Source organism: Vibrio sp. RC586 (assembly GCF_000176715.1).
GTDB lineage: Bacteria > Pseudomonadota > Gammaproteobacteria > Enterobacterales > Vibrionaceae > Vibrio.
Genome location: NZ_ADBD01000013.1, coordinates 1 through 57,671, shown reverse-complemented (window position 1 = coordinate 57,671; position 57,671 = coordinate 1). Strand labels below are relative to the sequence as shown.

Sequence of the window (57,671 nt, the reverse complement as noted above, 5' to 3'; positions counted from 1 at the left end):
GTTTCTTGCTGTTCTTGATTTAAACCGCCCGCAACTCGACGCCAGAATACCCACCAGTCCGTCCAACCTTGAGTGTTAGCAAACTGAATGCCTTGTTGGTACAACGCCCAAATTTGTTCAATCCGCCAACTGTCGGTGGCATCGCCAAAACCGGGTCGCAAGCTGAAACCCGCCAGCCGCAGCCAGTTTTTCTCATGCTGTTCTGAGCGGCGGCGGCGCTTGCGGCCAAGTGCTAGACTGTCAAACAGGCTACGCAGAGTCGCAAAGTCCCACTCTTCTCGTTTCCCTAAACGTCTTTCTAACTCTTTAGTCAGTGTTTTAATGGCTTGTTGGTCGGCATTGGTTTTGTTGGCGCTGTAGATCTTGCTGATCAGTGTTTTGGCTTCCTGCAACTTGGGAGAAATCGACGAGTTCTCACTCAATCCGTCTTCATTCGACAAGTTCTGGCGAATTTCAAACTCCACTTGCCAACGCTGATTTTCATCCTCTGGGTTCACACACACCATTTGCAGAGTACCGACTTCGGTCAACTGGCAAGCCAGTTGCACCTCGACTCTCTGCTTTTGATTAGCGGCGAGTAGAGTTTCGTCCAGAGCAGGTAAGGTGAGTACATAAGGCGGTAAGGGCTGGAATTTATCGGGGCCGATAGGCAGCAGCGCACCATTTTGTACTTTCTGTTCGGGTACGATGTGATCGTGAGTTGAGGTCAGCAGATTAAAACGGACAGGCTCCCCCACCGTCAGTGAAAAACGGCGGCTGGTTAGACGAATTTCTTGTCCTTCTTCACTGCCTTTGGCGAGCAAACATAAGGCTTTGTCGAGTTTATTTTTTTCTTGTAGATGAAGGAAATAAGAGCGCGCTGCGCCACCGCCGATTTTGAGCTGCGCCCCACGTCTTGCTTTGGCATAAGCCACTGCGCCCAAAGCGACAGACCAATCTGGATGAGGGTTATCGAGCAAAGTAATGGGTCGCCCTAACCAGTCGCTCAGCAGTGTGATCAGCCGTTGAGTAATCAACTCGCTATTAAACACGCCGCCATTGAGTAGTAAACCTGTTGGCAATGCTGAGTTATTTTCAGTGGTTAACGAACCTTGCGCTGTCCCTTGGTGATGACTGAGAAATTCCGCAATGTGCTTGCTGACGGCGGGATCGGCCGCATAAGGCAAGCCAAACTCCACAACTGCACTGCGGCGTTTCTCTGGTAGTACGTCTTGTTCAGTCAGAGGGAAAAATCCGTCAAGTGCAATGCGGTGTACTTCATCACGATGTAACGCCACACTTTGGGTTCCGCCCAGTAACTTCGAACCACTGCCCAATAAGGTGATTTTCATCTGTTCAGGTGCATTTGCCGAAAGCAGGCTCTCTTTGGCTTGGCGCGTTTGTTGGATGAGCTTGGATAAACCCGCAGCGCTGAGTTTTTTATTTTGATTGAAACGGCTTTCGGCTACGTGAGCCAAAGCAAGGTCAATGTTGTCGCCACCCAGCATAAGATGATCGCCCACACCAATCCGGTTGAGTTGCAGCGTTTCTTGTTCATCAAATTGCGCGGCAATCAGGCTTAAATCGGTGGTACCGCCGCCCACGTCACACACCAATATCAGCGGTACGTCTTGCAAGATATCGTTCGCTTGAGTTTGGTGACGATGATGCCAGTCATAACACACCGCTTGCGGCTCTTCGAGCAGCATGATTTTCGGTAATCCGGCCAGCTGAGCGGCTTCAAGAGTCAGTTTACGCGCACCTTCATCAAATGAAGCGGGAACGGTGACTACCACTTCTTGTTGTTCTAACGGGTTTAAAGGATGGCGATGATTCCACGCTTGGCGGATATGGTTGAGATAGCTGGCGCTGGCAATGATAGGCGAAACTTTTTCGACATCATTCGCTCCCGCCCACGGCAAAATGGGTTGGCTGCGATCAACGTTTGGATGTGAAAGCCAGCTTTTGGCACTAGAAACTTGTCGGCCTTCCACTTTTGCGCCCAACTCACGTGCCCATTCGCCAATAATCACTTGCGGCAGATCGCCATTCACCAACTGTGATTCCCAAGGCAGGGTTAAATCAGAATCGGTGAATTGTCCGCGTGAAGGGTGATAACGGAAAGACGGAAGAAGCGGACGGCGAACCACTTCGCCAGGACCAACCAATTGATCAACGGGGAAAATCTCAACCGGAGATTGTTCAAGCGCATCATTGAGTTCACAAAAAGCGACCACGGTATTGGTCGTGCCCAAATCAATGCCAACCAGAAAACGTGGTGATGACATGCGATACCTCGTATTCATAAAGGATGAGCGGCACCCCGAAGGATGCCGCGATCGTTTTGTTAATGTTGCTGTGCTGCAGGCTCGTCTTGTGGGTTGTCACGTACATCAAATTCCACATGCCATTTTTGGCCATTATCGGCAGCAATCGCTTCGAGATAGAGGGTACCGAGCTCTGTCACTCGTGATGCCAGCGTAACAGGAACCACTTCACCCGCACGGCGACCTTCAGAAACCGGCAAGGTGACCTGAATGGTCGGCAGGTCGTCGAGCTCATCATTGGCCCAATCGACAAGGTGAGTCCCCGCGACATCATCACGGCGTACGGTTGAACCATAGAATTGGAAGTGCACTGGCTCACCAATCACTAGGCCAAACTGGCGATCCGCGACTTGCGCGCTTGAGCCTTCTTCCATACCAAATGGAGCAACACAGAGCGCTTCCATTGGCGGTGACATGCCTGGAATGGCAGGCATCGCACTTTCAATGCCGACATAGTAAGCCGAAGCTATACCACCACGGATGCGTACACCTTGACCTTGACGCACAACGCCGTAATAAGCTGCGCCACGTGCTACAGCCAGATCCAAATCGACTCCGGCTAGAAGTTTGGCAGGCGCCACATTGGCCTGAGTTAGCCAAGCATTGATGGTTTCTAGTAAACGATCGGCAAGCAAAGTGGATTTCAGCACACCGCCGTTAAGCAAAATGGCACTTGGCTTAATGAAATCGGCTTGTGGAGCGGCCATGCCCGGAATTCCAGCCATCGCGAAAGGCATGCTTTCTGCGTGGTTCTGACCTTGAGCATTGGCTTGTTTGCTTAAAAATGCGGCGATGTGGCGAGTAATGCCGGCATCTTGCGCGTAAGGCAAACTCATCTGATTCAGTGCGCCGCGCATTTTTTGTTGAGGGTGTTCATTGATAGACACCGCAGGGAAGAAACCATCGACCAGCGTTTGCTGCACTTCTTCACGAGTCAGTTCGGTTTTCAGTGTTGCGCCGAGCAGTTTAGAACCGCGGCTTGGTACCACGATCGGCACTGCCGCCAAATCCGGTTGGCTGAGTAGCGCTTCTTTCGCATCACGACAAGCGTGTGTCATGGCTTGTACTTGCCACATTTGTAGATCTTTACCTTCCTGCGCTAACTTCATTTTTAGACGATAGGCGAGGGCGAGATCCATATTATCGCCACCGAGCAGAATATGTTCGCCAACGGCAATACGTTTGAGGGCAAGGTTACCTTCTTCTTCGGTCACTTCGACCAGTGAAAGGTCAGTGGTGCCGCCGCCGATATCGATCACTAACACCACATCGCCTACGTTTACTTCATTGCGCCATTGCTCATGGCGGTTATCAATCCAGCTGTAGAGTGCCGCTTGTGGTTCTTCCAGCAACGTGAATTGTTGTAAACCGACATTGCGCGCCGCTTCTGCGGTTAAATCACGGGCTGCAGGATCAAACGAAGCCGGAACGGTAATGGTGACATCTTGCTCTGCCAATGGAGCATCAGGATGAGCGTGATCCCATGCGGCTTGCAAGTGCTCTAAATAAAGTTCAGTGGCGCGTAGTGGAGAAATTTTGCTGACGTCTTCAGGACTGCCCGAAGGTAAAAAGGCTTCGCGACGATTCACGCCCGCATGGCATAACCATGATTTCGCGCTTGCGACTAAACGAATCGGGGTTTTAGAGCCCAAATTACGCGCAATTGCACCGACCAAGGCAGTCGGCTCACTGCTCCAAGGTAAACGGCGTGAAGCGGCAGCCATTTCATGTTCATGCGGCTGATAAACGAATGAACCGAGCTGGTTGAGGTTTTCCACGGTACCCGGCGCCGTCATTTGCGCAATCGACATCACTTCAACATGGCTCTCTTCACTTTGTACAGCTTGATAAGCGAGTACGCAGTGGGTAGTACCAAGGTCGATGCCCACACTGTATTTAGCGGAATGAGTTGGCATCTCCATTACAGTTCTACCTCCGCAGGTGCGAGGATCGAAGTGTCGTAATTGTCAGCCAATTTCGGTAGGGTGATGGAATCTGCGCGCCAACCTTTGTGGATAAGAGTGCCAACAAATGGTGCTTGGCCAGTAACTTGTCCTGTCAGGCGAATTTCTTGTGCATTGAAGCCAGCTTCAACGTTAATGCGGCTCTCTTCTTGTTCGCTACGAATTGGCGATAGAGTGAGATACTCACGCAGCACTTTTTGGCCTCCGCTATGAATCACGCGAGCGGCTGCGCCCACTTCTTCATCCGAAAACTGGCTCACTTCTTCTTGTAAGAAGTCGATCAAGCGAGCTTCTTTTTGCAGCAGCGCTAAGAGTTGCAGTGCTGAATCGGTTGATGCGGTCGCGAGTTTGGATTCCACCTCAACGACTTTTTCCACCACTTTCTCAACTTCAATGATCTTTTCCACTTCGACAATTTTTTCTACTGGCTTTTCAACCGTCACAATCTTTTCGACCGGTTTTTCTACGATCTTTTCCGTCACTTTACCTTTGCGAGCAACAGCAACAATCAATAACAGGAGAGAAGAAGCCGCCAGCCCTGCATGGAGCATATCAAAGGTGGTTGGGATCAGGTTTAAGTCGATATTCATGATGAATTCTCTTGTGTAAACCGAGCGTGACATAAGCACGGCACCGGGTAATTAACGTATTGGGAGGCAAGATTTACTTTTGATTTATGGCATTGGCGTCATCGTTTCTGACTCCAGATGCCTGATAATCCCAATAACAGTGGTGATATCCCTTTCTTACTTTGAGTTGCTGCGGGTTCATTCACTTACCGCTTACCTGCAACTCCCAGTAGTGTGGGTATAGACTAAGCTCAAAATAGGGGCGGATGTTACCATATTCAAGGCTAATATAAGGAGGCTAAGCCCTTTTAATGTGCGATTTGTGGTTTGACTGAGCATGTTTTAAGCGATGCCAACGCTGACAGTGCTGCATAGGGTGAACAACGTGCCAGATCTTCAAAAAATGCAGCGCAGAGTATCCAAGTTATTGTCCGAATGGTTGACGATAAACGCATTACGAGATAAACAAGAAACGATTCGTTGGTTTAGGAAGGGATAAATGCCGCATCGATTTGGTGGAAAATTGCAGCATGCTGTACTGATTTCCTCACTGTTTTTGACAAGCGTGCTCGTGTACACGGCGTATTCCTTACAGAAACGCTACAACGTCACCATTTTTGAAAATTTGGCAGACCGGCAAACTCAAGCGCTGCAACAATTTGTCGAAAGTGATATTCACTTTATTGGGTCTGCGGCTAATTTTTTCCAATCTACCTCGATGGAAGACTGGGATCACTTTCAATCTTTTGCCGCTCAAACCATCAAAGATTCCAACAGTTTGATTGGTTTGCAATGGATGGCGAAGGTGGAAGCTGACCAGTTGCCTGAATATACACAGAAAATTCAAGCGCTTTTTCCAAGCTTCTTGCCTTATACCGTTCTTGAAAATGGCAAAAAGACCAACGGTTATGTATTCAGTGGGGAGCCAGTTTACGTACTTTCCGATATCTACCCATTGACCGAAGCTAATCGAGATTTACTGGGCTTCTACTCCTCGCGTGAACGATTTCAAGAAGTGCTCAACTACATAATGAACACAGGTAAAGCGAGCATTTCCGACAAAGTTCGCTTGTTGCAAGATGGCATCGATAAATCGATCAAAAAAGATGGCATTTTGGTTTACCATCCGGTGTTATCCTCTAAACAAGACCAAGATTTACTTGGAGTAATGGTCGGAGTGGTGCGGCTTTCAGCCTACATCGACAATTTAGTGCTTAAAACCGCGATGGAGCAGCAGCTGCGCATTCAAGTTATCGACACGGGCTTTGATGCTGATGACGATCCTATTCTCTATCAAAGTGAAGGTTGGCAAGAGGGGAAAGGCGTACCCATGCAAAAACGGGTGCACTTGCCGAACCGTGATTGGATTATCAAATACTGTTTACTAGAGCCTCTAACTCAAAATGATAAATGGATTCTGTTTGGTATGAGCTTAGGTGGGGTGGTCATCTCACTGTTATTGAGCTATATCACCCGCTTACTGATTGAAGAAAGAGTTCGGTTAGAAGTCATGCTCGATGAACGCACTGCTGAACTGCGTTATCTTGTGGAGCATGATAGCTTGACCAGCATCTATAACCGCCGCTATTTCAATCAACTGCTACCTTCTATGCTTGATGCTTCGCAACCTTTTACGTTAGTGATTTTTGATATTGATCACTTCAAACAGATTAATGACTCTTATGGTCATCTGGTGGGAGATCAAGCGTTAGTTCATGTTGTCAATTTAGTGATGCAGAAGTTAAAGCCCGAAGATCACTTTGTCCGGATGGGAGGCGATGAATTTGCCATACTGTCCTACGTTGTCGATGGCGATGCATTATCACGCTATCTTGAAGCAATTCGGGTCAAGGTAGAGCAAACTCCACTGTTAGTAAAAACGGAAAGTGTGGGTTTAACGGTCAGTATCGGGGCTAGCCCCAATCATGGAATGAGTGAGTTCGAATTACTCCATTGTGCTGATACGCAGCTGTACCTTAGTAAAAGTTTAGGGCGCAATCAGGTATCGATTGCGCAGCAATGCAGCAATGCAGAATCGAATTTTGCCGTGGATTCAGGTAGGATGTTCGACTTTATGTAAGTAGAGAAAGAGCCAAGAATGAATTACAACCGTGTTGTGTGCTTCGATTTAGAAATGTGTTGTTGGAACGAAAACGGAGTGGGAACCACGGGTGAAATCATTGAAGTTGGTTTAGCGGAAATCGACCTGTCAGCGGGAACAATCGTCAAGCGTGCACAATATTTCGTCAAACCTGAAAAAGATGAAATCTCACTGTTTTGTGCCGAGCTCACCGGAATTACCCCCCGAAAAATTGAGAAGCAGGGGCGCCCACTGGCTGAAGTATTACAGTCGATGGTTAAGAATTTTGGCGGTTCGAATAAAATTTATGCCTCTTGGGGACGTGATGATCGTATTTTGATCAACGAGTGCCGAGAAAAAGGCATTCCAGTACCTTTTCAAGAGTTTCTCAATCTCGCCACCTTGTACCGAATTCAGCATCGATTAAAAGATAAACGCATCGGCCATCGTGCAGCTCAAGAATCGCAAGGTATTGAATGGGAAGGACGTCAGCACTCAGGCTATGTTGATGCCTACAACTTGGCAAAATTAGCGTTAACCATGCTGTAATGTGATATTCCGCAAATTGTTATGCAACAGCTAAGGTTTTGTTCTAGGCTTTTGTTTGGTTGTCCACAAAGCCGAGTATACCAATGGAAGATATTCTTTACGTTTGCTGGCTGGTGAATGCGCTCAGTTGTATCGCTGCTGTGCTGTATTGGCGAATGACACCACCACTCTAGTACCCGTTTTGAAGCGGTAAGCTAGAGAAAAGCCTGAATAACATACCCATATAAAAGCGCGCAGTTCGCGCTTTTTGTGTTTCTGGCATCAATGAACGACCTTATTGTCCTTTGTCCGTAGCCTGCAATTTGGCGCGAATGAACTGGGTATGGTCGACATACAGCAGCTCGGCGGCTTTACGAATCACCGCATCTTCGAGTGGATCTATGCTGCCATCGGCATTCGCCACTTCCCACATGGCTTTGATTAGTTCAAACCGTTGGGGTTGGGAAAGATTGCGCAATTGCGAGGTGAAATCATACAAAGACGCAGACTGCTTGACTTGCTGCTCTGCACGAGCCAAAAGTGCTGTCGCATCTTCCTCATCAATACTGAGAAGATGCTTCAGAAGGGCAAACTTTGCTTGCTGCTCTGATGGTGAAATTTGATGATCCGCACCTGCAACTTCCGTCAGCAGGCAGGCGATGGCTAACTCTGGTGTTGCGGAGTTTTTGGCTAAGTCTTGGCCTTCGAGAAGTTCTTTAAACAGAGAAGTGATCGCGTTAAACATGGGCGTTGCCTTGCGTTTTCGAAGAGGAATAGTGAGAGAATGAGGCCAAGAACCTTACTCTTCAAGCATTGAGCTTAAGATTTCAATAAATTCAGAGCTGGTCCGTTCGTGTGCGAGTGTGATCAGAGCCAATATTGCTTCTGATTTCGTTTTAGCACTATTTTCATCGGCGAGAATGTGCAGAACCTGTTCGCGGATCAACTCCATTTCATGCTCCACAAAGCCCCGGCCTTCTTCTTCACCTTCTCCCTCCTCAGGAGCGTTATCAAAGGTGAGAAACAACATGTCATCATCGAGTTGGGCATCGATCAATTGCTCTGGCAGCCATAATTCACCCATCACCACATCGGGGTCAAGGTCATCGAGGAGCTGGTTTAAAATCGTTTTCAGTTCAGAGGCTTTCACAATCGCTTCGTTTCCTTAAGGTTCTGTCTTCATTTTAGCGGCCAATCGCGCCGAAAACGAAGCTTCTTTTGCGTATTAGGCTTGCGTTTGCTGTTTCTATAGACAGGTAAGAGTGGCTAAAGCGTGGGATCATGGGCGTGTTGCTAAAACTCTGTGGTACAATCCGCGCAGTTTTTTGGAAAGATAACAATAGGAAATGCTTTGACTTCGTCACAGCCCACACCCGATTCGGCAGCTCAGCCAAAAGCCAATAGCGCTGCCAGTTTAAAAAAGGCGCTCGGAGAGTGCCTGATCAAAGACCGTTTTCGTTTCAGCAAACGCATTGATGGTGCCAGTAAAATTAAAAATGAATCGGCACGCAACGCGGTATTTGACGAAATTGCGCTCGATATTGCGCAGTCCATGATGGTGGCCGAGCAGCGTAAACAGCAGATGCCCAAAATCGAGTATCCCGCTCTGCTGCCGGTTAGCCAAAAACGCGATGATATTGCGAAGGCGATTGCTCAGCATCAAGTCGTGATCGTGGCGGGTGAAACCGGTTCAGGCAAAACTACTCAGCTACCAAAAATTTGCGCAGAATTAGGCCGTGGTAAATACGGTTTGATTGGCCACACTCAGCCGCGTCGTCTTGCTGCGCGCTCAGTGGCGAACCGTATCGCCGAAGAGATGGAAACCGAACTCGGTGGTTTTGTTGGCTACAAAGTACGTTTTACCGACCAAATCTCTGATCAGACCCAAATCAAATTAATGACTGACGGTATCTTGCTGGCGGAGATCCAAAACGATCGTTTCCTCAACCAGTACGACACCATCATTATCGATGAAGCGCACGAGCGCAGTCTCAACATCGACTTTATCTTGGGCTATCTCAAACAGCTTTTGCCACGTCGTCCCGATCTCAAAGTCATCATTACCTCGGCGACCATCGATCCAGAGCGCTTCTCGAAGCATTTTAGCAATGCACCGATCATTGAAGTCTCTGGTCGTACTTATCCGGTGGAAGTGCGTTATCGTCCTCTGGCGGGGGATGACGACAGCGAAAGCGATCGCGACCAATTGGAAGGCATTTTCCAAGCCGTGGATGAGCTGTGCGATGAAGGTCTGGGCGATATTCTGATCTTCATGAACGGTGAGCGCGAAATTCGTGATACCGCCGATGCACTGGCAAAACGCAATCTGCGTGATACGGAAATTGTGCCGCTGTATGCGCGCTTGTCGGCCGGTGAGCAGAACAAAATTTTCCAACCTCATGCGGGTCGCCGCATTGTGTTAGCTACTAACGTAGCGGAAACTTCGCTGACGGTACCGGGCATCAAGTACGTTATCGACCCGGGTACTGCGCGGATCAGCCGTTACAGCTACCGTACTAAAGTGCAGCGTCTGCCGATTGAGCCAGTTTCTCAAGCCAGCGCTAACCAGCGTAAAGGCCGCTGTGGACGTACCGAAGAGGGGATCTGTATCCGTCTCTATTCGGAAGAGGATTTCTTGTCACGCCCTGAGTTTACTGACCCTGAGATTCTGCGCACCAACTTAGCCTCGGTTATTTTGCAGATGACGGCATTGGGGCTCGGTGATATTGAAGCTTTCCCCTTTGTGGAAGCGCCGGATAAACGTAATGTTCAAGATGGTGTGCGTCTGCTTGAAGAGCTGGGTGCGATCAACGATCAAATCAAAGATCCGAAAAAACGCCTCACCGAAAGTGGTAAGCAGCTAGCGCGTTTGCCAATCGATCCACGTTTGGCGCGCATGGTACTTGAAGCATCGAAATTCGGCTGTTTGAAAGAGGTGATGATTATTGCTTCCGCACTGTCGATTCAAGATCCGCGTGAAAGACCGAGCGACAAACAGCAATCGGCTGATGAGAAACATCGCCGTTTTAACCATGAAGATTCGGATTTCCTGACGTTAGTGAACCTGTGGCACTACATCGGCGAGCAGCAAAAAGCGTTGACCAGTAACCAGTTCCGCCGTCAATGTAAGCTCGATTACCTCAACTATTTGCGCGTGCGCGAATGGCAGGATGTGTACACCCAACTGCATCAATCGACTCGGGAAATGGGTTTCAAGCTCAATGATGAACCGGGCAGTTACCATGCCGTGCACAGTGCGATCTTGGTTGGTTTGCTGTCGCACATCGGTATGAAAGATCAGGAAAAGAACGAGTACCACGGTGCGCGTAACGCGCGTTTCAACATTTTCCCTGCCTCTGGCTTATTCAAAAAGCAGCCGAAATGGGTGATGTCGGCAGAGCTGGTGGAAACCTCCAAGCTATGGGCACGTGTCGTCGCGAAAATCGAACCGGATTGGATTGAGCCACTGGCGAAACACCTGATCAAACGTAGTTACAGTGAGCCACATTGGTCGAAGAAAAATGCGGCAGTGATGGCGTATGAAAAAGTGATGCTGTATGGCATCCCAATTGTACCGAAGCGCTTGGTCAACTACGGCAATATCGATCCTGTGCTCAGCCGCGAGATTTTCATTCGCAGCGCGCTGGTTGAAGGGGATTGGGAAACCAAACACGCCTTCTTCAAACAAAACCGCGCGCTGCTCGCCGAAGTGGAAGAGTTAGAACACAAATCGCGTCGCCGCGATATTCTGGTTGATGACGAAGAGCTGTTCCAATTCTACGACCAGCGTGTCGGTACCGAAGTGGTGTCGGGTCGCCATTTTGATGCGTGGTGGAAAACCGCAAGCCGTAAAACGCCGGATCTGCTCAGCTTTGAAAAAGAGATGCTGTTCAAAGGCGATGCCAGCCACATTACCGATCTGGATTACCCGAATTTCTGGCATCAAGGCAATCTGAAACTCAAACTCAGTTACCAGTTTGAGCCGGGCGAGAACAGTGACGGTGTGACGGTACACATTCCGCTGCCGATCTTAAACCAAGTTGAGTCACATGGCTTTGACTGGCAAATTCCCGGTTTGCGCCATGAGTTGGTGGTGAGCTTAATTAAATCGCTGCCGAAAACGCTGCGTAAAAACTTTGTGCCAGCCCCCAATTACGCTGACGCTTTTTTGGCGCGAGTAACACCGTTTGAAATGCCGCTGCTTGATGCAATGGAAAAAGAGCTGCGCCGTATGACGGGTGTGACGGTATTGCGCGAAGATTGGAAACTCGATCAACTGCCTGCGCATTTAAAAATTACTTATCGCGCGGTGGACCATCGCAATCGCAAGCTCAATGAAAGCTGCGATCTGCATGAGCTGAAAGAGAGCTTGAAAGAGAAAGTGCAAGAAACACTTTCGCAAGTCGCCGATGATGATATCGAACAGCGCGATCTGCATACGTGGTCATTTGGCGAACTGCCGAAAGTGTATCAACAAAAACGTGGTGGATTTGAAGTCAGAGCCTATCCGGCTTTAGTCGATAAGAAAGACAGCGTTGAAATCAAACTGTTTGAAACCGAGCAAGAGCAGCTTGGCGCGATGCGTGCTGGTCAGCGCCGTTTGATTTTGCTTAACGTGCCATCGCCGATCAAATATCTGCACGCCAATCTGCCGAACAAATCTAAGCTCGGTTTGTACTTTAACCCGTATGGCAAAGTGCTGGATTTGATTGATGACTGTATTGCTTGCGGGGTTGATAAGCTGATTGAAGAGCGCGGCGGCATGGTGTGGGAGCCGCAAGCGTTTGAAGCGCTCAAAGAACATGTGCGTGCTGAACTGGGCGATACGGTAGTTGAGATTGCCAAACAAGTTGAAACCATTTTGACGACTGCTTACAACATCAATAAGCGTTTGAAAGGCAAAGTGGATTTCACCATGGCGTTTGCACTTTCTGATGTCAAAGCACAAATCGAAGGGCTAATTTTCAGTGGCTTTGCCACCGAATGCGGTTGGAAACGTCTGCCGGACATTCTGCGTTATATGCGCGCGATTGAACGCAGGATGGAAAAACTGCCGGTCGATCCCAACAAAGATCGCTTGCATATGCTGAAAATTGAATCCGTGACGAATAAATACAAAGAGTTACTGAACAAAATCCCGAAAGGGTTGGCGATTCCCGATAATGTGCGAGAAATCCGCTGGATGTTAGAAGAGTTACGTGTAAGCTTCTTCGCCCAACAGTTAGGTACGCCATATCCGGTGTCCGATAAACGAATCATTAATGCAATTGACGCTTGTTAGTGATGACGCTGAGTTTCGTGGCAACGAGATACGAATTAGGTACGAAATTTGCTTAACAAGCTGAGATGACGGAATTAGCACTCAATGTGGCAACGACTGGCCGCCGTCAACGTTGCCCAATTCATTTAAGAAGGTTAACTATGAAAAAGACATTACTTGCTCTGGCATTACTGGGTGCCTCTTCAACCGCGATGGCGGATTCATGGATCTATGGCGGTGCGTCAGTAGGTCAGTCTGACTACGAAGGTAAGAACGGTACTGCGTATTCACTGCATGCAGGCACGGGCATTCTGCCATTTATTGGTTTAGAAGCGGGCTATGTGGATCACGGTGATTTTGATCTTGGTGCAAGCCAAGAGCTTTCAGCAACCTCACTGTACTTCGCAGTAAAACCAAGCATTGATTTCGGCCCACTGCACGTTTACGCCAAAGGCGGCCTGCACTCATGGGATAAAGAGATCAACGGTGGCAAAATCGATGATGGTATCGATATTATGTATGGCATCGGTGCGGAATATTTCATCATGGGTCCCGTTTCTGTTGGCGCAAGCTACATGAACTACACCATGGGTAGCACTGATGTAGGCACACTTTCTTTCAACGCCACTTTCCACTTCCTGTAATTCAGTATTTGCGTGTTGAAATAGTGTAAAGAGCCAGCGACCTGCTGGCTTTTTTATCTGCGAAACTTCCTGTTTTCTACCTCTGGCGTCATGAAAAATGTTTGAAGTGTACCGCAAATTGCCAGTCTTTGGCCCTGCCTATGCTAGGGCTAAGTCAGCTTAAAGATTACAGTCCATAAGGTTATTTACCCATATCAATAAAGGTACTTACCTATGACAGGCTGTCATCTCAATGGTCAATGGCGATTAACCTCTCCACAACGACCAGAACTTTCGATTCCCATGACTCTCCCAGGTGACAATGTCACGGCTTTATTGGCAACGCATTGTATTCCAGATCCTTATTGGGGAGGCAATGAAGCGCAAGTGCGCTGGATTGAAGAGGTGGACTGGCAAATAAGTCGAGAAATCATTGTTGATGAAACCTTACTGAGTGCTAAGCAACTGTGGTTAACCCTCACACGAGTGGATACGTTCGCCTCACTGTACATCAATGAGGTGTTCGCCTTGGAGTGCAGTAATCAGTTTGCCGGTTATGAGCTGGATATTAAGCCGTATTTGACATTGGGCAGTAACACTCTGCGTATGCTTTTCCATCGAGTGCTGCCTGAAGCCGAGAAAAGAGCCGCTGCATTACCTTTTCCTATTCCTTCCGCTATGGGTAATAATCAGTTACCGCATATGAATTTGGTGCGCAAAACGCAATGTCACTCAGGGTGGGACTGGGGGTTGTGTTTAATGGTTTCTGGGATTTACGACCCGATCCTATTGCTGCCGATTAACCACACACGATTAAAACAGTTGGCGACAGAGCAGCGCTGGCAAAGTGATGGCAGTGTGATTGTGACGTTGGCAGTAGAGGTGGAAACTGAACTGGCTGCAAACTTGACGTTCACCATGGCCGATCAACAGCAAACGCTGGTCGCAGAACATAATGGTTGGGTGCAGTGCGAGTTTTTGATTGGGCAACCAAAGCGTTGGTGGCCAAACGGATTGGGCGAGCCGCATTTGTATGATGTGAGCGTGGCCAGCGCCGAGCAAACTTTGCAGCGCAACATCGGGTTACGCCAACTTGAGCTGAATACCGCAGCCGATGAACGCGGCTCTGCCATGGAGTTTATAATCAACGGTTTTCCCATGATGGCGAAAGGCGCGAACTGGATTCCACTTGATGCAATGCCCGCTCGTGAAAATGAAGCTCGCTATCGACAGAGGTTGCAAAGCGCGGTAGAGGCCAACATGAACATGATCCGCGTGTGGGGCGGTGGGCAATACGAGAGTGACACCTTTTACAACTTGTGTGATGAACTCGGGTTACTGGTTTGGCAAGACATGATGTTTGCTTGTTCGCTTTACCCGAGCCATGCGGATTTCCTGCGCGAAGTCGAACAAGAGCTGCGTTGGCAGATCCCAAGGCTGCGCGAGCATCCCTGCGTTGCGCTTTGGTGTGGTGATAACGAAGTGATTGGCGCGATTGGTTGGTATGACGAATCCAAACAGAACCGTATCAAATACACGGTCAATTACGATCGCTTAAATCGCAAGATCGCGGAAGTGATTGAATCGCTCGATGTGGAACGCGCCTTCTGGCCAAGCTCGCCTTGTAATGGTGAACTCGATTTCGGTGATGCATGGCATGATGACAATAAAGGCGATATGCACTTTTGGGATGTGTGGCACTCTGGCAAGCCTTTTAGCGCGTATCGTTCAGTGAATCCACGATTCTGTTCTGAGTTTGGTTTCCAATCTTGGCCCTCCCTTGCGGAAGTGAAAACCTTTACGCCAGAGCACGATTTCAACATCACTTCGCAGACCTTTGAACAGCACCAGAAAAATCCGCGCGGTAACAGCATCATCACCGAGATGTTTACTCGTTATTTCCGTTTTCCAACCGGATTTGAACAGATGCTGTATCTGAGCCAAGTGCAGCAAGCCATGGCCATCAAAACCGCGGTGGAACACTGGCGGGCGATTTCGCCGGTTTGTCGCGGCATTCTGTATTGGCAGCTCAATGATTTGTGGCCTGTGAGTTCTTGGTCGAGCATTGAATACAGTGGCCGTTGGAAACAGTTGCACTATCACGCGAAGCGCTTCTTTGCGCCGCAGTATCTGGTGTTTTCAGAGCATAGCGGTGTCCTGACCTTGCACGGTTTAAACGATAATCGTGAACCGGAGGAAATAGAAGGGCGAATTTGCTTGATAAACTGGCAAGGTGAAGTGGTTGAACAGTGGCCGCTCAGCGCGACGTTATTACCTAATCACAACCATGCGTTGTGGCAAAAAAGCGCATCTTTGAATTTAGGGCACGACGTTTTTTTGTGGGTTGATGCGATCATCAAAAACCGTGGTGAGCGATTACAGAATACTTATTTTGGTACAGAAGAACTGAAATCTTTGCCGATGGAAAATGCCAAAATCGAGGTGCAGCAAGCTGGGCGATGGATCACGTTAAGTAGCGACAAGCCTGCTTTTTATGTGCACTTGGAGTGTGAGGGGGGCGGGCGGTTTAGTGATTCGAGCTTCACCTTGTTACCGGGACAAAATGTCACCGTGGAGTATTTGGGAGACGATGTGCATACACTGGCAAATTCGCTGCGGATTTATCATCTCAATGTATAAAGCTTGGCTCATTTGAACGAGTACCGCCTGATCTGCGTAGAGAGGCTGAGTACAATGCTCAAAATCTGCAACGTGGGAAAACCTAAAAAGCGCGCACACATTGATTATCAGAATCAATGTGTTGCCGTGTTGCATTGGTTGAGTTTTTGCTTTCTGGCTGTATTGACTTACAGCCCCCTACCGAGATCACAGAAACCTGAAAACCAAGAGGCAAACGTTTGCAATTTGTGAGCATTCTCTTACTATCGCGGCAATCAAATCTATCCTGTTGCAAGGAAAATAACATGTTGAAACCCAATTTAATCGCTGCTGCTATTGCCGGTATGAGCCTGTTTTCCTCTATCAGTTATGCTAAACAAACAGCGGATCTGATGATTACTGACGCTATGGTGCTCACCATGAATGGCGATAAAACCGTATATCAGAATGGCACTGTGGTGGTGCAAGAAAACAAAATCATTGCGGTGGGGGATGCTGAATTAGCTAAGCAATATCAAGCCAAGCAGGTGCTGGATGTGGATGGCGATATCGTGATGCCGGGTCTTATCAATACCCATACACACGTTTCGATGACGGTGTTCCGCTCTTTGGGTGATGATGTACCCGACCGTCTGCATCGTTACATCTTCCCGCTAGAATCGAAATTGGTGTCGCGCGATATGGTACGCATTGGTGCGAACTTAGGTAACGTGGAAATGCTCAAAGGCGGCGTGACCACTTATGCCGACATGTATTATTTCGAAGATGAAGTGGCGAAAACCGTGGATCAAATTGGGATGCGCGCGGTATTAGGCCAAAGCGTGATTCAATTTCCGGTTGCTGATGCAAAAAATGCCAATGAAGGTATTCAGTACGCACTGAACTTTATCGAACAGTATAAAAATCATCCGCGCATTACCCCAGCGTTTGCGCCGCACGCGCCATACACCAATACCACAGAAACCTTGCAAAAAATCGCCAAGCTCTCTTTAGAGAAGCAAGTGCCAGTGCTGATCCATTTAGCGGAATCTGACCGAGAGCAAGAAAAAATTGCCGAGCGTTCGAATGGCTTGTCTCCGGTACAGTACATGCATGATATCGGTGCGTTAAACGCCAACTTGGTTGGGGCGCATATGATTTTGATCGATGACAAAGACATCGAGCTGGTGAAAAAGTCAGATATGGGCGTAGCGCACAATATGAGTGCTAACACCAAGTCAGCCAAAGGCGTGTCGCCAGCCCTGAAAATGTACGACCAGAATGTGCGTATCGGTTTAGGTACGGATGGCCCTATGTCGGGCAACACGCTGAGCACAATAGATGAATTCAACCAAGTAGCGAAAGTGCATAAGTTGGTTAATCAGGATCGCGCCGCGATGCCACCACTAAAAGTGATTGATATGGCAACCATGGGCGCCGCCAGAGCGCTGCACATGGAAGACAAAATCGGCTCTCTAGAAGTGGGCAAACTCGCGGATATCATAGTGATTGATACCAAAGCGCCGAACATGGTGCCGATTTATAACCCTTATTCGGCATTGGTTTATTCGGCAAACAGCGGCAATGTTCGCCATGCCGTGATTGATGGCAAATTGGTGATGCAAGATCGCGCCATCAACACCGTCAATGAAGAGCAAATCCGTCAAGAAGCGCTCGCTTTCACAGAAATTGTTCGTAAGAGCGTGCTGGATTCAGGCGAAGAGATCCGCTAACTGCGTGAAAGTAGCATAGAAAATAACAATTTCTGCTAGAGATAAGAAAAGGCTTGCGGTAGTATCGCCGGCCTTTTTTCGTTCAAGAGTAGGAGTACGCAAATGTTCATCGGGTTTGATTACGGCACGGCTAACTGTTCGGTGGCCAGTATGCAGGACGATAATCCAGTGCTGATCCCTCTTGAGCGTGACAGCCTTTATATTCCTTCCACATTGGCGGCGCCGACTCGTGATTCGGTGCCTGAGCACCTGTTTCGTCATCGCCAGATTTCACCGGCTGATGCACTGGGCGAGCAATTGCTGCGCCGCTCGGTAGCTGCGAATCGTGATGAAGGTATCGACTTGCAGTTTGATGATGTGGTGTTTGGTCAGGCGGCGCTCGATCTCTATCTGTCCGATCCGCATGAAGTGTATTACGTCAAATCGCCAAAATCTTTTTTAGGGGCGATGGGGCTGCACGACATTCAACTGAGCTTTTTTGAAGATCTAGTGTGCGCCATGATGGCTAACATCAAAGCCCAAGCAGAAGCTCGCTCCAACGCAGTGATCAATGATGCGGTAATCGGTCGTCCGGTTAACTTCCACGGCCGAGGCGGGGAAGACTCTAACCGTCAGGCAGAAAATATTCTGCGCCGCGCAGCCACGCGAGCTGGGTTTCGCCACCTTGAGTTTCAGTTTGAGCCAGTGGCCGCAGGGCTTGAGTACGAAGCGACACTGACCGAAGACAAAACTGTGTTGGTGGTGGATATCGGCGGTGGTACGACAGACTGCTCGCTTATTCAAATGGGGCCTTCTTGGCGGGGTAAAGCGGATCGTACGCAAAGCCTTATTGCGCATACCGGTCAACGAGTGGGCGGTAACGATCTTGATATCCATCTTGCCTTTAAACAGTTGATGACGCCCTTTGGTTTTGGCAGTCAAATGCTCAGTGGGCTAGACATGCCGATCACCCAATTCTGGAACCCGATTGCGATTAACGATGTTAGCGCGCAGGTGAAATTCTTCTCACGTGAAAATCTGGTGGATTTAAAACGTCTGCACAAAGAAGCGCGTGAACCAGAAAAGCTGGCGCGTTTGCTCGCGGTGTACCACGATACTTTGGGCTACAGCTTGGTCAAGAAAGCCGAAGAAGCGAAAATTGCGCTGTCGGATGTGGCGCAGGTGACTGCGCAAATCAAAGTGCTATCCGATCTGCTAGAAGTCGAAATTCAACGTGAAGCCATGATTGAAGCGATTGACGTGCCAAAAACCAAGATGATTGAACTGGTTACGGAAGCCGTCACCTTGGGTGGCGTGACACCGGACGTGATCTTTATGACCGGCGGTAGCGCGCGTTCACCAATTTTACGTGCTGGTGTTGAGCAGGCGCTGCCGAATGTGCCAGTGGTTAGCGGTAACTATTTTGGCTCAGTCACCGCGGGGCTTGCACGTTGGGCGCAGGTTTGTTTCCGTTAAGGCTTATACCAGTAGCTGAATGCCACTCGTGACCAATGTGTCATCATATAATCAATCAAAGCTTGAGTTCGTTCAGGCAAAAAGCGCCGCTGAGGGTGGATCAAGTACACATCGGCGCCTTCAATTTCCCATTCGGGAAGTAACTCGACCAGTTGCCCCTCATTCAGTAGGGGCTCCATCAGACCTCTAGGCAGCCTTGCGATTCCCATGCCTTGCCTCGTTGCTTGCACTATGGTGTCCAACTCATCTGAACATAAACGAGCGGTTGGGATAAATTGCGCTTTTTGCCCTGAGATTCTGTGGTGGAAAACCCATGGCAGCTTATGGTTGAGGCTTAGAAGTGGCAGAGCATTTAACTGTTCGGGATGAGCCAAGGATGGTTGATTTTCTGAGAGCTTGGCGGCAAACACAGCGCTGGCACAGAGTACCGATGGATTACGTGCCAGCTTACGAGCAACCCAATCAGATTCCGGCTGTGGCCCAAAGCGCAACACAATATCCAGATCTTTTTGCGTGAAATAGTCGAGGCTGGAGGCAACCTGCATACGCAATGTGACATTCGGATGCAGTTCAGAAAACTCTAACGCCAGTGGTGTGAGTTGGTGACGTAATGGCAGTACTGGAGCGCTGATCACTATCTCACCGCGATAATCTCGTTTCGCTTGTTCTGTCTGATCTTGCTTAAGTTCAATCTGCGTAAACAAATCTGCATACGTATGAAACAGTTGTTCGCCTTCTTTGGTCAATACTAGCTCTTTACTGCTGCGGATCAGTAAAATGCTGCCGGTATCTTGTTCAAGTTGCTGGATGCGACGACTGAGTGTGCTCGTTGACATGGATTTTTGCTTGGCCGCTAAAGCAAAGCTGCCACAACGAACAACGGTTAAAAACAGTGCCAGATCATCGAGTTTCATGCTCAATCCCATTTTTGCAATTTTGTGTCCCATTCTATCCTATTTTCGGATGGTGGCGATTTGGTTATCTTGTGCGGCAAAGAAACGTTTTGTTACCACTATCGACAACCAAGAGAACTCATGCATTCCGATTCAACGCATTTACCCGCGCCTAATCCGCGCATTATTTTTGCCAGTGTGGCGTTAGTTATCGCCCTTGGCTCACTCGAAAAAAGCATCGTGACCACACCGCTTGCCTTGATAGGGCAAGATCTCTCTGCAGGCAGCGCGTTAACTTGGGTGATTACGGCTTACTTGTTAGCGGCAACCGCCGTATTGCCTGTGTATGGCAAATTGAGCGATCTGTTTGGCCGTGTACGTATGCTGAACATCAGCATTGGTGTTTTTATTGTTGGCTCAGCACTCTGTACGTTTGCTTATGATCTGCCAACCTTGATTGGCGCACGTGTCATTCAAGGGATTGGTGGTGGCGGATTGATTGCGTTGGCTTTTACCGTGATAGCCGATTCGATTCCCGCTCGTGAGGTGGGAAAATATCAAGGCTATATCTCGGCGGTGTATGCGGTTTCCAGTATTGCAGGCCCCTTATTGGGTGGCTATTTTGCCGAACATTTAAGTTGGCGTTGGGTATTTGGTATTAATTTGCCACTGGGGCTTGTGGCACTGTATATGGTGAATCGCCATCTCAAACACCTTAACCAGAAACGCCAAAGCCGTTTTGATTGGTTGGGAGCGGGGCTGTTAATGCTCTTTACTACTTTGCTACTGCTCCAACTCTCTTCTCATTCCTTTCTTCCTACTGGTTGGGGAGCTTTTGCCTTATTGCTCTGCTTGGTTTTGTTGATCTTGGTGGAAAGACACGTCAGTGACCCGATTTTGCCTGCCCGGTTAGCTCGTTTACCTGGGTATTTAACCGCCATTGGTTTGATTATGGCAGCACAAATGTTGATGTTTGCTCTGCTCGTCTACATGCCACTGCAACTGCAATGGCAAAAAGGGCTTTCACCTTCGCAAAGTGGATCGGCGATGGTGATCTTTATGTTCAGTATCACGACTGGCGCCTATCTTGGTGGCAAGTGGGTGGCGCGTTCTGGGCGCTACAAAGCGCTAGTTGTGGGCGGTTTTTTACTTTCAGCATTAGCCATTTGGCAGATTCATTATGACCTTTGGGTACATCTTTCACTGGGTATCGCAGGTTTAGGGCTTGGTTTTACATTGCCTTCACTTGGGGTTGTGGTGCAAAGCGTACTACCAGCTCGTGATCGTGGTATTGGCATGTCGTTGTTTAACTTTGGTCGAGAGTTGGGTGGGGCGCTAGGTGTCGCATTTTGTTCGGCGCTGTTTTATATGCGTGTACCACAAACGGTGACGGTGAGTGAACATGTAAGCCAATCCGCCTCTGCATCTCCAGAAATGCTCGCTCAAGGTTTTAGCTTAGTGTATTTGGGGATGAGTCTATTAGCCTTGCTCGCGATGTTAATGACCGCATGGCGTTTACGCAGTGACGCATTGCAAGCCGAAAAACAGAATAGTGAACACTAAGATAGCCAAGCGCATCTGACTTAGGTAGGATGCGCCTCACATCAGGAAGTGAGGACGACCTCACCGCTCCAATCCAATCTTTTTTGGGGACGACCCCATATATGAGGTCTATATATGGCGTGGTTAATCCTCTTTCTCGCTGGTGTTTGTGAAGTCGTTTGGGCAATTGGCCTGAAATACAGTGAAGGTTTTAGCAAACCGCTCGCTTCTATCGTCACATTATCTGCGTTGGTCATCAGTTTTGTGTTACTCGGGATCGCGTTGCGCACTCTGCCTCTTGGCGTGGCTTACGGCATTTGGGTGGGAATTGGCGCAGTAGGTACCGCAGTCATGGGGATCTTGCTATTCGGGGAAGCGGTGAGCTTGTTTAAACTGATGAGCTTAGCCTTAATCGTTATCGGTATCGCAGGGCTCAAGCTCGCCTCTTAGTCTGTTTTCGCCGCATGCTCTTTCTTTTTGCAGCTGATGCTCAACGTTGTTTCAGCAGGAGTCAGAAAATACTGCATTGTGGAGACGCGCTTGATGTTAGAATCAGCGCAACATTTTAGGCTGCGTCTTTCCAGTCAGCCTGTTTATTATCGATTTAGAGTCTATTTATGCCTTTTTCTCAACTTGGATTAAGTGACGTCCTGACCCAAACTGTGGCGCAACTTGGTTACCAAAAACCGACCCATATTCAAACCCAAGCCATTCCGGTGATCTTGCAAGGTCGTGACCTGATTGCGGCGGCGCAAACGGGCACCGGTAAAACTGCCAGTTTCGTCTTGCCGATTCTGGAGAAGCTCCGTCAGGGACAAACGCAACGTAAGAAGCGCGTTCGCGCACTGATCTTAGTGCCTACGCGTGAACTGGCGATGCAAGTGGCTGAAAAAATTGAGCAATATGGCAAAGACACGGGTTTAAAAAGCCTTGCAGTGTTTGGCGGCGTGGATGAACAGGCTCAAAAGCAGCGTTTGATTGATGGTGTCGATGTGCTAGTGGCAACACCAGGACGTTTGATGGACTTGTATGGTCACGCGCTGTCTATTTTGAAGAAATCGAAATGGTGGTACTTGACGAAGCCGACCGCATGTTGGACATGGGCTTTATTGAGTCGATCAACAAAATCATCGATTGTCTGCCTAGCGAAGTGCAGTTCTTACTGTTCTCCGCGACACTGTCACGTAAAGTGCGCGAGTTAGCCAAAACGGCGGTGAATGATCCATACAAAATCAGTATTGCCGCCAACCAAGCCTCAAAAAGCAATATCAGCCAATGGCTGATCACGGTCGATAAAGACACCAAATCCGCATTGCTGAGCCATTTAATCAATGAACAGCAGTGGGATCAGGCGCTGATTTTTATTGAAACCAAACACGGTGCCGCCAAACTGGTTACGCAATTAGAAAAGCGTGGCATTCAGGCGGAGGCTTTTCACAGTGGCCGTAGCCAAGCGATTCGCGCGCAATTGTTGGAAGATTTTAAGTCAGGAAAAATCAAATACTTGGTCGCAACAGGTGTCGCAGCACGCGGTATTGATATTGACCAACTTTCACGCGTAGTGAATTACGATTTGCCATTCCCAGCCGATGAATATGTCCACCGTATTGGCCGAACGGGACGCGCAGAGGCAGTCGGTGAAGCGATCTCGTTTGTGTCAAAAGACAACTTCAAAAACCTGTGCATGATTGAAAGCCGTTTAGGGCATTTGATTGAACGTCGCGTAGTGGAAGGGTTCGAGCCGAAAAAGCCCGTGCCGATTTCAATTCTTAACTATGTGCCAAAACACAAGCGTGCGCCGCAAGAGCAGTAAGTTAAAAGGAGGAGTGCTTTATGCCACTCCTCCATCACATATTGCCGCCGCACACCCTGTAAAGCTGCAATGCATATGTCTGAAATTTCGTATAGATCAACGAGTTCATCACACAAATCTGGTATAAGGTACCCAGTTTTATGACTAGGTACCCATCATCAATGACCCAATCTCTGAACTTTGAACTTATTCGCGGCCATAACGAAAAACTGGCGAATTTAGGTTGTCTCGCTGAACAAATTCTTCATCTTGACCCCGGCAGCGCCATAACCCGCTTACGTGGGTTCGCCGAAGAAGTGACCAAAGAGATTTATACGATAGATGGGTTGCCTCGCTTGCCTCAAGCATCGTTTATGGAGTTACTCAAAAACGATGCGTTTATTGATGTCACAGAAGCTCGCCTGCGTGACCAACTCCACTTTCTGCGTATTGAAGGCAATGATACGGCCCACGGCAGTCATGGTTCCTTGCCCAAAGCTTATGCCGCCTTGGGTACGGCGCATTCTTTGTCGCAATATTTGGCCATCAATTACTACGGTTTTCACGTCTCAGATCTCCAAGAGCTGCAATATCCAGAACAACCCAATGCGGCCTCTTTAACACAAAAGCAGATGGATAAGGTGCTTGAAGAGAACCTCAAGCAGCAAGAATCCCTGTTGAAAGAGTTGGAAGCCGAACGGAAAAAGCGTGAAGCCGCAGAAAATAAAGCAGAACTAAGTGCAGAAGCACTCAAAACCGCCCGAGCCCGCAGTCAACAAACGGCCAACAGCTTACAGTGGGATGAAGAAACCACGCGCAAACGCTTGATTGATAGCCAGCTAGCCAAAGTAGGGTGGGACATCAACGATCGTGAAAAAGTGGGTATTGAAGTCGAAGTGGGTCATCAGCCGACCCCGACCGGTAAAGGCTATGTCGATTACGTACTGTGGGATGATGATGGTACACCGTTGGCCGTGGTTGAAGCCAAACGAGCGCGTGAAAGCATGCAAAAAGGGCGCGAGCAAGCGCGTTACTATGCCGAGGGCTTAGCTAAAGATCATCACTGCCCAACGCCCATCGTGTTTTACACCAACGGTTATGAAATCTGCATTTGGGATACCAAACAGTACAACACCTATCGCCAAGTATTTGGATTTTATGAAAAAGAAAACCTGCAATTTCTTCAGTTCCAGCACAAATATAAAGACCCAAACTTAGAGCTGCGAAACCCTGACCCCGTGATTGCTGGCCGCCGATACCAGATTGAAGCCATTAAAGCGGTTACCAACCGCTTCCAAGAGCAACGCCGCAAAGCACTGATTGTGCAGGCAACGGGCACAGGCAAAACCCGAGTCTCTATCGCACTGGTCAAACTGCTGCTCGAAGCACGTTGGATCAAGCGCGTGCTGTTTTTATGCGACCGTAAAGAGCTGAGAACGCAAGGCGATGAAGCCTTCAAAGCGTACTTACCGACCGAGCCACGCTGCGTGATTGGTGAAAACAACCAAATCGACACCAACGCCAAAATATACGTGTCGACCTACCCAGGCATGATGAACCGTTTTACCCAGTTGGATGTCGGATTTTTTGACCTCATCATTGCCGATGAATCGCATCGCAGTATTTACAACCGCTACCGCGATATTTTCGATTATTTTGATGCCATGCACGTTGGCCTTACTGCCACACCCGTGAAGTTCATTGCTCGTAACACCTACGATCTGTTTGAGTGTGAAAACGGCGACCCTACCTTCAACTTCGATTTGGCGGAAGCCATTTCCCATGAGCCGCGTTACCTCAACCCATTCCGTGTTAAAGAGTTCACTACGGAATTTTTGCGTGAAGGTATTCACTACAAAGATCTCAGCCCAGAGCAGCAGCGCCAGTTAGAAGAAGATCTCGGCGAAGAAGAAGCCAAAAACACCACCATCAAGGGCAAAGACATAGGCAAAAAAATCTTCAGTGAAACCACCGATCTGGCGATTCTCGAAAACCTGATGGAAAACGGCATCAAAGACGCCACCCATTCACTGGTGGGCAAAACCATCATCTTTGCGCAAAATCAGGCGCACGCTGAGCAACTGGAAAAACTGTTCTGCCAGCACTATCCGCAGCACGGTGCCAAAGTGTGTAAAGTGATCCACAACAAGGTGGATCGCCCAGAAGCGCGCATTCAAGAATTCAAAGAAGGCAGTAACGATTTTCGCATCGCCATTTCGGTCGACATGCTCGACACCGGCATTGATGTGCCGGAAATCGTCAACCTCGTGTTTGCTCGCCCAGTCAAATCTTGGGTGAAATTTTGGCAGATGATAGGTCGCGGCACACGCTTGTGCGCAAACCTGTTCGGCCTTGGCAAAGACAAAGAAGAATTTTTGATCTTCGATCACTACGGCAACTTCGCGTATTTTGAAGAAGAGTATGTCGAAGCCGATATTGGTCAAAGCCGATCCCTGTTGCAAACCGTGTTTGACGCGCGGTTGGCGTTAGTTGATGAAGCGCAAAAAAGAGTCAACATTGCCGCGTTTGAGCTCGCTTGCGCCCAATTGAAAGCGGATATTTGCGATCTGCCGGATGATGCCATCGCCGTGCGCCGAGAATTGCGCCACGTAAAACAGCTGCAAGAAACCGACATGCTGCTGGAAATGAACGGAGCCACTCGCCATTTATTGGCCAGCAAAATCTCGCCATTGATGAGTCAGCGCACCCTAAAAGACAAAGATGCCTCCATGCTGGATCGCCTCATGGCTCAAATTCAAACCGCGCACCTTTCCGGTAGCGGCGAGATAGAAAACCTCAAAACCGAACTGGTTCAACGCATGCAAAAACTGGCGGTGACCATCTCCCATGTGCGCAGCCAAAGCAATGAAATAGCCCTCGTACAAACCGCTCAGTATTGGGAAAACTTGTCGATAGAGAGCATGGAAAACACACGCAAAAACTTGCGCGGCATTATGAAGTACAAAAAAAGCGAAAGTACGCTTTACCAAACCACACCCGTAACCACCACCCAAGATGGCAATGTGATTGCCGAAAATCGCCCAGTTCGCATTGGTGCTGATGAAGCTTTGGCATATCGCAAACGTTTGAAAGACATCTTGGACGCCATGCTAGCAACCGATCCTGTACTGCAAAAAATCCATCAAAATCAGCCAGTCACACCAGAAGAGTTAAAATCGCTGACATCTACCGTATTAACTCAGCATCCCGGTGTCAGCATCGAGGCCTTGAATGCATTTTACGGTCGCACGCAAGAAGAGCTTGGGGAAACACTGGTGCAACTAGTGGGGTTAGATCCGGTTGCCGTGAGCGAGTTGTTTACCGCCTTTATTCAAGCCAACCCACTTACGTGGAAGCAAACTCGGTTTATCAACCAACTCAACCTTGTGATTTGCCAACGCGGCCGCATCAAAATGGAGGAGCTGTATGAAGGCCCATTTGAAAAGCTGACCGATGGCGAAGGGCTTGATATTTTCTCGGATGCCAATGCCGAGCAAGTACAAGCACTTATCCAGCCTTTCTTATTACCAAATTGAGATTGAGCGAACCAAGAGTGATTGAGTGCTGAGAAACTGACCAGTTAAGGGTTTTTATAAGGTTACGCACCGCGCTTTACAGGGTAAAATCGCGCCCAATTTAGAGAACATTTTTTGATGGCGTGTAAGCACCACTTAGCACGCCTTTTCTATTTCAACCGACCGCCAGCATTTTAGGCGGTCGAACGCCAATAAAGAGACCCGCATGTTAACAGGCCAACTGAGAAACGATATCGACAAACTATGGGAAAAGTTTTGGACGGGTGGCGTGACCAACCCCCTAGTGGTGATTGAGCAAATCAGCTACCTGATGTTTGCCCGCATGTTAGATATGCAAGAAACCGCCGCCGAGCGCAAAGCCAAACGCACCGGTCTGCCGTTTCAAAGCCAGTTTCCCGCAACGCCAGAAGGGCAGTTACTGCGTTGGCAAAACTTTAACCATATGTCGGGCGCGGAACTCTTGCCGCACCTACGCAACAACGTATTCCCACACTTTGCCAAGGTGGAGTTGAACGGCTCAGACATTGCCCATTTTATGGCCGATGCCGATGTGGAAGTGCGCAGTGAATCGGTACTGCGTGCCGCGGTAGATATGGTCAACGACCTACCGCTGGATAAAAGCGATGTGAAAGGGGACATCTACGAATACCTGCTGAGTAAACTCTCCTCCGCCGGCATTAACGGCCAGTTCCGAACCCCGCGCCACATCATTGATATGATGGTAGAGATGATCGATGTACAGCCGACCGATGTGATTTGTGATCCCGCCTGTGGTACCGCAGGTTTCCTGTCACGCTCCATGGAATACCTCACGCGCACCCACACCAGTGCGGAAAGTATTTACCAAGATGAAGACGGCAACCCCGTGTACACCGGTGATTTGCTGCACGAGTACCAAGACCACATCAACACCAAGATGTTCTGGGGTTTTGATTTTGATAACACCATGCTGCGCGTTTCGGCGATGAACATGCTGCTGCATGGGGTGAGTGCGGCCAACATCACTTACCAAGACAGCCTCAATAAAAGCTTTTTAGGTCAGCCGCAGGAAGAGAACTTCTTCGATAAAATTCTCGCCAACCCGCCGTTTAAAGGCAGTTTGGATGAGCAATCGGTCAACCCGAAAGTATTGTCGATGGTCAAAACCAAGAAAACCGAGCTGCTGTTTGTTGCGCTTATCCTGCGCATGCTCAAACTCGGCGGCCGCAGCGCAACCATAGTGCCGGATGGTGTGTTATTCGGTAGCTCTAGCGCCCACCAAGATCTGCGTAAAACCTTGATTGATCACAACCAACTGGAAGCGATGATTTCGCTGCCCAGCGGGGTGTTTAAACCCTATGCTGGGGTTTCGACCGGTATTTTGATTTTCACCAAAGGCGGCAGCACCGATAACGTCCTGTTTTACGACATGACCGCCGATGGCTACTCGTTAGATGACAAGCGCAACCCAATCAAAGATAACGATATTCCCGATGCACTGGCCAAATGGAAGCGCTACAACGCGCTGTACCAAGCCAACGACCAACAAGCGCTAAAAGCCGAATTTGGCGATAAAACCCAAAAAGCCTTTATGGTTTCAGCAGACGAAATCAAAGCGCAGAAATACGATCTTTCCATCAACCGCTACAAAGAAGTGGTCTATCAAGAAGAAAGCTATGAAGACCCGAAAGTGATTCTAGGTAAACTGAAAGCGTTAGAAAGCGAAATTCTAGTTGATCTAAATGAGCTGGAGGGGATGCTATGAGTTGGCCGATGGTATCGATCAAATCAGTAGCTAAGGTTACGACAGGTAAAACCCCATCAAAGAAAGTAGAGGAATATTTCGGCGGTCATATCCCATTTATTTCACCAGTAGAACTTGGAAGCGCACAGTTCGTTTCGCCTGCGAAGCAAACCTTGACGGAAGCTGGTGCTGCTCAGATAAAACTCGTACCCAAGAATTCTGTTTTGGTATGTTGTATTGGTTCATTAGGTAAACTCGCAATAGCTGATCAAACACTTGCTACAAATCAACAGATCAACTCAGTTACTTTTGATGAAAAGTTAGTTTTCCCTAAATATGGATATTATGCACTTTCTCGACTTAAGCCGATTTTAGAATCAATTGCTCCAGCTACGACTGTGGCTATAGTTAGCAAGTCAAAGTTTGAAGAGCTTGAAATCCCACTCCCCCCACTCGAAGAACAAAAACGCATTGCTGCGATTCTCGATAAAGCCGATGCGATTCGCCAAAAACGCAAACAAGCCATAACTCTCGCCGACGAGTTCCTGCGCAGCGTGTTTTTGGAGATGTTTGGTGATCCAGTGACTAACCCGAAAGGGTGGTCACGAAAAGAGATAAAAGAAGGTGTATCTAGAATTACTTCAGGTTGGAGTGCAAAGGGCGATAGTCGTCCTTGTGGCCAAGGGGAAGTTGGAGTTCTAAAAATTAGCGCAGTAACCTCAGGAGAGTTCAAACCTAAAGAAAACAAGTTTGTAGAGAAACATATTATTCCTGAAGGAAAGAATCTTATTTTCCCTAAAAAGGGTGACTTACTTTTTAGTCGAGCAAATACTCGTGAGTTAGTCGCAGCAACGTGTATTGTTCCAAAAGATTGTGATGATGTGTTTTTACCAGATAAGCTTTGGAATATTGAACTGTCTTCCGAAGAACTCATGCCTGAATATTTTCATATGCTATTGCAAGACGATAAATTCAAAGAAACATTAACATCACAAGCAACAGGTTCGAGCGGTTCAATGCTGAATATTTCAAAGCAGAAATTCGAAACGACTCTAGCTCCTTTTGCTCCAATAGACTTGCAGATGAAGTTTAAAAATATTTATTGGCATCTCAAAGATAATGCAGCCAATATGAAGAATTCTGAAGATTACTTGATCGAGCAATTTAACGCTCTCTCCCAAAAAGCCTTTTCCGGCCAACTCTAAACTAAGAACACCAGATTCACACCCTCTGCGCCTTGGCATTCACCAAAGCGCAGGGGAAAGTGGAAGCTTTTCTTATTAGGCTAGGTAACGTTGAGTCAGGTGAGCTTTGAAAAACTCTGGGTTTAAACGCTCACCCGTAGCCTGCGTGACCAACTCATCAGTGGTCAGCGTAGAGCCTTTCGACCAAATATTTTCAGACAACCAAGAGAATATTGGCGAGAGATCGCCGCGGCGAATTGCGCCATCCACATCCACGGTTTTCTTCATGGCCGCCATAAATTGCGCAGCATACATGGCACCTAAGGTGTAGCTTGGGAAGTAACCAAAGCTGCCATCGGTCCAGTGAATATCCTGCATACACCCATTTTGGTCGTTGCCTTTGGTGCTTAGGCCTAAATAAGCCTGCATTTTTTGATCCCAAAGTTCTGGCACATCAGTGTGTTTGATTTTGCCGTTCATCAAATCCCGTTCGATTTCAAAACGCAGGATCACATGGGCTGGGTAGGTGAGCTCATCGGCATCGACGCGGATAAAATCTTTCTGCACGCGCGTGTAAAGTTTTTGAATATTCTCAATGCGGAATACAGGATCGTTCATCGCCGAAAAATGGTTGCCTGCCAGTTCAGCGAGATGAGCAATAAACGCTGGGCTACGGCCCACTTGCATCTCAAAGAACAGAGATTGTGATTCATGAATGCCCATCGAACGCGCTTCGCCAGCCGGAGTACCAGCCAAATGCTTAGGTAAACCTTGCTCGTAACGCGCATGGCCAGTTTCATGCACAATGCCCATCAGCGATTGTACAAACTCGCTTTCGTTGTAGCGTGTGGTAATGCGCACATCACTTGGCACGCCGCCACAGAAGGGGTGCACACTTTCATCAAGTCGGCCGTGGTTAAAATCAAATTGCAGCAGCTTCATTACATCCAGCCCCAGCGCTTTTTGGCTTTCAGCAGGATAGTGACCTTTAGGTGCGATAAAGCTTTCGCTACTCTGCTTTCCAATCACCACGTCAATTAAGTTGGGTAGCCAAGTTTTCACATCACTAAATACGCGATTGAGCTGTTGGGTTGTTGTGCCCGGCTCATAAAGATCCAGCATCGCATCGTAAGGGGTTTTCCCAGTTGCTTCGGCACGAATTTGCGCTTCTTCTTGAGAAAGCTTGACCACTTCCGCCCAGTTTTTCTCAAAACCGGCCCAATCGTTATTTTTTCGTTGGCTACGCCAAGCGTGTTCACATTTGGAGCCAGCTAGGGATTGCGCTTCGACTAAGGCTTCAGGCAGAACCGTCGCTTGTTGCCATTGGCGCTTCATTTCGCGCAGGGCGGCTTGCTGCTCGGTATTGAGCGCTTCGCTTTCTGCTTGCGCAAACCAATCGGCCAACTGTGGCTGAGTCATTAAACCGTGAATATGCACAGAAAGCTCCGCTATAGCTTGCGAGCGCGCTTCTGCACCGCCACTGGGCATTACGGCGGCTTGATCCCAGCCGACAATAGATGACAAATGATTGAAGTTGGAAATTTTTTTAGAATGTTTTACCAATTTATTGAATGCATTCATGGAAATAGCCTTCCGTGACGTTAAATGAAAGTGAAGTGTATCAATCAGGAAGTCCATAACCAAGTGATGAGAAGCGCGTTTTTTCATCAAGATGAATCTTGCCCACCAAGCAAGATCTTGCTCAAGTACAGGCAGTTTTTTGCTTTATTGATGGAGATAATTGAATAACACATTGATTTTTAATGGTGAGCAAGTTGGCATCGACCTTGCTCCTTATCTGGCGACGGTGCGCTTAGCGCGTTAACGCTTTCATTATTTAATGATTCTTTAGAAAGGAAATAGCCATGCCAACTCCATGTTATATCTCTATCGACGGCCAAACTCAGGGCCTTATCACTGCAGGCGCATGTACTGCTGACTCTATCGGCGATTCATTCGTTGAAGGCCACGAAGATGAGATGCTGGTTCAACAGTTTGACCACGTTGTAACCGTACCGACTGACCCACAATCTGGTCAGCCTTCAGGCCAACGTGTGCACAAGCCATTCAAATTCACTGTGGCGCTGAACAAAGCGGTTCCTCTGCTGTACAACGCATTGTCTTCAGGTGAGAAGCTGAAAACCGTTGAGCTGAAATGGTACCGCACGTCTATCGAAGGCAAACAAGAAAACTTCTTCACCACTAAGCTGGAAAACGCGTCTATCGTGGACATCCACTGTGAAATGCCACACTGCCAAGACCCAGCAAAATCTGATTTCACTCAGAATGTGACTGTGTCTCTGTCTTACCGCAAAATCACTTGGGACCACGTTAACGCGGGGACTTCAGGTGCGGATGACTGGCGTAAGCCAATCGAAGCGTAATTTACGCTCCGAGTATGTCGCTCACCTTCGGGTGGGCGATTGTAAACCTTAAACCCAGAGTATCGTTTGGCGCGGTATTGTGGGTTTAAGGTTTTGCCATTTTTAATGTAGGGGAAGGAAAGGCAGGATGGCGACATTAGCGTACAGCATTGAGGTGGAAGGGCTGGAAGATGAGACTCTGGTGGTCAGAGGCTTTAGCGGACAGGAGTCATTCTCCAACAGCGTCTTTAGCGGGTGGTGCGATAGATACGCCGTACATCCACGGCTTAACCTATCACACCCAAGCAGAAGTCAGCGAAGTTCAGCTCAAAGACTACAGCTTCAAAAAGCCAGCCTACTCCTTTTTACAAACCGTGCAGGGCACAGAGCTTGGCTATCAGCAAACGCGCTACCAACACTTTGATGCGCCGGGGCGCTACAAAGACGATGTGAATGGTGAAGCCTTTAGCCAAATCCGCTTAGACTACCTGCGCCGCCATGCCCACACCGCGGCAGGGCAGAGCAACGAACCGCTACTGCGTGCGGGCTATAAGTTTGACCTGCAAGAGCACCTTGACCCCGCGATGAACCGCGATTGGGTGGTGGTGTCGATTAACCATCAAGGTGAGCAGCCGCAAGCGCTACAAGAAGACGGTGGCAGCGGCGCCACTACTTACAGTAACCAATTTAGTTTAATTCCGGGGCATCTTCACTGGCGCGCCGAGCCACAACCCAAACCGCAAGTCGATGGTCCAATGATAGCGACGGTTGTTGGCCCTGAAGGTGAAGAAATCTTCTGTGATGAACACGGGCGGGTGAAAATCCATTTCCCGTGGGACCGTTATTCCAATGGCAATGAGCAGAGTTCCTGTTGGGTACGCGTTTCACAAGGTTGGGCGGGCAGCCAATACGGCTTTATCGCCATTCCGCGCATCGGCCATGAAGTGATTGTTTCTTTCTTAAATGGTGACCCAGACCAACCGATTATCACCGGACGCACTTATCATGCGACCAACACGCCGCCATATACCTTGCCAGAGCACAAAACCAAAACCGTGCTGCGCACTGAGACGCACCAAGGGGAAGGGTTTAACGAGCTCAGTTTTGAAGACCAAGCGGGCAAAGAGCAAATCTACCTGCATGCGCAGAAAGACTTCGATGGTTTGATTGAAAACGACCACACCACGGTCATTCGTCACGACCAACACCTAACCGTTGAAAACGACCAGTTCACTGAGATTAAGCACAACCAACACCTGACGGTGGAAGGGGAAAGTCGAGAAGCGGTGACTGGCGAGCAAGTGCTGAGTATTGAAGGCTCGCTGCATGTGAAAGCGGGCAAAGTTTGGGTCAATGAAGCGGGTACAGAGATCCATGTGAAAGCGGGACAGAAAGTCGTGATTGAAGCGGGCTCCGAGATTACCGTTAAAGCGGGCGGCAGCTTTGTGAAAGTCGATCCGGCTGGGGTGCATCTGTCCGGTGCTTTGGTCAATCTCAACTCTGGCGGCAGCGCTGGTAGTGGTAGCGGCTTTGGCGGTGCAATGCCCGCCTTACCGGGCGGCTTAGAACCCGCCGTGACACTGGCTCCACCGCAAACCATCTCTTACCAAGCGTTGCTACAGGCCGAGCAAGCGAATGTTCCTGCGGTGAAGGTGTGTCCTTTAGCCGCTCAAGAAGCAATGCCTGCGGTGAATAGTATCGCGCCGCCTCCACCACCACCGATTGCTCCGCCAATGGCGCCACCACAACCAATAATGAATCCACAGCCAACCGCTAACGCGCAGCCTAATCTTGGAAGATCCACTAAGGCAACGCCGGATTTTCCAACACATTTCCCTAAGTCATCCATTGGCATTGAGAATGAGTTAGCTGGTCTAGTGGTGGCTATGCCAGCCAACTCGGCACAGAAATTTGGCTACGTGAAAAGTGCACAAGGTGATGCGCTGTTTATGTTAACGAAAGACATGAACCAAGGTTCGTATCAGCGGCCACCTTCATTACAAGATGGAAAAAATTATCAGAATTGGCAGACGCATACAGTAGAGTTGGTGAGCTACCCTTGTGAAATGGACGATAAAGCTGCTGTTGAAACACGCAAACAAGCCATGTTGTGGTTAGCAACCCACTTTACTACGCATATCGACCAGTCCAATCATCAACCATTAGCTCCTATTCAAAGTGAAGACGGACGCTTTGTTATCGAAATCACTAATGCGAAGCATGTGATTGCTGCGGGCAATGGGATTTCTGCAGAATCTCAAGGTCAAACAATCACGATGACACCAAGTGGACAGCAAGCCACAGTGGGTGTTGCTGCTAAAGGTTTCGGGACGAGTGCAACGCCAGAATTAAGGTTACTTGAATCTGCACCTTGGTATCAGAAATCACTCAAGAGCCAATTTGCATCTCTAACGAGCGCAGAAAACTTGGATGATAAAGAGTTAGCTGCAAACGTATTTGCTTATCTGACGTCTATTTATTTAAAAACAGCAGAGCTAGCGAAGAAGTTTGGTATTTACATCAATGAATGGGACCCCATGTCGGAGCAAATTACTCCAAATGCGAATGGATTAACGGATCCAAAAGTAAAAAATGCATGGGAAATATTGCCACGTACAAAACCAAGCAAAATAGTAGAAATACTCAGTAAGAGTGATGCAAAAGCGGTTATGAAACATATCAAGCCTCAATTGCAGTCTCGCTATTCTGAGAGTTTGTCGAAAAATGTATTTCAATATTTCCAAGATGGTGGTGAAGTAGCCGGACACGGTATTAATAATGCGACGGTCGGTGATAAACATAGTCCGGAATTGGCGGTTTTGTTTGAGTTCAGAACTGTTCCGAATGAACTGCAAAGTTATTTACCTAAAACAGAATCGACAACTAAGTCAGAAGTGAAGTTACTCGATCAGTTTGATCCTATGAAGCGTAAAACAGTAATTCAACAAGTAGAATCACTTGTGCAAAATAGTGGCGATGCATTTGATAAATGGTACCAAAGCTACCGAGACTCCATGAATCAACCTCCCGTTAAAAATGCGAAGAAAATTGCTTCCGCGAATCAAAAAGCACAATGGGTTAAAGAGCATAATCCTCAAGAATGGCAACGCATTATTGCTTAGTGGAAAATGGAATGGAAAAGATGCTTTTACAATGGTTGAGTGAACAGACATCAAACGTCTATTGGCTTGCTGATCATTCAACGTTTAAACAGGCGGTGGCGAATAACAGTGGAATTGTATTTGATGGTACACAAGTTGTTTTCCACGGCGAGACCTTTGCTCCTGTGATGAGTTTGTCCCCTTGGCTAATTCCTGTCTCAGATAAGGTGTTGGCATTACCGGATGAGCTGTTACAGCAAGGCATTTTCTTAACCAGTCATAGTTCTACAAGTGAATTATTAAGCCATCTTCAAAGCCTTTTGATTGCAGCACTGGAAGGCGAAGAAGTACTGTTTCGTTTTTATGATAGGCAGGTCATTGTGCCTATGCTGGATGCGATGCGAGATCTGGAACGTAACGATTTTTTAGGGCCGGTAGAAAAATTAGCCGCCGTTAAGCAAGGAGTATTTCAGGAATGGGGAAATACGCGTAGTTTCGAGTTTATCTATCAACCTGCCCCTTGGTGGAAAATTCAGCCTTATCATTTGATGCCACTTTATCGAACCGAAGTGCATGCCCAAGTTTTAGAACGACGTTTTTGGGAAAAGCTTCCTTACGTAATGGAACAGCTTGATGAGCCACAACAATCGATTAAAACCATTTTAGATGAAGCTAAGCAGGCTAATTTGGGGCACGATAATGCAGAGTACTTAGTTTTAAATCACTTGTGGAAAGCCTCATTAGCCACTCTAGAGCAGATGAGTGATGCTCTTCATCTTAATCAACAAGAACTTCAGGAAATAATGCAAATTCGGGAGAAATTAGCATGAGTAGCACAGGTGCCCATCCACATTGTCAACCTTGTGAGAATCTCAAACATTGGATTGAAATTATTGTGCGGGATGAACATAACCAGCCCTTTGAAGGTGTGAGTGGTGTTTTGATTGACGCAATGAAAAATAAGCATCCAATTGAACTTAATGCTTCACCTATCCTGATTGAAAATCTTGCGCCCGGTCCTGTTGAAATCGAGTTGGATTACGATCAGTGGTTAAAAGCTGCGCAAGATAAAAGTCACCCAAGAAATGAAGAGATAGCTAAACCGGTTGAAGAGTTTTCTAGCAGTTACAGTGCCCACAAGAGTGGCCCGGTGGTTTATCAAGAAATTACGACGGGTGATTTGACCAAATTACCGAAAGAGATCGTATTGCCAACTAACCATCAAAAAGGCAAAGCCGGAACGTTAAAACTCTTTACAGATAAAACCTATATTCTTCAAGTTAGGGCATACAAGTTTATTACTCTTCGAGTCGGAATGTTCTTTGATGGTACCGCTAACAATACCTACAGCGCCCAATGGGGAAAACAACAATTAGAAAATTATTATCGTAAATGGAAAGCAAAGTACGATGCTGAATGCGAGATTAATTCCAAAAATGGTAATGGAACAAAAAAAGAAGTTCCAATTACGGCACTTTCTAATGATTGTTTTACCTATCCGAAAAAAGACAATTTTATTCTCTCCTTATTTAAAAATGATGAGGGAGAAATGGAAACGGTTGCGGGTAGTGCAAGTAATGAATTAACCAATGTTCAAAAACTGTTCGATTTATACTCTCAAGACAAATTTTTTAAAGAAAAAAATATGTTTAGCCATGCTGAGTATATCACTGGGATTGGTACGGGAAATAGCACCGCGATTGCTCCTGCAGATGAGTCGATCGTTGTCGGGCAAGGCTTAGGAATTGGTAAGTATGGAGTTACAGCCAAAGTCACTACAGGGATTCAAACACTTTCTCAAAATATAGAACAGGTTACCTCTACATTTGAAACAGTTCTTGAAATGAAAGTCGATGGTATAGAAAAGCTCCAATTTGATGTTTTTGGATTTAGTCGTGGAGCGGCTGCCGCAAGACATTTCATCAATATGGTATTGGATGGTGAAAATGGCGAATTTGCGAAGACGTTTACATTAGGCTGCCAGAAAGCCGATTTACCACTCATTTACGCTTTTGATTGGGATGAGGTCGATGAAATAAAAGCGAATTGCGAAATCACCTTTGCTGGTTTGTTTGATACAGTGGCCTCAGTAGTCAATATTTTTTCTAAAAACTCCTCTTTTGGCCTAGATCTCAATACACACACGGATAATGGTGATGTAAGACTATGGATTGACCCTAGACGAGTCAGGCGTGCCGTACATTTAACGGCGGATCCGACCATTGAATGCCGAGATAACTTTAGTTTGAACCATCTCAATTCTACGGATGAAGAACATTTTCATGAATTTGTTTTGCCAGGCGCTCACTCAGATATTGGGGGCGGCTATCACTCTAGGCTCAGTTTTGACAATCCAGACTATTTGTTACCTGTTTTAGAGAAGAAGCTTGTTAAGCGTGTGAGTCGTACGTTTTCCGAACGCTGGGACGAAGAGAAAACCAAGCAATATGTGTTAAATGAGCTAGAAAAATATAAGGTGCTAGATAGGCTTACGGGGTGGAAAGAAGAGGATTACGTGATTGAGCCGTTGGACGTTCGCCAAGAAGGTAAGAACGATGGTGGGCGAGTGACAGGCAAACTTTATATTCAACGTCAAGTAGAAGGCGATCTCTCGCGTTTGTACTTACGTTTAATGTACGGTTTGGCCGAGTTCCATGGCGTTCCCATGTCCGACGAAAATTCCGAAGTCTGGGAAGATAAAGATATGCGTCACTACAACATCGAAGATTATGGCAGCGGCTTTGCCAAGATCAATCAAAGCGTACTAGAGCTAGCTAAAAATGGGCAATATTCAGCGTTGCAACAGAAGCTCTCAATCCCAGAGCTAAAGACAAATCTCATGGCATTGAATCTCTTCCACCATTCATCCGGTGATGATATTGGAATGTCTCCGTTGTGGGACGAAAAAGCAGGCTGCTATAAAAGAGCCAGCTATCCATGCGAACAAGGAAAATAAAATGAAAAAAGTGTTCTTGTTATTGTCAGTGCTTTTACTTAACTCATGTTCTACTAATGCTGCATATCAAACCGAGCAGCCATGGACGTGGCGAGTTGGTGTAACAATGCCTTCGTTTTACCCAGTAAAAATTACCCAAATCTACGGTGTTAATGAAAAAGAAAACTGGACTGTATTAATTCATAATATTATCCCCCGTATGAGTGATAGCGATATTGAGTATATCCGTCAGATATTTCCTGATTATGATGGTTTTGGGCTGCCACATGCCTTAGGTATTACAAGCAGAAGCCAAATTGGTGTAGGTTCCACCCAGCTACCTGATACACTTTATGTGTACTGGGTTTCATTGTTTGATACCAAATTTTATGTCACTAAGTATGAGATTCCTGACAACGTAAAACAGTTAGTAGCTACGAAAACAACTTATACTAAATGGAATGGATTTATTGTTGATCCATGTTATCGCGCAGAGTTTATTTTTGGTCTTCTGCCTAATGGGCAAGCTAAGGTGTGGTTGAGTGGCTGTAGTGAGACTATTTATCTTACGGAGTTAGCTCCTGACCAAACTCCTGATCGTGATAGCAATGGGTTTAAAGCCGATACATATAAAGAATCTTCTTATATTAGAAATATCCAACAACGCGCTAAGGATGCAGGTGTTGAGCTAGAGCCGATCCCTTGGGATAAAGTGAATAAGGTCTATTCCATCAATGAAATTAAAATGCTTGGCGAGTAACTTAGCGTGAGTTGAAAAATCTTCATAAGACACATGAGAGGCTTTGAGGTATAAGAAAGGCTCGCTGATTTTCCTTCAAGGATTGATATGGTTATCCAGAATTTCGAAGCTTTTCTTATCGCTATTACTATTTTGACTTTAACACCGGGGCTAGATACTGCTTTGGTGATCCGTAACACTTCGCGGGCTGGGTTTGCCGATGGATGCACGACCAGTTTGGGTATCTGTTTTGGCTTATTCGTTCATGCCACTTTTTCTGCTATTGGTATCTCTGCGATTCTTGCTCAATCGGCTGAGCTATTTCAAATCGTCAAAATGGTGGGAGCGGCTTATCTGATTTGGTTGGGTATTTCGAGCTTACGATCATTAATGAAAACAGATCAGGGCATTGAGGTTGCGAGCCTAGCTCATGCACAATTTCGTTTAACCCGATCGCTGCGTGAAGGTTTCCTCTCGAATGTGCTGAACCCTAAAACTGCCGTCTTTTACTTAGCTTTTCTGCCTCAATTTATTAATCCTGACTATTCACCGTTAGCGCAATCTTTGCTGATGGCGTTGATTCATTTTGCGATTGCGATGGTATGGCAATGTGGTTTAGCCGGTGCTTTGAGTAGCGCTAAAAACCTTCTGAAAAACGCTTCTTTTATGCGTTGGATGGAAGGTACAACGGGAGTTGTTTTGGTCGCATTAGGTATCAAACTTCTCTTAGAGAAGCCCCAAGCCTAGCTTGAAATAAAGGTTTAAAAGTAGAAAAAGCGCCGTTGGGCGCTTTTTCTTTGTGCTTAGACCGACTAGGTGTTATTGAACTTGGGCTTCGGCTTCGGAGTATTGATAACGCGCGGCAAAATATTGCTTCGTTTCTTCCACGACCACATGGCGTAAGGCAACAAGGCCAATAAGGTTCGGAATTGCCATTAAACCATTTACAATGTCGGCGATAATCCAAATCAAATCGAGGTGCAGGAATGCGCCTGAGGCAATCAAGCCAATAAAGACGATTTTATAAGGCAATACCGCTTTGGTTCCGAATAAGAACACCATGCAGCGTTCGCCGTAGTAGTTCCAACCCAGAATGGTCGTAAAGGCAAAGAACATCAAACCAATCGAAACCAGCATCGGACCGATAGTTTGTGCATTTAAGCCAGTGGCAAAAGCGTAGGTGGTCATCGCTGCACCAGAAAGATCGCTCTGCCAAGCGCCCGTTAGAATGAGAGCCAAGCCAGTCATCGTACAGATGATGATGGTATCGAAGAAGGTCCCCGTCATAGAGATAAGACCTTGCTCAACGCAGGAGTCGGTTTTTGCCGCTGCCGCCGCCATAGGCGCACTGCCTAAGCCAGATTCATTGGAGAACACGCCGCGAGCAATACCCGATTGAATCGCGAGCATAATGCTCGCACCTAAGAAGCCACCAGTTGCAGCAGTTGAGGTGAACGCGGATACCAGCACCAATTCCACGGCGTCTGCGAGTTTGTCTGCATTGGTAACAATCACACTTAAGCAGGCGACAATGTAAAACAGCGCCATCGCAGGAACCACTTTTCCTGCCACTTTAGCGATGGATTGAATACCACCGATAGTGACAATGGCAACCAGTACGGTCAGTACCACCGCAGAGGCTTCACGAGGGACACCAAAAGAGATTTGAGTGGCATCTAAGATCGCGTTCACTTGTGGGAAAGTACCAATCCCGAAGCAGGCAACCCCTACGGCAAACACAGCAAATAATACTGCCAGTGTTTTTGAACCCACACCATCACGCAGGTAGTACATTGGCCCGCCGACCATTTGTCCTTTGTCATCGATTTGGCGATATTTCACCGCGAGTAAGCATTCTGCGTATTTGGTTGCCATGCCAAACAGGGCGGCGAGCCACATCCAGAACAGGGCACCTGGGCCGCCGAGCTTGATTGCGGTCGCAACACCCACGATGTTTCCTGTACCAATAGTGGCGGAGAGGGCGGTACACAGTGCGGCGAAACTTGATACATCACCTTGTTTGTCTGAAGATTTTTCGCGGCCAAATACCATAGCTAAAGCCGTCGGCAGGCGTCGAAATTGCAGTAAGCCCAAGCGGAAGGTGAAATAGACACCAGTGCCGACCAGAAGAATTAACAGTGGTGGACCCCACACTAAACTATCAACAGTTTGCAGAAAAGATTGCAGGTTATTCATGTTTTCCCCTTAAAAAATAAACATAAGGAGAAGAGAGAAAGGGTGCGAAAAATGCACAGCAGAGCTCTAGCGAGCTCACTAAAAGATTGGCCTTTCACTCCTCTGTCCTTTTGCCTGAGAGTTTCACTCTGCATATGCGCAGAGCTTGCTCCTTCGGCGACCGATTAAACGGTTCTCTCCAGAGGTTCCTCCAACTACAGTCCTCGCTTATTCGTTGCCAATAAATGGCTAAGAATAATGCACCTGAAAGATTTACTTCTTCGGCGGGTTATTTGGCCCAGATGTTAAAATCTAGTTAACAACCACTCTCCTGCAGTCTTCAACGGAACAATCGTCTTGAATAAAACGATTTGCAAGGCGGATACTAGCGAAAAGAAAATGTGATGTCACCAACAAAAGATGCTGTCTGATTAACTCTTGTTCAACTCTACTTAGGAAACCACTTTTCTCTGACGTTAAACTGCGTATAAGTGGTATAAAATAAGTGCGCTAGGAGAGGTGATATGGTGAGATTGATTGCGATAACGTTGTTGATTGCATTAGCGTTTGTATTGATTCGCTATCGCACCAACGAAAAATTGCAGAAGGGGGTTGTCATCGCCATTTTGGCGACCTTCGGTTTATACACCACCTTCTTGGTTATTTCAGAACTGATTCGCTGACGCAAAAGGAGCGAAGCGTGAACAAACACAATGAGTTTGAAGACAATGAAGAAGTTGTTGTTATCGAACGAAGAGATAAGCAAGGTTATCTTTATATTGCGATTGCTGCGGCATTAGGTATTGCATTGGGTGGACTGATCGGTTCATCTGTGACAACCAGTCGCTGGGAGGCGTCTTATGAAGCACTGCAAAATCAACTTGAGCAGTTAAAAAATGCAAAATCAGAAGTGGTAAAAGCGGCTGAGGTGACAGAGCAGAACAACGATGAGCAGTGGCAGATCAAAATGGATCAGGCCTTAGCTAAGCAGCGGGAAGAGTGGCAAACAGAATCGGTGCAGCGTGATAAATATGTTGCTGAGCTTGAGAAACACAACCTCGATCTTGAGCAGCAGCTCAATGAGCAAAAAATGGCATTGGAACTTGCCAACACCCACAATAATCAGCTGAACCGCCAAGCCGATATACAAGCCACCATGTTGGAACGTTCGCGTGAACTGTTTCAGCGTGAACTCAAAATCAAACAAGAATTGGAAACGCTGCAAAAAGAGCGTGACACTTTAGTACCTCAAGTAAAAGCGCTTAAAAAAGAGTGTGATATTTATCTTGAAGGTAAGTCATGGGATGCAAAATCCGATGCTTGTGATAAGCAAGATGCCGCTAATTCGCGCATCAGTCAGATTGACCAGTTGATTCGCGTGCACCAGATGGATCTTGAAGAAATTAAATCGCTCTCAGAAGAAATAGGCTTATAAATCAATCTGCGTGTTACTTTTGGGATATCCTGTGCCGGATTTACTTTGCTGTTTCATTTGATACATGGCTTTGTCGGCACGGGATAGTGCGTCTTGAAGTGTATCTTCCGTGGCTTGAGTGATGCCATAGGCGAAAGTGATACTCGACTGGTCTGCTATTAAATTTAACTGAAATATAAATTCTGATGCGCGATCTGGAGTGAGAAGAACAATAAATTCATCTCCTCCAATCCGGATGGCATATTCTTTTTTATGGCAACATTCATTCAATATTTTGGCAAACTTAATTAATAAATTGTCGCCAGCTTCATGTCCATGTCGATCATTGATCTCTTTGAGACCATTGAGATCCAAATAAATAAGATCAAATATTTTTAATGGTAGTGTTTTTAACGCATGTCGATTCATTAACCCTGTTAAGTCATCGGTTTTGGCTAAACGTAAAAGATGATGATTACTCTCACTTAATCCATAGGCGATAAGGATAAAAGCCAATGAAGTCAATCCATCATCTAAGATGGCATTGGTCAGTTTAAATTGGCTTCCGAAGTCGCGGAGGTAGGCAATCTCAGTTAGCAAATCATAAGCTTGATTGAAAAGTAATAAAAATGCACCTATGCGAATTTTTATATTTTTTAATAAACTGTCTTTAGTGATTAAGAAAATATATAAAACAACGGAAAAAGTATAGAATTCAAAATAAAAATCATGATAAGAATCGACCTCAAAATGATTGCCAACAAAATAGATAAGAATGCCCAACAAAAATATTGTGGTTAAGTAACTTATTGCTAATTTAGGTCTTGCTCTCTTCACTCTTAATCCATATCAATTTCTTATGGTACAAGTAAGTGTAGCCTATTTTTTCTTAACGCCAATCTGAAATAAAACCGACTTAAGCTTAGGTGGTTAATAGGTAGCCTAAGGTTGCTTTAAGTTTCACCGGTGAAGTGGGTTTGTTGAGTAAAAGGAACTGTTTTTGGCGAACGGCAGCCAGCAATTTATCACTTCGATCGGCACTGATCACCATGATAGGAAATGTTGAGGAGTATTGTTGCTGTAAAAAGTGTGCGGCAGAAAGACCATCTTCATCCCCATCGAGATGATAGTCCACGATCAATAAATCAAGCGGCTGAGTTGAGGAAAAGTGAGTGGGAAGTCGTTTTAAAGAGGTGTAAGTGTATACATGGCACCCCCATTCGCTCAGCAAAGCGTGCATGCCGCGGCAAATTGCCTCATCGTTATCGACCACCAACACATGTTTTCCAAAGAATACGTTCTGGTTGAGAATGACATTAGCCGTTGGTGTATCCATCAAAGGTTGAGCTTCGGCATAAGGTAAGGTGATAGAGAAGCGAGAACCTTTACCTATTGAAGAGTGAAGCGTGATTGGATGCTCCAACACTCGGCCTATTTTCTCCACAATCGCTAGCCCTAATCCTAGTGAAGTCCCTTTAAATGATGGGCGGGCATCTAACCGCTTAAACTCTTGAAATATTACGGTTTGTTTATCTTCTGGAATGCCTACGCCTGTATCATAAACATCGATGCGAACCCCCATTGATGTTCGACGACAACCGAGTAGTACCTTGCCCTTGGGTGTGTAGCGAATCGCGTTATTCACCAGATTACGGACAACTCGAGCAATGAGCAGTGAATCGCTGTGAACCATGGCACTGATAGGAACGTAACGAAATTTTAGGCTGTTGGCACTGGCTTGTTCATGGAACTCATTGGCTAAGTTGCTCAGTAATTCGCCGAGCATGAAAGGTTGTTTATCTGGAATGATGGCACCTGCATCGAGCTTGGAAATATCGACTAATGAAGCAATTAACGAGACAACATCAGTGACGGATGTGGAGAGTGCATGCACAATTTGTTGGGTTTCTGTATCGGTGACTTTTGCTTCTAATGAACCGATAAACAGTTGAGCAGCATTAAGGGGCTGCAGAAGGTCATGGCTGATTGCAGCCAAAAATTTGGTTTTTGACTCATTCGCTTGTTCGGCTTCACGCTTGGCTTCTAGCAGGCGGTTTTGGATCCGTTCGCGTTCATTGATCTCTGCATTCAATTGGTTGTTCAAGTTTTGCAGTTCAGTCGCTCGTTGTTCAAAGCGCTTCTCCAAGGTGACATAAGACTTTTTCAATTTTCGATGGAATTCTGCCTGATGTCTTTCGCTCTCAGCCTGCTTAAGCACGGTAATGTCGGTATAGAGCATGACTAAGCCCCCATCGGCAGTTGGTCGTTCACTTACTTGCACCCAGCGATCATTATTTTGCTGAAAAACACGGCCTTCGTTAGGGTGTTGTAGAGGCAGCTCTCGAATGATTAGCCCTTTTTGTTGAGCTAATGCTTTGATTTCTTTAAGAGTGATTGGTTGTTGGCTTAAATCTATGTTGGCATCGAGCCAAAACTTACGGAATCGATAGTTACAGTGCACGAGACGAAGCGTGCGATCGTAGAGCGCAAAACCATCGCTAATCGATTCGATAGCATCCAAAAAACGTTGGTGCGCCGCTTCTGCGTTCAGTTTGGCCTGACTAAGTTGAGTGTTGAGCTGTTCTAAATCGAGCAGAGTTGCGTTAAGAGCCTCGGTTTTTTGTCGCACTTGGTCGGCGAGGATCACTGAATGCTGAAAGGCGGCATAAGGTTCGATGGTGTGACAATGGTTTTGCTCAACCCGATTCACCAGTACCTCAATCATTTTTTTCTGCCGAGCATTTTCCGCCCGCAGTTGCTCTAGCTCTAAACGTTCTCCGTCAGTCATCGGCTTAACTCGCTTTACGCTTTACCACCACGTGGTTTGGGTTTGCTGTGGCTGAAAAACCCATCGCCACGCCAGTAAACGTTTGATTTACATGAATACCACCGAGTTGTTCACCGTAGGTATTGAAGCCCACGACACGAAATTGCTGCAACAATGCCTGCATAGCATGCTGGCGATGAGTCACTTCCACTTCTTTGCGGCGCAAAAAACAATCACAGCCAATGATGAGCTGTAACTCTCCGAGCTGTTCGGTGACCTGAGTCAGTTTCTGGTTTAAGTTTTCAATGACATTGCCGGGTTTCATGGCAGTGACCACGATGCCGTTATCGACCGCACAATAGAAATCCAAACTTAAATCGCGGTTCACTTTTTGGATTGATCGGACATAAAACTCGTTGCCCACTTTGACCGCAAGTGGATTGAGCGCATAGATTTCTGGCCGTAATTCATTCACCTCTAAACCGATCTCTCTGGCATACACAAGAGCAGCAGGCTCGGAATTGAACTCGTAAACACGGCGATGTTCGCTGTCTGCCTGGGTGACAACCAGTTTGCTCCCTAAGCTTTCGATATGATGGGTCGTAAACACTTCAAAAGGGCAGCGAGTATTGACCATAATTACGATCGCTGAGTTTTCATGGAACTGCCCCTCACTGTACACATGGGTATATGCCAACCGTTCATCATCGCCAGCTGAGCCACCAAAGTGTGGGATGCGCCCTAGTGCTGTATTGAGGGTCAGTAACACGGACTCTTCTTGGCTGGTTAACCCATCAATTAAGGTCAACACAAACGTGCCTTCTTCAATCGGGGCTTTGAGCTGGCTTTTACAGCGGCTGATCAGCTCGGCAACACTGCGTTGTGCACTCTCTAAACTGAAATTCTGGAGGGGGATCTGCATCCCCGCAACGGAGAAATCACTGCGTAGAAACCCAATCGCGCTAATGCTGTTTTTGTTGTAGCCCGAATGGCCAATTTCGCCTGCCGTGGTGCAGCCCATCACATTAAGATGGCGAAAGCGCTGCTTAAGCTCTATCTCCAGTTCTGTCAAAGGGTAGGCGGAGGAGCAAAAAAACAGGATGAAGCCAATATCGAATCCTGCAAATTGTTGATAAAGCTCGTGAACGGCTTTCACACTATCCAATTGGAAGGTTTCAGCTGTCACAACAGAACGGATGGCTGGAGCAAACTTGAGACTGTGCATGGTTTGACAGATGTTTCATTGATGTTAAAACATTGTAGTGTTAGATTTTGAATTAATGAAATCCTACTTGAGAATGAAATAGGCCAATCCATTCCAAGGTAATCATCATTTTAATAAGCGCATGGATGTTTCATTAAGCGCACAACATAAACAGAGTCAGTTGGTGATGATTTGTGCTCGATGTGAGGATTCACAATGTATTCATTTATTGTTGCCGATGACCACCCACTGTTTCGTGATGCGATTGTTTCTGTTCTTGAGAATCGGTTTCCTGGCTGTAATGTCCGCCAAACGGAAGACATGCCTTCCACCATCAGTATGGTGAGTGAAACGCCAGACTGCGATTTGTTGCTGTTGGATCTTAATATGCCGGGTATGACCGGGCTTAATGGCTTGCTAGAGCTAAGAAACCTTGCGCCCGCAACGCCGGTCGCGGTGATTTCTGCAGAGTCGGATAAACAAACGGTTTTACAAACACTGGCTTATGGCGCTGTCGGCTACGTGGCGAAGTCGTGTGCGCGACAGCAAATGGGAGAGGCTTTTGCTCAAATTTTGCGGGGAGATGTGTATTTGCCAGCAGATATTTTGCGTGAGAATGTCAAGAACCCTCCGAGCAGTTCGCTGCGTAAACAGGCCGATTTTAGTGTTGAAGCGCTGCAAACGTTAACACGCAAACAGTTGCAAGTGTTGCAATCGATGTCCAAAGGGGCGGCAAATAAGCAGATCGCCTATGACCTCAATATTTCGGAAACCACCGTGAAATCTCATGTTTCGGCCATATTGAAAAAGCTGGGTGTGCATAACCGTATTCAAGCGGTTGTGGGTGCAACCCATATCGATTTTGATCATTACTTGCGGCGTTAGCATTTTCGATTTAGCGTTCTTTTCTTCAGTGGCAAGTCTCTTCTAATAGCCAGACTTCGACCAGTTCTTCTACCATCGTTTTTTCAAAGTGGAGATCCTCAAATAAGGGTTTGAGGTGGGCGTATTGGCTTAGCGAAGTGCTAGAAAGATTTTTGCAATAATGCTTGGTAAGCCAGACTTGAGCCATAGCCGCGAGTTTGGGCAGTTCATCCTGCCAAGCATAAGCTTGTAACGAAGAGAGCCATGCGTACAGATCCTGAGTGAGTGGGATCGGTTCAGAAGCGAAAATCGGCTGCAAAATAAGTGTATGGCTTTCGACATGATAACGAATGGAAATGGTATAACACTGGCCGCTATTTCTCAGGGTGAGAATGTGTGGGTGCTGTTGTAGCCATTCACAAAATCCAGCGGCTAATGGAATAGGTACATGGCTAGGCAGAATATTTTGGATAAAGGGTGGATTCGGCCGCATGGTTTGGTGCAGGGTTAAACTGCGGTGTTGGGTGCAGAGATCGGTTGGTTTCACAGGCCGAGTTGAAGGCCAATCAAAGATCGCTAAAGTGCAGTTATCCGTCAGTGTCATCACTCGTTTTGCTTGCTTGAGGAGAGTATGTCCTCGATTAGGAATGGCATAAGTTAGCAGCACTTGGTTGGCGCATTCATGCCGTTCGAGTAACTCAAATTCACCATCAATCCGCGAACTAATCGTGCGCCGTGTTTGGATCTCTTCCGTCATCAATACCAAAAATTCTGCTTTTATCCATGGCTGCTGGTTTGGGAACCAATCCGGCCGTTGCATCCAATTCATGCCGACAGATTGGAAAAAGCGCTGATAGTGACGCACCAAGTCTTTTCCCCACTGCTGAATTAAACGGTTTTCCGCATGAATATTGGCCCATTGCCATTCACTATCCGTGAAATTTTGCTCATTCGCATGCTGTGGATAGGGGGTAAGGCAAGATGAGGCAGGGAGATCCTCTAATCTTATATGGTCATGCGGTTTAGGCTTGAGATCTGATTGCTCAGCCGATGGGCGATGAGGGCTTAATGTCGGCGTATTGGGGTGAGGATGAGTAAACCACGCTTGATGGATGGAAAGTGAAGACTCGATGAGATGATGAACGGCAGCTAAGTCCCATGCGCCAGTGGTGACGAGCACCATCTGTTTCGGTTGATAATGATGCCGGTAATATTCGATAAGATCCTGATAACGAAGTGACTTGATTGTTGCACTGGTGCCACTGTAAGGGGGCTGTTTGCGGTAAGTGGCAAGCTGCAGTGCGAGCTGGTGCTGCAATGATTGCTCATAACCCAGTAGCTCGTGATATACCACTCCGGAGTCACAAGGAAACGCGCAATACACTTCAGAGTCAAAGTCGTGGGGTTGCAGTAAAGGCGCCAAAACACTGCACAGTAGGTAATCTAGCCCTTTTAATGCTGCTTGTGGCTCTGTACCGGAAAGGTGGAAGCATGTTTTGTCACACCGAGTGCTAGCATTGAATTCGGTTAACTTTAATTGGCTGCGCAGCTGCCAAAAGGTGTAGGGAGAAGGCTCGCGGTAATTGCCTTTCAGCAGCATATGCTCCAACGCATGGCTGACTCCACTATCATCCAGTATGGGCGTCCGGATAAGGATGCTGGCACACAGCCCCTCTTGCTCTACTTGAACGGTTGTCTCGTCAGTTTGAGCGGATGAGTGCCAATGAATAAACCCCGCTGGATAAAGTTCACGTTGCCAGACCTGATCGAATATTTTCATCTTTTTGTCGAACGCTCGAAAAGTGGAAAAGAAACCGCTAATGTTTTTCGCCATGCTTAATTCCAACGCGCTTAGCGGCCTAAAGTTAAAAACATGAATGTCCCAAGGCATGAATATTCAAAGGCGGCTTTGCACAATTAGCCTGTCTGTGCGCATACTCCTCACTACCAGCTCTGAATGGCAACCAACTTGCGCTTCTTGCCTCGCTTGCTCAATCACATGATGATGCGGCGAGTGTTCACAGACAGGATCAGCGTTGGTTGCATCTCCCGTCAAGAGCATGGCTTGGCAGCGACATCCTGCAAAATCTTGCTCTTTTTCAGGGCAGCTGCGACACGGCTCTTGCATCCACTCATTACCTCGAAAGCGGTTAAAGGCATCTGACTCATACCAAATCTGTTTAAAGTTGTGCGTTCGTACATTCGGAAAGGTGATCGGCAAAACCGCAGCGCTGTGGCAGGGCAGCGCAAGCCCGTAAGGATTAATGCACGCAAATAAGCTGCCCCAACCACTCATGCAAGGTTTCGGACGCTTTTCATAATAATCAGGAGTGACCAAGATAAACTTAGGAGAGCCGCTTGGAAGCCGATCGCGAAAGGCGTTCACTTGCTGCTCGGCATTCTCGATTTGTTGCTGTGAAGGCAGCAGAGCCTGTCGATTGAGCAATGCCCAGCCATAATATTGCGAAGTCGCCAGTTCAACGTAATCGGCCTGAATATCGCAAGCGAGCTGCATTAAGGCTTCAATGTCACCAATATTCTGCTTAGTGATCACGGCGTTCATCACCATAGGAAATCCTGCCGCTTTGACGGCTTTGGCTAGGCGGTATTTTTGCTCAAAAGCATGGCGTTTTCCGGCAATCGCATCATTCAACTCGGGATCGGCGGCCTGAAAACTGATCTGAATGTGATCTAATCCTGCTACTTTCAATGCTTGTAGCCGTTTTTCGGTGAGACCAATCGCAGAGGTAATGAGGTTAGTGTAAAAGCCCAACTCGTGTGCCTTAGCTACGATTTGCTCTAAATCTTTGCGCATTAAAGGCTCGCCGCCAGATAAGCCCAGTTGCACCGCTCCAAGTTGGCGTGCTTGAGTCATTACCTCAAACCACTCTTCGGTACTGAGCTCTTGCTCGCCTTCCAGCTCAAGCGGATTTGAGCAGTAAGCGCAATGCAGTGGACATTGATAAGTGAGTTCCAACAGCAACCAAAATGGTGGTTTAACAGGATTTGAGCCAATGTTTTTCATAAGCAATCTCGACAAATTCAATAATGTCTTCTTGGAGAGCAATGCCTGGATAGCGACTTTCAATCAAGACGATCACATCGGCGAGTCGTTTTTCGTGCGCAAAACAGGTAAGAATTTCTGCGGCGCTATCGCTAAGGGATACCATTCCTTCAGGGTAGAGTAGAACATGGCAACCTTGCGCTTGTTCATACTGCATACGAAATAGCGGATTGAGTGTAAGTCGAGTATGGTTGTATAAGCTCATTTTAAACCCCCATTCATATTTAACCCTTTATGCCAAGGGGTGGGGTCATCGGTTAAACCTTGATAAGGGGGGCGATCAAATTCATACGCCATGCTGATTGCATCGAGTAATGACCAAAGCACATCCAGCTTGAATTGCAGGATGTTGAGCGCGTGTTGTTGCATCTCATTGCTAGTGAAGTGTGACAATGTCACCTCAAGGCTGTGTTCAACGTCTCGACGAGCTTGTGAAAGACGTTGTTGAAAATAGATCAAGCCTGAATGTTTGATCCAAGGATAATGTTCCGGCCAGCTTTCTAGCCGAGATTGATGAATGTGCGGCGCAAACAACTCGGTGAGAGACGAACAAGCGGCCTCTTGCCAACTGTGGTTGCGTGCAAATTGGACATAAGCATCCACGGCGAAACGGACTCCTGGGAGCACCCAACGTTCATCTAACACTTCATCACGGTTAAGACCTACAGCTTCGGCAAGCACTAGCCAAGCCTGAATTCCTCCGACTTCAGCCAGTGAACTGTGCCCATCGTGATCCAAAATACGTTGAATCCATTGCCTACGGATTTGTGGATCGCGGCAATTGGCGAGCACATTCGCATCTTTGATAGGGATGGAAATTTGGTAGTAGTAGCGATTGGCGACCCAAGCGCGGATCTGCTGCACAGTGCAGCGTCCCTGATACATGGCAATGTGGAAAGGGTGGTGAATATGGTACAGCGCGCCTTTGGCAAACAGCGCGGCTTTGAAGGTGTCTCTATCCATCGCTTGCATGAGCATTCCCTATAAGTTTAGTGTCATTCCATCGAAGCCGACCTCAATGCCAGCTTGTTCTAATAATGCCCGCTCAGCACTGTGTTGATTGAGAATCGGGTTGGTGTTGTTTATGTGTACGAGGATTTTTCTGGGCTTGGTAAACGGTTTAAGCCACGCCATTGTGCCAGCGTGACCATTAAGGTGAAGATGACCCATATCGCGACCGCGTAATGTGCCAAGACCGAGATGGATCATCTCATCGTCATCCCACAGTGTGCCATCAATCAGTGCGCAATCGACCTTATGCATCACGCGTTCAATTTCGGAGTTTGCAGCTTCCATGCCCGGCGCATAGAGCAGCTGGCCGCCGGTTTTCTCATCAATGATATGCAGCGCGATCGTTTCCATCGGGCGAGGTTGATGGCGAAATCGCGAGTAAGGTGGTGCGTTAGAGCGTATCGGGATAGGAATAAAACGCAGTGTCGGTAATGCATCAATCCGCCATTCATTGCTAATGGTGTGGCATTGGTAACCCCCATTCCAGTGTTCAAAAATCGGCAGTAAGGGAAATTCTTCGGTGAGCGACATTTTCACCGCCTCGGTGCAATACAATGGCAGGGGTAACCCTTCGCGCAAGGTAAGTAGCCCTGTGGTGTGATCAATTTGCGCATCAGTCAAGATCACTGCACGAATGCGGGTTTGGCGCAGTGTACTTAGGGCGCTAAAGAAAGTGGGCTCCGACTTATCAGCGGGCGTATTCTCTTTGGGAGTATTCTCTACGGGACTATAGAAAGCGGGTGTCTGGTTGATTTGCTGGCGAATATCGGGCGAAGCATTAATGATCACCCAGTGTTTGCCATCATCACTCACCGCGATTGATGATTGGGTTCTTGGAGTGGATGGAAAGTCTCCATACCGCATTGCCGCGCATTGAGAGCACTGGCAGTTCCACTGTGGAAACCCGCCTCCGGCACCAGAGCCAAGGATAATTACCTGCATGCAGACACTCCTTGCTGAAAAACGAATCGGATAAAAAAGCACCTGAAATCAGGTGCTTTTCAGGGGAATCGAGTTGACTCTGTACTCAGCGATTGCTGATGTAGAGTGTCACTTCCATGCCCAAACGCAGTTCTTTAAAAGTGGGTTTTTTCCACATTGGCCGAATCTCCATTTCAGTGAGTATGCTCAGTAAGAGTAACCACCGTGGCTTTAACTTCACATCCTACTTTGTGATGAAAACACTCCTTCTTTACAGAGGCTATGGAGTGAGGGTTTGTACGGGGATGTCATTCTGTGGGGGTGGGCGGCGCTTTTTCCTGTAGCGTTGGACTACGCAGCGTTGTGGATCGTGGTAGATCACGCTGCATTCTAAACACTGGACACACTCGTTGTAATCGATCTGCCCATCCTCTCGAATTGCGTTTACACCACAAGATTTGGCGCACAGTTGGCAAGGTGTGCCGCACTCTTTTTTTCTGTCTAACCAGCTAAATAGGCGCAATCGGCCTAAAATGGCTAGCCCTGCGCCAAGTGGGCAAAGATAGCGGCAGTAAACTTTATGAATCTTGCTCGCGAGTAACAATAAGATCAGCGCGTAAACCACAAAAGCCCATTCGCGTTGAAACAAAAGGGTGACCGCGGTTTTAAACGGCTCCAATTCCGACAAGCGTTCTGCCGTTGTTAAGGAGACAAAACTTAGCCCGACTAAAGCAAACAGGATGAAGTATTTGAGCGAGACTCCGACTCGGTGCCAAGGTTTTGGAATGCGCCATTGACGGATTGAAAACTGCTTGGCCAGCCATGCCACCATCTCTTGCAATGCGCCAAACAGGCAGAGCCAGCCACAAAACACACAGCGGCCCCACAAAAATAAGCTGACAAAAGTAAACGACCATAGAATAAAAATGATCGGGTCGAGCAGAAACAGAGTGATATCAAACCCATTTTTTAATGCCAATAAAAGGGTGTAGATATTCACCACTGAAAGTTGCCCTTGAGTGTAAATACCTATCACGCCATACACATAGAGCAGTGCCACTGCCCGCCATTGCGCGAAATGTTTTTGTTGCACAAGCCAACGGCGCTGCAGGATAAATAAGGCGGAAATCACGCAGAGGTAGCCAACAATCAGGGCGATTTCTAGGCTGCGTTGCTGCCATAGCTTTTGCCAAAGCGGGATCGCCACTTGGGGGGGGGCACTGGCCTGCCATAGTGAGGCAGGCAAAGTGTAGTTTGCGCTGAGATAACGGTACTCCGTCTGCATAAATCCCGCGCGCGTAGGGAATCGCACGCTTAACGTCAGGGGCTGTGAAGGATCAAAACCACTGCTGCTTTTAATGCGCAGCACTTTCAACCATTGTCGATCGTTGGAGCCTAGATTAACGGGGCCTTGGGCGAGCTGCTCGGGTTGCACACTGTAAAAATCGGTATCACGCAGTGCAATGGGCGAGCCTTGTTGGCTAAGGCTAAAACGCACGGGTGACGTTCCTGCAACAAACTGAGGCGAGAGCGGTGAATAGTCCCCCAAGTTACCGAGTAGTAAGGCAATGTCTTGAGGCCCCATTTCACGCAAAAGCCTTGCGTATTCCTCTTCTCCCAGTAAATTTTTGCCTACCAAGGCGGGGGAAAGAACGGCAAAGATCACATCAAACGTTGGCGCTTGGCTAAGATCGGGATTTTCCTCTTGCCACTGCGCAGTCACGTCTTCGGGGCTGATTTGCAGCTGTTCAGCAAAGGAAGCGAGTGGCACTTGCCAACGATAAAGTAATCCCTGCTGTTGTATCTGCTCATAACTGAGTGCTTGATAGGGTTCAAGGTTGAGCTGCGCACCGGAAGAGGGAGCAAAGCCACTTAGGGTATGACGCGCTACATTCAGGGCGGAAGCGAGTATGGTGTCATTAATCACCATGATGGAAACGGTGGCCTTGGTCACGCCATCAAACAGCAGTGTGTCCGGGTCAGCATTCTGGTGAGCTTTCGTATCAATGATGATCCGCTTATGCAGACTCTGATTGAGGTATTGAGTGATAAATTCTTGCAAAGGCTCTTCACCCAGCCCGTGCAAGAAAATCGGCTCGTGATGACGAACTAAAGTGATGCCGCGGATCACCCCTTGAGTATCTAATCCAATTCGTAAGTTAATGGTTTCGCCTGAAAAACCAGGAAAGTGAGTCATATCATCCGTTTCAAACACGTACCCTAGCAGCTCGTTAAGTTGATAAACCGGAATCGCAGGGACTTCGCTAAGTTTGGCTTTTTGACGAGTGGCTGTCGGGAAAAGAGCGCGAGCTTCAGGGCTTAGTTCTTGCCACTCATCGGCGAAAACCGGATGAGTGGAAGCCAATAAAAGCAGGATCAACAGAAAGAATAGAGCGAGAGCTCGCAGGAACTCTCGCGGTAGGTGTGGCTGATTAGAAGAAGCCGAGTGGATTGATGTCATAACTCACCAAGAGGTTCTTGGTTTGTTGATAGTGATCCAACATCATTTTGTGGGTCTCACGACCAATGCCTGATTTTTTATAACCACCAAAGGCGGAGTGTGCGGGATAGAGGTGATAACAGTTGGTCCACACACGGCCAGCTTGAATCGCTCGGCCAACGCGATAGGCGCGGTTCACATCGCGTGTCCATAGACCAGCACCTAAACCGTATTCGGTGTCGTTAGCAATTCGAATCGCCTCCGCTTCATCTTTGAAGGTGGTTACGCTGATCACTGGTCCAAAAATCTCTTCTTGGAACACGCGCATCGCGTTATGGCCTTTCAAAATGGTTGGCTGAATGTAGTAACCCCCACCGAAATCAGCGGCAGAACCTCCGAGCAGCACTTCAGCGCCTTCTTGGCGACCGATTTCTAGATAGCTTTTGATTTTCACGTACTGCTCATCAGAGGCTTGTGCACCCACTTGCGTTTCAGTATCCAGCGGGTTGCCGTGTCGAATGCTTTTCGCTTTAGCGAGTACGCGTTCCATAAAGCGATCGAAAATATCTTCTTGAATCAGCAGTCGCGATGGACAGGTACACACTTCGCCTTGGTTGAAGAATGCCAGTACCGCGCCTTCTGCTGCTTTTTCGATGAAGGCTTCTTCTTGATCCATGATATCGGAGAAATAGATGTTCGGAGATTTCCCTCCCAGTTCCACGGTCGAGGGGATCAAGCTGTCTGCCGCACAGCGCAACACATGGTTACCAATCGCTGTTGAGCCAGTAAAGGCAATTTTGGCGATGCGTTTGCTGGTTGCTAAGGCTTGTCCAGCCTCTGGCCCCATACCATTGACCACGTTGACTACGCCTGCTGGAATCAAATCGCCGATCAGCTCCATCAGTAGCAGAATTGTAATAGGGGTTTGCTCTGCGGGTTTGAGCACGACACAGTTACCTGCAGCTAAGGCCGGAGCCAGTTTCCACGTTGCCATTAGGAGCGGGAAGTTCCAAGGGATGATTTGCCCAACCACGCCGAGCGGTTCTTTGATATGGTAGGCCACAGTATTGGCATCCAGTTCGGCAGCGGTGCCTTCTTGAGCACGGATGCAGCCTGCAAAATAGCGGAAGTGGTCGACACACAAAGGAATGTCTGCGGCCAGTGTTTCGCGCACGGCTTTGCCGTTTTCCCATGTCTCGGCAACGGCTAACATCTCCACATTCTTTTCAATGCGATCGGCGATTTTCAGCAAGATATTTGAGCGTTCGGTGACCGAGGTATTGCCCCAAGCAACGCGCGCTTTGTGCGCCGCATCTAGGGCGAGGTTGATATCGTCAGCATCGGAACGTGGCACTTCCGCAATGTTATCGCCAGTACAGGGCGAAGTATCCATAAAATACTGGCCATTGACAGGTTCTACCCATTGGCCACCAATGTAGTTTTGGTAGCGAGATTTAAAGGAAACTACTGAGCCAGGCGCTCCGGGTTTGGCATAAATCATGATTCACCTTCTTGTGTCTCTATCCATAACGTTGACCATCGTTAGCAGAACTCAATCTGTGTGAGGGTGATGGTCACTGTGTGTTGCTGTTGATTCATTGTTGCGTTTGCTTGAGTGGGCAGCCATGCATCCTTAGTCGGCAAAATATCCTACTTTGGGATGAGAATGGCTGTGGGTTACTCAGTTCTTTGCCGTAGCCATAGCGCTAGGGAGTTTGAACGTCCACACCATGCCGCCTTGGTTAAAGTCTTTGATTCGTTTCGCAACATCACCGCCCCAAAGAGGCACTGCGCCCCCCCAACCAGAGAGCACGGAGACATACTGCTCGCCATCCATCGTCCAAGTGATGGGGCTGCCGACAATGCCTGAGCCTGTATTGAACTTAAACTTCACGTCTCCGGTTTTATCGTCGAGCGCGAGTAGGTAGCCTTCCGGATTGCCGGTAAACACCAAACCGCCAGCGGTGGTTAATACTCCAGCCCAAAGCGGAGCGTAGTTTTTGAACTGCCAAACAATTTCACCGGTGAGCGGGTCAATCGCCCGCAGTACGCCGATGTACTCATCATTAATGGCTTTGATGGTGAAGCCAGCGCCTAAATAAGCAGCACCTTGTTTGTAGGCGGTAGGCTCATTCCAGATGTCCATCTGCCATTCATTAGACACCCCTACGATTCTGACGAATATGTGGAACCCGACGATTTTGATGAAGAATAAAAGTGAGAATAAATGAGAGCCTTGCCACATGGTGAGGCTTTTTTTTGTCTTTTTGTTTATTAATGCAACCATACACCTTTTAATGGTGAGAATGTGTGATAAAGTGAGTGTCAGTCTAGGAATAAAAATGGCAACTAATAAATGGCTGAAATCATTTACGACATAAAAACAAAAACAATAAAGCACTTCACTTATCGAAAACCATCAGTGTTCATTGATGAAAATGGTGAGCCTCAATACAAATACTCTCCAAACAAAGACAATCATACTCACATTAAGAAGGTTATCTTCCTTAGTCTAGTTGGTTACGAGAAGGTAAATCTGCTAGATGAGAACGATAAACCAATTAAGGATGAACACGGTAATCCGATTTTCGTTAAAGGGGATGTGGTTTCCTACGAGCCAATGAATTACGTAAATGAGTTCATCCTTGCTAAACATGTTGTCGATGAAAAAGAGGATGCTCAGCAAGCCTCTAAGGCTCTCACCCATTATTTCAGGTTTATATTGGACGCTCAGGCGAAATGGGACGATAGATACGATAACGAAGATTACGATCCTTTTATTGACCCTCCTCGCCCTGCTTGGGATAGCTTTTCTCCCAGAAAAAACCTACGTGTCACCACTATGTATAGAAATGCTGTCAAAAAGGCCACGCTCGATGGCACAGGA

At 47.4% G+C, this 57,671-nt stretch carries 41 protein-coding genes, 3 pseudogenes and 1 riboswitch (1 of these 45 running past the window's edge); of the genes and pseudogenes, 24 read left to right on the top strand and 20 right to left on the bottom strand.

The genetic code is table 11. The features are described 5' to 3' along the window. The 3 genes in view from VOA_RS05140 to VOA_RS05150 are tightly spaced (at most 59 nt apart) and all read right to left on the bottom strand, a layout consistent with a single transcriptional unit that may run on beyond the window. Positions 1-2,267, bottom strand: partial view of an Hsp70 family protein gene (locus tag VOA_RS05140; RefSeq protein ID WP_000098108.1) — the 5' portion only. Its footprint begins 550 nt before the window's first position; only the first 2,267 of its 2,817 coding nucleotides appear in the window; it begins with the start codon at positions 2,265-2,267; the stop codon falls past the left edge of the window. 59 nt (positions 2,268-2,326) lie between these two features. Then, positions 2,327-4,228, bottom strand: a complete 1,902-nt coding sequence (locus VOA_RS05145) for an Hsp70 family protein (RefSeq protein ID WP_000425810.1) — start codon at positions 4,226-4,228, stop codon at positions 2,327-2,329. Beyond that, positions 4,228-4,860 carry a DUF2760 domain-containing protein gene (locus VOA_RS05150; RefSeq protein ID WP_001017929.1) on the bottom strand — a complete coding sequence of 211 codons (633 nt, stop codon included), beginning with the start codon at positions 4,858-4,860 and terminating at the stop codon, positions 4,228-4,230. The genes VOA_RS05145 and VOA_RS05150 overlap by 1 nt, the downstream gene beginning before the upstream one ends. A 478-nt stretch (positions 4,861-5,338) precedes the next feature. Between VOA_RS05150 and VOA_RS05155 the strand changes: the two genes are divergently transcribed. Both VOA_RS05155 and VOA_RS05160 read left to right on the top strand, forming a co-directional pair. Then, positions 5,339-6,919 (top strand): sensor domain-containing diguanylate cyclase, encoded by a 1,581-nt coding sequence (locus tag VOA_RS05155; protein WP_001120541.1) that lies wholly within the window; start codon positions 5,339-5,341, stop codon positions 6,917-6,919. Positions 6,920-6,937: 18 nt separating this feature from the next. Further along, a complete protein-coding gene (locus VOA_RS05160) occupies positions 6,938-7,468 on the top strand; it encodes an exonuclease domain-containing protein (protein WP_001108811.1) in 531 nt (176 codons plus the stop codon). 274 nt (positions 7,469-7,742) lie between these two features. Here VOA_RS05160 and VOA_RS05165 read toward each other — a convergent pair whose 3' ends face one another. Further along, on the bottom strand, positions 7,743-8,192 hold the full coding sequence (locus tag VOA_RS05165) for a TerB family tellurite resistance protein (RefSeq protein ID WP_000481241.1): 450 nt from the start codon (positions 8,190-8,192) through the stop codon (positions 7,743-7,745). Between the two features lie 54 nt (positions 8,193-8,246). Beyond that, positions 8,247-8,597, bottom strand: coding sequence for a hypothetical protein (locus tag VOA_RS05170; protein WP_000647612.1), 351 nt, complete (start codon positions 8,595-8,597; stop codon positions 8,247-8,249). Positions 8,598-8,798: 201 nt separating this feature from the next. On the opposite strand from VOA_RS05170, the gene hrpA reads away from it, so the two are divergent. The 5 genes from hrpA (at position 8,799) to yegD (ending at position 19,116) form a co-directional block, all read left to right on the top strand. Then, positions 8,799-12,728 (top strand): ATP-dependent RNA helicase HrpA, encoded by a 3,930-nt coding sequence (gene hrpA, locus VOA_RS05175; protein WP_000204530.1) that lies wholly within the window; start codon positions 8,799-8,801, stop codon positions 12,726-12,728. Between the two features lie 140 nt (positions 12,729-12,868). Further along, positions 12,869-13,351, top strand: coding sequence for an outer membrane beta-barrel protein (locus VOA_RS05180; protein ID WP_000751964.1), 483 nt, complete (start codon positions 12,869-12,871; stop codon positions 13,349-13,351). Between the two features lie 213 nt (positions 13,352-13,564). After that, entirely contained in the window at positions 13,565-15,970 is a 2,406-nt protein-coding gene (locus VOA_RS05185) for a beta-mannosidase (RefSeq protein ID WP_000145293.1), read from the top strand. 284 nt (positions 15,971-16,254) lie between these two features. Beyond that, positions 16,255-17,661: an amidohydrolase gene (locus tag VOA_RS05190; protein WP_000917458.1), complete on the top strand. Its 1,407-nt coding sequence runs from the start codon at positions 16,255-16,257 to the stop codon at positions 17,659-17,661. Positions 17,662-17,763: 102 nt separating this feature from the next. Then, positions 17,764-19,116, top strand: coding sequence for a molecular chaperone (gene yegD, locus VOA_RS05195; protein ID WP_000469644.1), 1,353 nt, complete (start codon positions 17,764-17,766; stop codon positions 19,114-19,116). On the opposite strand, the gene VOA_RS05200 is transcribed toward yegD, so the two are convergent. After that, positions 19,113-20,063, bottom strand: a complete 951-nt coding sequence (locus tag VOA_RS05200) for a LysR family transcriptional regulator (RefSeq protein ID WP_000509881.1) — start codon at positions 20,061-20,063, stop codon at positions 19,113-19,115. The genes yegD and VOA_RS05200 overlap by 4 nt on opposite strands. A gap of 87 nt (positions 20,064-20,150) precedes the next feature. Between VOA_RS05200 and VOA_RS05205 the strand changes: the two genes are divergently transcribed. From VOA_RS05205 to VOA_RS05225, 6 genes and pseudogenes are all read left to right on the top strand, one after another. Beyond that, positions 20,151-21,572 carry an MDR family MFS transporter gene (locus VOA_RS05205; RefSeq protein WP_000555332.1) on the top strand — a complete coding sequence of 474 codons (1,422 nt, stop codon included), beginning with the start codon at positions 20,151-20,153 and terminating at the stop codon, positions 21,570-21,572. A gap of 114 nt (positions 21,573-21,686) precedes the next feature. Continuing rightward, positions 21,687-22,001 (top strand): quaternary ammonium compound efflux SMR transporter SugE, encoded by a 315-nt coding sequence (gene sugE, locus VOA_RS05210; RefSeq protein WP_000312392.1) that lies wholly within the window; start codon positions 21,687-21,689, stop codon positions 21,999-22,001. Between the two features lie 167 nt (positions 22,002-22,168). After that, a pseudogene (locus VOA_RS0118500) lies at positions 22,169-23,364 on the top strand (DEAD/DEAH box helicase). A 140-nt stretch (positions 23,365-23,504) separates the two neighbouring features. Next, positions 23,505-26,879, top strand: a complete 3,375-nt coding sequence (locus VOA_RS05215) for a DEAD/DEAH box helicase family protein (protein WP_156794488.1) — start codon at positions 23,505-23,507, stop codon at positions 26,877-26,879. A 205-nt stretch (positions 26,880-27,084) separates the two neighbouring features. Next, positions 27,085-28,623, top strand: coding sequence for a type I restriction-modification system subunit M (locus tag VOA_RS05220; protein ID WP_000955292.1), 1,539 nt, complete (start codon positions 27,085-27,087; stop codon positions 28,621-28,623). Next, a complete protein-coding gene (locus tag VOA_RS05225) occupies positions 28,620-29,807 on the top strand; it encodes a restriction endonuclease subunit S (RefSeq protein ID WP_000118786.1) in 1,188 nt (395 codons plus the stop codon). Before VOA_RS05220 ends, VOA_RS05225 begins: the two co-directional genes overlap by 4 nt. 75 nt (positions 29,808-29,882) lie before the next feature. On the opposite strand, the gene VOA_RS05230 is transcribed toward VOA_RS05225, so the two are convergent. Next, positions 29,883-31,367 (bottom strand): carboxypeptidase M32, encoded by a 1,485-nt coding sequence (locus tag VOA_RS05230; protein WP_000991026.1) that lies wholly within the window; start codon positions 31,365-31,367, stop codon positions 29,883-29,885. A gap of 284 nt (positions 31,368-31,651) precedes the next feature. Between VOA_RS05230 and hcp-2 the strand changes: the two genes are divergently transcribed. The 7 genes and pseudogenes from hcp-2 (at position 31,652) to VOA_RS05260 (ending at position 39,671) form a co-directional block, all read left to right on the top strand. Further along, positions 31,652-32,170 carry a type VI secretion system effector Hcp-2 gene (gene hcp-2 / locus VOA_RS05235; protein WP_001142921.1) on the top strand — a complete coding sequence of 173 codons (519 nt, stop codon included), beginning with the start codon at positions 31,652-31,654 and terminating at the stop codon, positions 32,168-32,170. 215 nt (positions 32,171-32,385) lie between these two features. After that, positions 32,386-33,783, top strand: a pseudogene (locus VOA_RS20445) (type VI secretion system Vgr family protein); the annotation flags it as partial. A 45-nt stretch (positions 33,784-33,828) separates the two neighbouring features. Beyond that, positions 33,829-35,271 carry an actin cross-linking domain-containing toxin gene (locus VOA_RS20440; protein WP_332252497.1) on the top strand — a complete coding sequence of 481 codons (1,443 nt, stop codon included), beginning with the start codon at positions 33,829-33,831 and terminating at the stop codon, positions 35,269-35,271. 20 nt (positions 35,272-35,291) lie between these two features. Next, positions 35,292-36,080 carry a DUF4123 domain-containing protein gene (locus tag VOA_RS05245; protein WP_032468390.1) on the top strand — a complete coding sequence of 263 codons (789 nt, stop codon included), beginning with the start codon at positions 35,292-35,294 and terminating at the stop codon, positions 36,078-36,080. Further along, complete coding sequence (locus VOA_RS05250; RefSeq protein WP_000099386.1) at positions 36,077-38,206, top strand: phospholipase effector Tle1 domain-containing protein; 2,130 nt, start codon at positions 36,077-36,079, stop codon at positions 38,204-38,206. Before VOA_RS05245 ends, VOA_RS05250 begins: the two co-directional genes overlap by 4 nt. A gap of 1 nt (position 38,207) precedes the next feature. After that, positions 38,208-38,945 (top strand): DUF2931 family protein, encoded by a 738-nt coding sequence (locus tag VOA_RS05255; RefSeq protein WP_000755263.1) that lies wholly within the window; start codon positions 38,208-38,210, stop codon positions 38,943-38,945. Between the two features lie 87 nt (positions 38,946-39,032). Continuing rightward, complete coding sequence (locus VOA_RS05260; RefSeq protein WP_000236669.1) at positions 39,033-39,671, top strand: LysE family translocator; 639 nt, start codon at positions 39,033-39,035, stop codon at positions 39,669-39,671. Between the two features lie 72 nt (positions 39,672-39,743). On the opposite strand, the gene VOA_RS05265 is transcribed toward VOA_RS05260, so the two are convergent. Next, positions 39,744-41,120: an alanine/glycine:cation symporter family protein gene (locus tag VOA_RS05265; RefSeq protein WP_001061727.1), complete on the bottom strand. Its 1,377-nt coding sequence runs from the start codon at positions 41,118-41,120 to the stop codon at positions 39,744-39,746. Between the two features lie 92 nt (positions 41,121-41,212). Then, positions 41,213-41,312, bottom strand: a riboswitch (glycine riboswitch). 311 nt (positions 41,313-41,623) lie between these two features. Here VOA_RS05265 and VOA_RS05270 point away from each other — a divergent pair. After that, positions 41,624-41,782, top strand: a complete 159-nt coding sequence (locus VOA_RS05270; protein ID WP_000251902.1) for a hypothetical protein — start codon at positions 41,624-41,626, stop codon at positions 41,780-41,782. A 17-nt stretch (positions 41,783-41,799) separates the two neighbouring features. Continuing rightward, a complete protein-coding gene (locus VOA_RS05275; RefSeq protein WP_001032894.1) occupies positions 41,800-42,534 on the top strand; it encodes a hypothetical protein in 735 nt (244 codons plus the stop codon). On the opposite strand, the gene VOA_RS05280 is transcribed toward VOA_RS05275, so the two are convergent. The 3 genes from VOA_RS05280 to nosP all read right to left on the bottom strand — a co-directional run bounded on the left by VOA_RS05280 (position 42,529) and on the right by nosP (position 46,505). Then, entirely contained in the window at positions 42,529-43,350 is an 822-nt protein-coding gene (locus VOA_RS05280) for a GGDEF domain-containing protein (RefSeq protein WP_000817050.1), read from the bottom strand. The genes VOA_RS05275 and VOA_RS05280 overlap by 6 nt on opposite strands. 85 nt (positions 43,351-43,435) lie before the next feature. Continuing rightward, positions 43,436-45,301 carry a NahK/ErcS family hybrid sensor histidine kinase/response regulator gene (locus VOA_RS05285; protein ID WP_000129313.1) on the bottom strand — a complete coding sequence of 622 codons (1,866 nt, stop codon included), beginning with the start codon at positions 45,299-45,301 and terminating at the stop codon, positions 43,436-43,438. Positions 45,302-45,305: 4 nt separating this feature from the next. Continuing rightward, entirely contained in the window at positions 45,306-46,505 is a 1,200-nt protein-coding gene (nosP, locus tag VOA_RS05290) for a nitric oxide-sensing protein NosP (RefSeq protein ID WP_000555812.1), read from the bottom strand. A gap of 195 nt (positions 46,506-46,700) precedes the next feature. Between nosP and VOA_RS05295 the strand changes: the two genes are divergently transcribed. Then, a complete protein-coding gene (locus tag VOA_RS05295) occupies positions 46,701-47,369 on the top strand; it encodes a response regulator (RefSeq protein WP_000286800.1) in 669 nt (222 codons plus the stop codon). Between the two features lie 25 nt (positions 47,370-47,394). Here the strand turns inward: VOA_RS05295 and VOA_RS05300 are convergent, their stop codons facing one another. From VOA_RS05300 to VOA_RS05335, 9 genes are all read right to left on the bottom strand, one after another. Continuing rightward, complete coding sequence (locus tag VOA_RS05300; RefSeq protein WP_001107205.1) at positions 47,395-49,182, bottom strand: insulinase family protein; 1,788 nt, start codon at positions 49,180-49,182, stop codon at positions 47,395-47,397. Between the two features lie 63 nt (positions 49,183-49,245). After that, on the bottom strand, positions 49,246-50,373 hold the full coding sequence (pqqE, locus tag VOA_RS05305) for a pyrroloquinoline quinone biosynthesis protein PqqE (protein ID WP_000789307.1): 1,128 nt from the start codon (positions 50,371-50,373) through the stop codon (positions 49,246-49,248). Beyond that, on the bottom strand, positions 50,345-50,617 hold the full coding sequence (pqqD, locus tag VOA_RS05310) for a pyrroloquinoline quinone biosynthesis peptide chaperone PqqD (protein WP_000061144.1): 273 nt from the start codon (positions 50,615-50,617) through the stop codon (positions 50,345-50,347). The genes pqqE and pqqD overlap by 29 nt, the downstream gene beginning before the upstream one ends. Further along, the gene (gene pqqC, locus VOA_RS05315; protein ID WP_001148696.1) at positions 50,614-51,384 is read right to left on the bottom strand and encodes a pyrroloquinoline-quinone synthase PqqC; all 771 of its coding nucleotides are present in this window, start codon (positions 51,382-51,384) and stop codon (positions 50,614-50,616) included. The genes pqqD and pqqC overlap by 4 nt, the downstream gene beginning before the upstream one ends. A 9-nt stretch (positions 51,385-51,393) precedes the next feature. Beyond that, positions 51,394-52,365, bottom strand: coding sequence for a pyrroloquinoline quinone biosynthesis protein PqqB (gene pqqB / locus VOA_RS05320; protein ID WP_001196036.1), 972 nt, complete (start codon positions 52,363-52,365; stop codon positions 51,394-51,396). 85 nt (positions 52,366-52,450) lie between these two features. Beyond that, positions 52,451-52,522, bottom strand: coding sequence for a pyrroloquinoline quinone precursor peptide PqqA (pqqA, locus tag VOA_RS19910; protein ID WP_156794491.1), 72 nt, complete (start codon positions 52,520-52,522; stop codon positions 52,451-52,453). 102 nt (positions 52,523-52,624) lie between these two features. Further along, complete coding sequence (locus tag VOA_RS05325) at positions 52,625-54,805, bottom strand: 4Fe-4S binding protein (RefSeq protein ID WP_000200639.1); 2,181 nt, start codon at positions 54,803-54,805, stop codon at positions 52,625-52,627. After that, the gene (gene exaC, locus VOA_RS05330) at positions 54,777-56,285 is read right to left on the bottom strand and encodes an acetaldehyde dehydrogenase ExaC (RefSeq protein WP_000638552.1); all 1,509 of its coding nucleotides are present in this window, start codon (positions 56,283-56,285) and stop codon (positions 54,777-54,779) included. Before exaC ends, VOA_RS05325 begins: the two co-directional genes overlap by 29 nt. Positions 56,286-56,465: 180 nt before the next feature. After that, positions 56,466-56,930 carry an outer membrane protein assembly factor BamB family protein gene (locus VOA_RS05335; protein ID WP_000355944.1) on the bottom strand — a complete coding sequence of 155 codons (465 nt, stop codon included), beginning with the start codon at positions 56,928-56,930 and terminating at the stop codon, positions 56,466-56,468. 210 nt (positions 56,931-57,140) lie between these two features. On the opposite strand from VOA_RS05335, the pseudogene VOA_RS0118495 reads away from it, so the two are divergent. Next, positions 57,141-57,671, top strand: a pseudogene (locus VOA_RS0118495) (site-specific integrase); the annotation flags it as partial.

Coding starts and splice junctions, on each gene's coding strand:
- VOA_RS05145 (WP_000425810.1), bottom strand. CDS start 4,228: ATGGAGATGCCAACTCATTCCGCTAAATACAGTGTGGGCATCGACCTT.
- VOA_RS05150 (WP_001017929.1), bottom strand. CDS start 4,860: ATGAATATCGACTTAAACCTGATCCCAACCACCTTTGATATGCTCCAT.
- VOA_RS05155 (WP_001120541.1), top strand. CDS start 5,339: ATGCCGCATCGATTTGGTGGAAAATTGCAGCATGCTGTACTGATTTCC.
- VOA_RS05160 (WP_001108811.1), top strand. CDS start 6,938: ATGAATTACAACCGTGTTGTGTGCTTCGATTTAGAAATGTGTTGTTGG.
- VOA_RS05165 (WP_000481241.1), bottom strand. CDS start 8,192: ATGTTTAACGCGATCACTTCTCTGTTTAAAGAACTTCTCGAAGGCCAA.
- VOA_RS05180 (WP_000751964.1), top strand. CDS start 12,869: ATGAAAAAGACATTACTTGCTCTGGCATTACTGGGTGCCTCTTCAACC.
- VOA_RS05185 (WP_000145293.1), top strand. CDS start 13,565: ATGACAGGCTGTCATCTCAATGGTCAATGGCGATTAACCTCTCCACAA.
- VOA_RS05190 (WP_000917458.1), top strand. CDS start 16,255: ATGTTGAAACCCAATTTAATCGCTGCTGCTATTGCCGGTATGAGCCTG.
- yegD (WP_000469644.1), top strand. CDS start 17,764: ATGTTCATCGGGTTTGATTACGGCACGGCTAACTGTTCGGTGGCCAGT.
- VOA_RS05200 (WP_000509881.1), bottom strand. CDS start 20,063: ATGGGACACAAAATTGCAAAAATGGGATTGAGCATGAAACTCGATGAT.
- VOA_RS05205 (WP_000555332.1), top strand. CDS start 20,151: ATGCATTCCGATTCAACGCATTTACCCGCGCCTAATCCGCGCATTATT.
- sugE (WP_000312392.1), top strand. CDS start 21,687: ATGGCGTGGTTAATCCTCTTTCTCGCTGGTGTTTGTGAAGTCGTTTGG.
- VOA_RS05215 (WP_156794488.1), top strand. CDS start 23,505: ATGACTAGGTACCCATCATCAATGACCCAATCTCTGAACTTTGAACTT.
- VOA_RS05220 (WP_000955292.1), top strand. CDS start 27,085: ATGTTAACAGGCCAACTGAGAAACGATATCGACAAACTATGGGAAAAG.
- VOA_RS05225 (WP_000118786.1), top strand. CDS start 28,620: ATGAGTTGGCCGATGGTATCGATCAAATCAGTAGCTAAGGTTACGACA.
- VOA_RS05230 (WP_000991026.1), bottom strand. CDS start 31,367: ATGAATGCATTCAATAAATTGGTAAAACATTCTAAAAAAATTTCCAAC.
- hcp-2 (WP_001142921.1), top strand. CDS start 31,652: ATGCCAACTCCATGTTATATCTCTATCGACGGCCAAACTCAGGGCCTT.
- VOA_RS20440 (WP_332252497.1), top strand. CDS start 33,829: ATGCCTGCGGTGAATAGTATCGCGCCGCCTCCACCACCACCGATTGCT.
- VOA_RS05245 (WP_032468390.1), top strand. CDS start 35,292: ATGCTTTTACAATGGTTGAGTGAACAGACATCAAACGTCTATTGGCTT.
- VOA_RS05250 (WP_000099386.1), top strand. CDS start 36,077: ATGAGTAGCACAGGTGCCCATCCACATTGTCAACCTTGTGAGAATCTC.
- VOA_RS05255 (WP_000755263.1), top strand. CDS start 38,208: ATGAAAAAAGTGTTCTTGTTATTGTCAGTGCTTTTACTTAACTCATGT.
- VOA_RS05260 (WP_000236669.1), top strand. CDS start 39,033: ATGGTTATCCAGAATTTCGAAGCTTTTCTTATCGCTATTACTATTTTG.
- VOA_RS05265 (WP_001061727.1), bottom strand. CDS start 41,120: ATGAATAACCTGCAATCTTTTCTGCAAACTGTTGATAGTTTAGTGTGG.
- VOA_RS05270 (WP_000251902.1), top strand. CDS start 41,624: ATGGTGAGATTGATTGCGATAACGTTGTTGATTGCATTAGCGTTTGTA.
- VOA_RS05285 (WP_000129313.1), bottom strand. CDS start 45,301: ATGACTGACGGAGAACGTTTAGAGCTAGAGCAACTGCGGGCGGAAAAT.
- nosP (WP_000555812.1), bottom strand. CDS start 46,505: ATGCACAGTCTCAAGTTTGCTCCAGCCATCCGTTCTGTTGTGACAGCT.
- VOA_RS05295 (WP_000286800.1), top strand. CDS start 46,701: ATGTATTCATTTATTGTTGCCGATGACCACCCACTGTTTCGTGATGCG.
- VOA_RS05300 (WP_001107205.1), bottom strand. CDS start 49,182: ATGGCGAAAAACATTAGCGGTTTCTTTTCCACTTTTCGAGCGTTCGAC.
- pqqE (WP_000789307.1), bottom strand. CDS start 50,373: ATGAAAAACATTGGCTCAAATCCTGTTAAACCACCATTTTGGTTGCTG.
- pqqD (WP_000061144.1), bottom strand. CDS start 50,617: ATGAGCTTATACAACCATACTCGACTTACACTCAATCCGCTATTTCGT.
- pqqC (WP_001148696.1), bottom strand. CDS start 51,384: ATGCAAGCGATGGATAGAGACACCTTCAAAGCCGCGCTGTTTGCCAAA.
- pqqB (WP_001196036.1), bottom strand. CDS start 52,365: ATGCAGGTAATTATCCTTGGCTCTGGTGCCGGAGGCGGGTTTCCACAG.
- VOA_RS05325 (WP_000200639.1), bottom strand. CDS start 54,805: ATGACATCAATCCACTCGGCTTCTTCTAATCAGCCACACCTACCGCGA.
- exaC (WP_000638552.1), bottom strand. CDS start 56,285: ATGATTTATGCCAAACCCGGAGCGCCTGGCTCAGTAGTTTCCTTTAAA.
- VOA_RS05335 (WP_000355944.1), bottom strand. CDS start 56,930: ATGGACATCTGGAATGAGCCTACCGCCTACAAACAAGGTGCTGCTTAT.